Genomic DNA, 57,671 nt, shown 5'->3' on the forward strand with positions numbered 1-57,671 from the left:
TGGGATAAATTCTCTAAATCAGGTGGTTCTTATGTCGACCGTTATCCTATTCCTTTTACTCTTTTATATCTTTGCGATAACGAGAAGACACGTCCGTTTCAACTTCGAGAACAAATTGGATGTAATGCACGCTGTAAATATTTGCATTCTATTTATTTTCTTTCTGTATAACGTAGGGGTATACAATTCCTATGTGAACTTAATACGAAATTCTATTGAACGAATCTTTCTATGAGCTTTCCCCATCGAAATACATAACCTGGTGTAAAACAGAAAAACCAAATGTTCTATAAAAATGTTCCGCTTGTGTATTAAAGTTGTATACAGTTAACTCCAATCTGTTCATACCCATCGTTTTCCCCCAGTTAATAACTTCTTGCAATAGCATTGTGCCAACTTGCTTGTGCCGATGCTCTTTTTTCACTGCAATACTATCTATGTGCACCCATTCCCTTTCCTGAAAAACATGATAAGATGGAACCCGCATTTTATAAGCCTCCGCAAATCCAATGACATTATCTTGGTACTCACACACTAATAAAAGTTTGTTAGGATTTGTAATCAACTCCTTTATATACTCTTTAGGTCTAGCGAATTCTTCATGTATCTCTTGAAAAATGTCAGGATGATGTTGGTGATGTACATCATCCAATAGTTTATATAAGTAATTCAGTGCAACAAAGTCTGTCAGCTTTCCCTCTCTTATAAACATGGACAACGTGGATCGACCCCTTTCTGATAGGAAAGTTCACAAAAAATTCAGCGGTCTGGTCCCTGAATTTTTTGTGACTTTCATCTTCACTGTAACGAACGAAATTGTTCCAATGCAGCAAAGCGTATACTCTCTTACATAAATATATGAGCCATGTGGAAATAATAACCACGATAGTGGATATAAAGGAGAACGTATCGTTTGAAATTATGATTAAGAGCGTATAAAATAATAGATACTTACTTTTTGAAAGTTGGTTAACTCAGATATTATGAAAATATTTGGTGTTATTGCTTCCAAAATGATGAAGAAGGGTATGGAACTGTATCGGATAAAGGAGGAAATAAACATGACAATGAAACATATATTTCAAAAAGGTGAAGAAGGAAATAACAAAACATTATTACTTCTGCATGGAACAGGTGGAGACGAAAAGGATTTGCTTCCAATAGGAGATATGATTGATCCAGGAGCTTCTATTCTAAGTGTAAGAGGAAATGTTGATGAAAATGGAATGAATCGATTTTTCCGAAGATTAGCGGAAGGTGTATTTGATGAGGAAGACTTAATCTTCCGAACGAAAGAATTATTTGATTTCTTAAATCACGCTGCAGAGGAATATGGGTTTGATCAAAATCTAGTCATTGCTGTGGGATATTCGAACGGTGCTAATATTGCCGGTAGCTTACTGTATCATTATGAAAATTCATTAGCAGCTGCTGTGTTATTACATCCAATGGTGCCACGGAGAGGCGTTGAACTCCCTAATTTACATGGTACCCCTGTTTTTATTGGCGCAGGGAAAAACGATCCGATTTGTCCAGCGCAAGAAACAATTGACTTGGAAAAGGATTTGACTGGAGCGGGAGCATTGGTTGATGTATTCTGGTCAAATATGGGGCACCAATTGACAAGAGAGGAAATTGATCATGCGGAAGCTTGGTACAAAAAGAATGTGAAAGGAGTATGAGAATCGAATGAATTCTATTGATCCGAAAGCATTAACAAAACGGGAGAATTACAAACTGTTATCGGGCTTTATTTTACCAAGACCCATCGCCTTTGTGACATCTATGTCTAGTGAAGGAGTGATTAATGCAGCGCCATTTAGCTTTTTTAATGTAGTATCGGCTGAGCCGCCATTAGTGTCTATTTCCATAGGGAGAAAGGGATCGGTTCAAAAAGATACTGCAAGAAATATTGTTGATCAAGAGGAGTTTGTTGTTCATATAGTCGATGAAAATAATGTGGAAGCAATGAACGCTACTGCTGCGAATCTTCCACCGGATGAAAGTGAAGTTGAGGCGGTAGAGCTTACCACGGTAGAAAGCGATGTGGTGAAGGTACCAGGCTTGAAGGAAGCTCCTATCCGGTTTGAGTGCAAGTTAGAAAAACACTTAACCTTTCAAGAAGGGGAGACGAGTACAGACTTCATTATCGGTCGAGTTGTGAACTATCATATTTCCGAAGGTGTGCATCAAGACGGAGAGATCGATGTTACAGCACTAAATCCAATTGGAAGACTAGCAGGGAAAGATTATACGAAACTGGGAGAGATTTTTTCTTTAGAACGACCTGATTAAAAGCAGCTTAAGTTGTTCACACAACGTTCACGGACCTGGGACTCGACAATTTTGTGACAGTTCACAAAATTGTCGAGTCCCAGGTCCGTGGATTTTTTGTGTCTTTTTAGAATACTTTTGTTGTCCAGCTTTCCCCATTCCAGATGTCCGTTACTACTTCTTTATAGAATTCTGGTTCGTGGCTGATTAGTAAAATGCTTCCTTTGTATTCTTTCAATGCGCGTTTTAACTCTTCTTTTGCATCTACGTCTAGATGGTTCGTTGGCTCGTCTAATACGAGCACGTTTGACTCATTATTAATCAATTTACATAGACGTACCTTCGCCTTTTCTCCCCCGCTAAGGACCGCAACCTTACTTTCAATATGTTTGGTTGTTAATCCGCATTTTGCAAGGGCAGCTCGTACTTCTGCTTGGTTTAAAGAAGGGAACTCACTCCACACTTCTTCAATACACGTGTTTTGATTTTCCGATTTAATTTCTTGCTCAAAATATCCTATTTCTAGGAATTCTCCCCGTTCGACTTGTCCGCTAATAGGGGAGATCTCTCCTAGTAAGCTGCGAAGTAATGTTGTTTTCCCGATCCCGTTTGCCCCAACTAAAGCAATTTTTTGTCCTCGTTCCATACGTAAATTCAAAGGACGTGATAATGGTTCGTCATATCCAATTACTAATTCACGAGCTTCGAAGATGGTTTTACTCGGTGTCCGAGCCATTTTAAAATGAAACTCTGGTTTTGGCTTTTCTTTTGCCAACTCAATAACGTCCATTTTATCTAGCTTCTTTTGGCGAGACATAGCCATGTTTCTTGTTGCTACACGTGCTTTATTACGAGCGACGAAATCCTTTAACTCAGAAATTTCTTGCTGTTGTTTTTTGTAAGCAGACTCAAGCTGTTGTTTTTTAACTTCATGTACGTGTTTAAAATGGTGGTAGTCACCTACATAACGATGTAACTCTTGATTTTCCATATGATATATCAAGTTAATCACACTATTTAAAAATGGAATGTCATGAGAAATCAAAATAAATGCATTCTCATATTCTTGTAAATAACGCTTTAGCCATTCAATATGCTGCTCATCAAGGTAGTTGGTAGGCTCGTCTAATAATAAAATATCGGGCTTTTCTAAAAGTAATTTAGCTAATAAAATCTTTGTACGTTGGCCACCACTAAGGTCGTTTACGTCTCGGTCCAAGCCAATTTCATCTAACCCTAACCCACGAGCGACTTCTTCCACTTTTGCGTCAATCGTGTAAAAGTCGTTATTTGTTAACATATCTTGAATAGTACCAACTTCTTGAAGAAGCTTGTCCATCTCGTCAGGGGTTACATCTCCCATTTTTTCATACATGCCATTCATATCTGCTTCTAAATCATAAAGATACTTAAATGCACCTTTTAACACATCGCGTATCGTTAACCCTTTTTCCAGAACGGTATGTTGATCGAGAAAACCTATTCGGACATTTTTTGCCCATTCAATTTTTCCAGCATCTGGTTCAAGCTGGCGTGTCACAATGTTCATAAAGGTAGATTTTCCTTCTCCGTTTGCACCGATTAAACCGATATGCTCTCCTTTTAATAGACGAAACGATACATCATTAAAGATAGCTCTATCTCCAAAGCCGTGACTTAAATTTTTAACAGTTAAAATACTCATCTAATCCGCATCCTTTATGAAAAAATTAGTTTAATTTATATAATAAGTTATATATTGATTAATTTTGTTCAAAGAAAGTATATCTTTTTTTGACTTTGAAAGTTGTCTAGTGCAAGGCGCCATCGGCTCGTGCAAATAACCTGACCGATTAAAAGTAAAAGCACTTTCTATCGGTCAGAACATTTGCTTTTCGCATAGCGGGCACCTTGCGCTATTCTTATGGTCTACCATGAAAATACGTGTATCAGATAGTAATACTCACTTTGTTGGTTTGTATTCCACTCGCTTCAGTCCACTCCATTCCTGTGGAGTGCCGAGCCGCCTTCAAGACTTTGTCTGCTGGGGTGTCTCGTCTTTACTCTATTTCCCTGGAGCTCGTGGACTTACGCTCATTCTATATAGTAGATTTGTAATTGATCTAATCATTTATTTTCATTTGAGATCGTCAATAGTAATAGAAAGTAACGCTTAGCAACAATTTTTATGGTGCTTTGCAAATATCGCCTAAAGTAGGCTAAAATAAAAGAACAATATATTTGCACACAAAAAAGTATCGTCCTCTGAAAACGTGCATGTAAAGGAGTAATAATTCAAATGAGCAATACATGGTCTATCATACAGAGTTTACAACCATTTTTACAAGTGGCTTGGGAAAAATCGAATTTTACCAGTCCTACTCCCGTTCAAGAAAAAACTGTTCGTGACATATTAGAAGGGAAGGATGTTATCGCAGAATCACCAACTGGTACAGGTAAAACTCTAGCATACCTACTTCCCGCGTTACATAAAATTGATCTAACTAAAAAAGATGTTCAAGTCCTTATTTTAGCATCTTCTCGAGAACTTGTAATGCAAATTTTAGAGGAGATTCGCATCTGGTCAGAAGGAAGTGGAATAGAACGTGCCGCATTAATTGGTGGGGCCAATGTAAAAAGACAGTTAGACAAACTAAAGAAAAAACCACAAATTATTGTCGGTACTCCTGGAAGGATTGTTGAACTAATCCAATCAAAAAAACTGAAAGTACATGAAGTGAACACGGTCGTTTTTGATGAGGGTGACCAACTTTTTTCAAGGGAACATCAAAAAGAGGTAGACCAAATAATTAAATCTACTTTAAAGAGCAAGCAGGTGCTCGTTTTTTCAGCTACATTATCTGAAGAAGTTGTAGAAAAAGCCATGGAAAGAATGCAAAGCCCTATTACTATAAGGGTAAAACAAGATGTGTTACGTTCGGAGAACCTAGAGCATCTTTATATTGCATGTGAAGAGAGAGAAAAAATTACTACGTTAAGAAAGTTGATGAACCTAGAAAACTTTAAAGGGTTAGCTTTTTCTAATAATAAAAATCAAATTGAAACAATTGCTGCAAAATTAGACTATAACGGAGTTGCTATTGGAGCTCTCCATAGTGATACAACAAAGCAGGAAAGAGAAACGGCACTGAAACGATTAAGAGAAGGGAAATATCCTTTAATCCTTGCGACAGATGTAGCATCTCGGGGATTAGATATTAAAGGGTTAACATATGTGATTCAGTTGGATGTGCCAAAGGATGAGGAGCAATATATTCATCGTGCTGGAAGGACAGGGAGAGCAGGAAATGAGGGGATTGTTATTTCGATCGTTTCAGGTCTAGAGGAAAATAAGCTATCCAAATTAGGGAAAAAGCTAGGAATTACACTTAACGAAACAAATCTATATAAAGGGTCACTTACGTAAGTAACGAACAATTGTTAACTCAATAAGAGAAGTAAGGGGTGTATCAAATATGTAAGAAAATGATACATCCTTTTCTTATGTATAAAGGTTTTTAATAAAACCAAAATAAGGGGAAGGCATTTTACCGAGGTGATGTACTCATGCTTACCCGATTAAACAAAAGATCTTTACCTTTTATCATCCTTTTTGTTATTCATGTTGGTATTTTAGCTTATACCATATATCGTAAAGGACCAAAGAATACAATACGGCTCTTTACATCGAATATTGGGATGGCCTATGTATTTGAATATTTCGTTCTGAACCTATTTGAGGCATATAAGTACTCTCCCAATATCTTGAAAAACAGCTATTTTGATAATATATTTGGTGCAATTCTTTCACAAGCTATCTATGTTCCTATATCAGCAACATTTATTACGCTATTCAAACTCAACTGGAAGTGGAAGCTGTTTTTTTCTGCTTTTTTAGTAATTATTGAACGATTATTTTTATTTCTTAATATTTATAATAATCGTTGGTGGAAAACATTGTTTACAGCTTTACTTATTCCAACTTATTTTTATATAAGTGATTACTGGCACCTATATTCAAAGAACAGGATAATTAAAAACATAAATATATATCTTACTTTTATAGTAATTCAAGTAAATGTCTTATATATATATGCCGTTTTTGGTGTCCTATGTTTTGGGAAAAATAACTGGAGGGATCACTTCATTATTGCCCCTTTTTACAGTTTAATTATGGGTGTTATATATACATTAAATTCAAAGAAGAGTTCATTAAAGAGACATCTTACATGTAGTTCTGTAATTATAATAACGGACTTTCTCTTACAAAGATCTCGAATAATGAAATCAAATTGGACAGCCTTATTTTTACCAATGCACATAATCCTTTTGCTTATAGGAAGAAAAGTACATTCATTGTACCAATCTCCGGACGATGCTCTCTCTTCAGAAGGAGATCGGTGAAAACTATCAAGAACTGGGAGACATTCCTAAAAAAAGAGGTTGGGACTAAAGTGTTTTCAGCAAAGAGAACTCCGAACGAAATGATTCTTGGTATACAATTCGCTGCAGAAATATACTTGGCTTTCCGCGGGCGGCTGGTGAGCCGCCGAGTGCTTAAGCACTCTTGGGGTCTCACCCTTGCCTTTTGATCCCGCCGGAGTCTTCGTATATTTCCTCCGCTAAGGCTACTTATCGTTAGCCTTTTCAATGTTACACTTTCGTTATGTTCCAGCCTCATCTTTTAATAGTTTTTTTACAGTTCTTACAGCCCTTTTGTATTTATTGCGTTCTTCGCGATCAATCTCATACTCCCCATATCGAACCTTGTGATAGGTAGAAGTAATATCCTGTTTGACTGAAGAATCAATAGGCAAAGTTGCTAACCAGGCCTCCACTGTTTGATCTTCTTTTCTACCATATCCCCATTTCCCGAGCTTTGTTTCTAGATCATAAAACAACCGACGAACCTCATGATTTGGTGTAAGTATGTTTCTTATCGAAAAGGAAGATTTCCTATTTGAAACTTTGATTGCTTCGTCTCCAGTTTTCACCTTTTCTCCCTTACTAATGAGTAGCTTTCCGTATTTTTTTAGGATAATAATGAGTCCAAAGAGAAGTACAATGATCATAATACCCCAAATAACTTCATCGGTAATAGCATCCACGATCGATGTATCTCTTGATACATTTTGTTGAAAAATGCCATTATCTTCAATCATCATTCCTTCTTCTTCCTCCGTAACATTTTCCGGAAAAAAACTCATTAAATACTGTATTAGATATAGAAACGGTGCTGCTATAAGACCAAGAACAATAAAAAAGAACTGAATTAGCAAATAAAGTAGCTGTCTTAGATAAGGATATAAGAATCCAATGAGGAAGGAAACTCCAGTAATAGCTGGAATCCCTGTCAGAACCCACTTCAAATGGTTTTTCTTTTCGTCCTTATTCACAGTTGACTGAAAGATGGTTGATAATGTTTTTAATAATAATGAAATGCTGAGCTGTACAAATATAAAGAATAACAGTACTTGTCTTCCTTCAAAATGAATAAACCAAAAATAATACAGGATACCAAAGGTTACCGTTAAAAAGAATACCGTCAACTCGCTCGTTTTATCATATTCCTGAATATGAGACAAAACACGCCAAAATAAAACAATAGCTATAAATGCAGCTAGTAGAAAGTGAAAATCAAAACCAAGCCCCACAATGAGAACAAGTGGAATAGTTAAAGCTGATAGCTTAGCAGATTTCGTTAAGAATACCATAAAGCTATAAAGGGCCGTTCCTATTACTACAAAAAGGATAAACGGCATTACTGGAAGGAATACATTATCGGTTGCGTAAAAGGCGAGCAAGAAGATATATAACAGAAACATCTCTTGACCAAAATGCCCCCAACGGATCAGTTCCATTTGAATTCGTGTCATTATCTATCCCCTCCTACTTGATGAAGAGAGGATTCATCTTCCTCTTCTGTATTTATGATTCCTACGCTTCCTCCAACACGCTTTACTCTTTCGTATAGGCGAGATTGTTCTTCATCAATAGGTCCAAAGTGTAAGATGAATGGATGATTTTGATGAGCTAAATTTTTTACCACAACATTCAACATATGTTCTGCTGGAATAGTAATGTTTGACTTACGTATTCGAGCTAGTATTTCAAGTGCTTTTATAAGATGATTATTTGTAGTATTCATTGGTAAATGAAAACCTACACTGGAGCCAGGAACCCTTAGATTAATATACATTTCGAATGAGACTTGATATTTTGTGGCTAATTGACATGCATAGGTTACCTGACTTAATACTTTCTCTAAGTTTGGAATCGTAGGTGCAAAATTATGATCACTACGAATATTGAGTACAAGTGTCCAATGAGAAACAGTAACTTTCTCAAATAATTTTGTCTGCAATGTATCTGTTCGAGCGGATGCTTTCCAATTGATACGATTAAAAGGGTCACTTGATGTATAGTCTCTATTTCCCATAATCATCATGACATCCTCGTACATAGAAAATGGTTGAGGGTGATCCCCTTTTTCAAGTTGTATGATTTTTTCTAACCCTTTCACTCGGACTGGTGTGGGATAAACGATCACTTCACCTTGGAATGGTCCTTCATAGCGAAGTCGAATATGAATAAATTTAAAGAGATCATATACATCTACTTCAATAGTCCTTAATTCTGCTGTACCACGTTTCACAGCTTCTAAATTCATACCAATATTTCTTTTTGTGAGCTTAGGTAACGTAAATGGATGCTCAAAATTTGAGTAATAATTAGTCGAGTCTTCGGATTCAATGACTCTCACAGATTCATCTGTAAAATATAAAAAAAACTTTGCTTTTACTTGAAAAATAGGAATGGACCCCCTATTTTCAAATGGTATTGTAAACCTAATTTTGTCTTCAGGAAAAATCCGTTTCACTATTTTTTCTTCTGATATTGCAATATGATTGATGGCATATTTTAAATAATAATTATTGAGCACCAATACAAAAAGAATGAAAACAGCTAAACTAAATAACATATATTCATTTAAAATAAAGGCAAAAAGAGCAAGGAAAGGAAGGAAATAACCTAAAGAATAATAGGTTTTAGAAAAATTCGTTTGTTTTTTCCAGTGTTTCATTCCTTCACAGCTCCTGCTTCAACGGGAACTTCAATACCTTTTAGTATATTCTCTAGTACTTCCTCCTTTGTACTCCTCATAGAGCTGTCGATAGTAAGTACTAAGCGATGAGATAGGATATAAGGTGCCAATGTCTTTACATCTTCTGGTGTCACATAATTTCTTCCATACAAGTAAGCTCTTGCTTGAAGACTGTGCATGAATGCAATTGTACCCCTTGGGCTAACCCCTACTTCTATGTCCTTTGATTCTCGTGTTGCACGTATGACAGATAAGAAGTAAGTCTCGACTGGTTCAGTTATTTGAACATCCCGTAGTTCCTTTTGCATGTTCTCAATTTCTTCTAATGAAATGACAGTAGATACATTTTCAAAAGGGTGCTGATTCTTATACATTTTTAACATAAGCTGTTCTTCATCGAGCGTAGGATAACCCACTTTAATTTGCATTAAAAAACGGTCCATTTGTGCTTCTGGTAAAGAGAAGGTTCCTTGTTGGGATTCCACAGGATTTTGTGTAGCAATTACGATAAATGGTTTAGGTGTAGAGATTGTTTCACCGTCGATCGTAACTTGACCTTCTTCCATAACTTCTAACAAACTTGATTGAGTTCGTGGAGTAGCACGGTTAATTTCATCTGCTAATAATATATTTGTCATAACAGGACCTGGCCGCATAACAAATTCTTTTTCTTTTGGATTGAAAAACTGAATACCTGTTACATCACTCGGTAAAACATCGGGAGTAAATTGAATACGGCGAAATTTTGCATCAATAGATCTTGCCAACGTTTTTGCTAACATAGTCTTCCCAGTTCCCGGTACATCTTCTAATAAAATATGTCCTTTACTTAATAGTGCAATCATTACAAGCTCAGAAACAGCCTCTTTTCCCACAAGAACAGAAGAGATAGAGTCCTTGATTTTTGATATCATTTCTTGTTGTTTTAACATAAAATACGCTCCTTTTGTTATTTTGGTAAAATGTAAAGAAAATTCTAATTTTTTATTCTTGTTTTAAATACGGAATACATATGTATTGAGTTTCATTTGAAGTTAGATTTACTAAAAATTTACCAATAAACATTATATTTGTATTATAACGAAAATTAGGTAGAATTGCTGGAATAATATAAATCTTTTTGATCTTAAACGTTCGTTTCAAATCATCAGATAGAAGGAGTACTACAGAAAGAGGTAACAATGAAAAAAGACAACGAGCAAACGTTGTCTTTAACTAATTAAGAATTTCTAAGATAGGGAAGCAGAATATCCCTTTAATAGAGCGTAAAACAATTACTGTAAACCTGCTTGGATTTCGTATCCCCGCTCTTTTAATAAACCAATAATACTCGTGTCTCCTACTAGATGCATCGCGCCCACCACAACAAAATAAGTTTCGTTGGCATCTCCAAGAATAAATTCTTCAACCTTTCCCGCCATTTCGTAATCTCGTTCATCCATAAGAGCGTACAAATACTCTTGATAATCTTCACTTCGGGATTCATCCATCACACGATATTCCAGTAAAGAATCCTCATCCCCTGTTCTCCAAATATTCATTAGTGTTTCCAATTCCTCCAGACCCTGGTCGAACGTATCAATAGCAGTTATTAATTCCTCCACTTGCGTTTCTTCACTTAAGATAGTACCTAGTTGTAACTGATCTTCGTACGTTTCAAGACTAATAATTTCCATGTTCCCCTCAGCTTTTTCTAAAAAGTACATATCAATTCCGTAATCAGGGTCAAACCCAGCTTCAGAAGCCGCTGAAACCGAAAGTAAGTCTTGAACAATAAACGGTTTAAACATGTTGAGGACAAAGTCGTCATAGCCGTATGGAGAAAGGAGTGTTGTCAATTTCTCAAAATGATCATCTCCAATCACCTGACTTAATGATCGTCCATCCATATAAACACCGATTTCTTGAAGTAGTTGCATCATTTCCAGTTCATTTAGATCAGAGATATCAACTTCAACAGCTAAATAGTCTGATTCGGCAAATGCTTCCTCAATGTTTTCATGTAATGGGTAAATGTCTTCCGACCCAACGTGGATAGAGCCTAATAAATAGACAGTGTTGCTAGTCTCCTCAACTTTATAAAAAATCCCTTTGGAAGCTTCGTCGATCTCGGCATTGTTTTTCAAAGTCTCGGAGTCTGTTGTGGTGCTGCATCCTATGATAAGAAAAAATAGGGTTGCTACGTAAATGATTTGGTAAAGTTTCTTCATAATTGCCCCCTTAAGTAAAAATGATGATACAAGTTGTAATGATAATCGCTAATACAAGAGTTATTATCCACGAAACGATATTATTTTTAGGTTCAGAAAGCATCTCACCTAAATGATAGATAAGAGAGAAAAATCCGCCTGTTGTAACATAGTCGGTCAACTCAGCTTTTTCGCGATCCTTTTTCGACCATTTCATTTCAACATCATCGTCTTTATTTTTCATAACGAACCTCCTTCAATTTCCGATAATCTAGTACCTATAACTCAAATTTTCAAACCGTAGGAATCTAACTAGTTTGGCTACTTAGTAACACACAAATCTTCGGGGTAGACCTCAGCATGTCGGATGAAAAAGCGTTATGAGTATAGTTAGTACTATTTCACTTGTGCAAGTCCAAGAACTCCAGTGAGAAGCAGAGCAGAGGCGAGACACCGCAGAATGGTTGCGCTTGAGGAGTCTTGCCGGCTCCCCCAGGTAAGGAGTGGGCTGTTACGAATGAAATACAAACCAATTGAGTTAGTAATACTAGATAAGTTCCCCATTAATGAGATTCACGTATTTTCGGGGTAGACATTTCAGAGCTTTAGTGGTTTAAGCTTCATTGAAACACGGATTTTATGAAAAAGAAAAATAAAAAATGCGAAATCTTTCAAATTCGTATAGAAAAATTGTTAAAATGGAAGAATGGTAGAAGATAACTAGTTCCGATTGTTTATAATACGAATAACATAGGCTATAGGTTTCATTTAAGTGACTGTAGGTACTCATATAAATGAGAGTAAAGGTGATACATATGAATATTTTCAACATTACAGAGGAAGAGATCGCCAAACTCTGTAGTTCAATGGTGTTAAAACGAGGAAAGGAATATTATTTTAGAAGTGAAGTAGAGGAGCTAGTTTTTGATGTCGAGGACCTTGGATTTCATGCCATTGTTCATGGTACTGACACATATGAGGTGGATATCAATGCAAAATTAGATGGTGAAATCACTCACTTTCGCTGCTCTTGTCCTGCTCACGAACAGTATTCAGGAATTTGTAAGCATGTTGTAGCAGTGCTTTTTGAAATGAAAAGTCAAGAATCATGGGAGCTTTTCCCCACGGAAAGACGAGTTACATCTTGGGATCATAAAACACAGTCTCCAGCAACTGATGTGGATTATTATGAAAAAATGAAAGCAAATGACATAATTTCTTCCTTTCAACAAATATATTTGAAAAAGCAAGAAACGTATCATGATCGAGACACACTTCAAGTGGAATATCTCATAAAGCTAGAACCGAAAATGGTCTCATATCGGACTGCGTCCATTGAGCTTGAGTTAAAAGTTGGACCACAAAGGTTGTACGTTGTAAAAGATCTAAAGGAGTTTCTTCGTGTCGTTCATTATGATCATACTCTAAAGTTTGCGAAGCATTTTACATATGATCCAGCGGACTATATTCTTTCTGAGGAAGATAAGGGAATTTTCCAATGGCTATGGAGACTTTATCATTTACGGGATGATCAGCATCGAAGGCTTACTTTTTCTCATTTTCGCCAAGATAGTAAAGAGGAGAGACGATCTCTTGATATTCCAGCACCTGTTGTAATGGAATTCTTAGAAAAACTACAAGGTCGAAACGTTGTTGTGGATATTCATGGAACGGAGTATAAAGGATTTGACCTTGTTAATGGAACATTACCACTGCAATTTTCTATTGGTAACTCAGCGGACCATGAAGGACAGTTTTATTTTAAATGGGAAAATGACGAGGATATAGCTTTTTTTGGAACAGATTACGATGTCTTGTTTCATCGTGGTCAGTTTTATGAACTAGAAGAAGGGCAAGGGGAAGCAATTGAGTTATTAATAGATCATTTAGCGAAATATCATCCAGCAGAAATGACAATTACTCAAGATCAATTGGAAAATTTCGCTTCTCTTGTTTTACCGCAGCTGCAGAAGGTTGGAGAAGTAGATGTTGCAGAAAATGTTCGGGAAAAAATCCAGATGGAGCCATTAAAAGGAAAGCTATATGTGGATTATCAAGAGGATCGTTTGACTGCAGAATTAATATTTCAGTATGGGGACGAGCAATATTCTCCATTTGATCCCCCACAACCTTACTCTGGGCGGGTTACCGTTCGTGATATGGAAAAGGAATACTTTCTCTTGTCTCATGTGGAGAAAGTTCCGTTTAAGTACAATGGTCGTGAGCTTTATTTAGAAGACTTTGATGAGATACTAGATTTTGTTATGGAGGATTTACCATTATTGTCGGAGTGGCTTGATGTTTTCGCTACAACGAGAGTAAAAGGATTAATATACGATCCACCAGAACGGCCTTCTATTAAGGTGGAAGCGGATGAACGATTAAATTTACTAGATGTGGAATTCCAAATGGAAGGAATCGATGAACGGGAGATAGATGAAATCTTACAAGCATTACTTTCGAACAAAAAGTACTATAAGCTTTCTAGTGGTTCGTTTCTAAACTTGGAAGATGATGAGTTTCAACAAATGAAGGGCATGCTTGCTGACCTTGATTTATCACGATCTCAAGTACAACATCAAACGAAAATACCGATGATGAAGGCATTTCAACTTTCGGAAAACTATGGTTTTGCTTTAAAAAAGGGAAAAGCGTTTCGAAGTTTGTTAGAAAGAATGCTACATCCAGAAGAAGTGGAAGCAATTATTCCAGAAGAACTGGACCCAATATTGCGTGATTATCAAAAAACAGGGTTTAAATGGTTAAAAACCTTATCTCACTATGGATTCGGTGGAATACTAGCAGATGACATGGGGCTAGGGAAAACACTACAAATGATTACGTATCTTGTGGATAAAAAGCAAGAAGGGATGTTAGGGGCGACCCTGATTATTTGTCCATCCAGCTTGGTTTACAATTGGCAAAAAGAAATTGAGCGTTTTTCTCCAGAGCTTTCAACGGTAGTAGTGAGTGGCTCTGTGGAAGAGAGGAAAGAAGCTATTGCTGTGATGGATAACAAAGATATCATTATTACATCTTATCCACTCATTCGACGGGATTTTGATGCCTATCGTGATAAGGTCTTCTCCACCTTGATTCTTGATGAAGCTCAATATGTAAAAAATGATTGGACCAAAACATCAAAAGCAGTAAAGGCAATACAGGCCAAGCAAGCTTTTGCATTAAGTGGAACACCAATTGAGAATTCACTAAATGAGCTACACTCTATTTTTGACTTAGTGCTACCTGGATTATTCAAAAATAAAACAGCTTTTAAAGCCATGGAGCAAGAAAAGGTTGCTAAGCGCATTCGTCCTTTTGTTCTTCGTCGTTTGAAAAAAGATGTATTGACGGAGCTCCCTGACAAAATGGAATCTGTACAATATACAGAGCTTACAGAAGAGCAGAAGAAGGTGTATCTTGCACAGTTACGACTAATTCGAAATGATGCAAAGGAAGCGATTGATTCAAAAACATTGCAGGAAAATCGCATGAAAATTTTGGCTGGCTTAACAAGGTTACGCCAAATATGCTGTCATCCAGCTTTGTTTATGAAGGATTATAGTGGCGGATCAGGCAAAATGGACCGACTATTCGAGTATTTAGAAGAGGCGGTAGCATCCGGACGTCGTGTTGTATTGTTTAGTCAGTTTACCCAAATGCTAGGACTTATTAAAGAGCGCTTAAAGGTTTATGGTTGGGATTATCACTATTTAGATGGTTCCACTCCTTCGCGTGATCGTGTGGAATTAGCTGACCGATTTAATAATGGAGAAAAAGATCTCTTCTTAATTTCGTTGAAGGCTGGAGGAACCGGCTTGAATTTAACAGGAGGAGATACGGTAATCTTGTTTGACTCATGGTGGAATCCTGCAGTGGAAGAACAGGCGGCAGATCGTGTTTATCGATTTGGTCAGAAAAATGTGGTCCAAGTAACAAAGCTCATTACAACAGGTACCATCGAGGAAAAAATCCATAAACTTCAAGAACAAAAAAGAGAATTGTTGGACCGGGTAATCCAACCAGGAGAAACGATGATCTCCTCCTTAAGTAAAGAGGATATAGAAGAGTTGTTGGAGATTTAGTTTCGTTTGAAATATAGTTGGGAAGTGGAACTGTGAAGGTGCTCTAGAGTGTTGATCGCACCTTTCAGGTGGAAAAAGTATTTTGAAAGGAGCGCAATGGTGTTGATCGAACCTTTCAGGAGGAAAAAGTATTTTGAAAGGTGCGTTGGAGCGTAGATCGCACCTTTCAGGAGAAAAAAGTTCACTGAAAGGTGCGCTAGAGTGTTGATCGAACCTTTCAGGAGGAAAAAGTATTTTGAAAGGTGCGTTGGAGCGTTGATCGCACCTTTCAGAAGGAAAAAGCTCTCTGAAAGGTGCGCTAGAGCGTAGATCGCACCTTTCAGGAGGGAAAAGCTCTCTGAAAGGTGCGCTAGAGTGTTGATCGCACCTTTCAGGAGGAAAAAGTTCACTGAAAGGTTCGCTAGAGTGTTGATCGCACCTTTCAGGAGGAAAAAGCTCTCTGAAAGGTTCGCTAGAGCGTAGATCGAACCTTTCAGAAGGAAAAAGCTCTCTGAAAGGTGCGCTAGAGCGTAGATCGAACCTTTCAGAAGGAAAAAGCTCTCTGAAAGGTGCGCTAGAGAGTAGATCGCACCTTTCAGGAGGGAAAAGCTCTCTGAAAGGTGCGCTAGAGCGTTGATCGAACCTTTCAGGAGGAAAAAGCTCTCTGAAAGGTGCGTTAGAGCGTAGATCGCACCTTTCAGAAGGAAAAAGCTCTCTGAAAGGTGCGTTGGAGCGTAGATCGAACCTTTCAGGAGGGAAAAACTCTCTGAAAGGTGCGCTAGAGCGTAGATCGAACCTTTCAGGAGGAAAAAGCTCTCTGAAAGGTGCGCTAGAGCGTAGATCGCACCTTTCAGGAGGAAAAAGCTCTCTGAAAGGTGCGTTGGAGCGTAGATCGCACCTTTCAGGAGAAAAAAGTTCACTGAAAGGTGCGCTAGAGTGTTGATCGAACCTTTCAGGAGAAAAAAGTTCACTGAAAGGTGCGCTAGAGCGTAGATCGAACCTTTCAGGAGGAAAAAGCTCTCTGAAAGGTGCGCTAGAGCGTAGATCGCACCTTTCAGGAGGAAAAAGCTCTCTGAAAGGTGCGCTAGAGCGTAGATCGCACCTTTCAGGAGGAAAAAGCTCTCTGAAAGGTGCGCTAGAGAGTAGATCGCACCTTTCAGGAGGAAAAAGTATTCTGAAAGGTGCGTTGGAGTGAAAAGCGGAACTTTTAAGGAGGTACTAAGTATTTCCATAAAAAAACAATTCGCTAATTTTGGCAATGTGTGGTAGAGTAGACAAGTTAAAAGAATTGCATTCATCGCTATTCAGCGTTAAGCACTGATAAAATAGCGAAATCCTTTTTTATACGAATAAGAACATCGACTTCGATTTTTAAGCTTATTCCATATAGAGAGAATAAGCTTTTTTCATTGGATAAATAATAAGCGAAGATATAGATACATTATAAAAAATGTTCACAGATCGTATAGAAAAAATGCGATAAGTAAAGGAGAAATAAATATTGGCACTATTTCAAGAGTTAAACATTGAACCGTCGATTGTCAGAGCGATTGAGAAAATGGGGTTTACAGAAACAACACCAATCCAGGAGAAGGTTATCCCAATTGCAAAAGAAGGTAAGGATATCATTGGTCAAGCTCAAACTGGAACTGGGAAAACAGTAGCTTTCGGAATCCCGTGTGTAGAACAAATTAATACAGAGAACAAACATCCTCAAGCATTAGTTTTAACACCGACAAGAGAACTTGCTATTCAAGTATCTGAGGAGTTGAACAAGCTAGGATCAGTAAAAGGTATTCATTCTTTAGCGATTTATGGTGGACAAGAAATTCATAAGCAGATTACTGCATTGAAGAAGCGTCCACAAATTATTGTAGCAACACCTGGTCGTTACATGGACCATATGCGAAGAAAAACGATTCGTCCTGAGTACCTAAGTGTAGTTATTTTGGATGAAGCGGATGAAATGTTGAGCATGGGTTTTATTGAGGACATTGAAACAATATTAGCGGAAGTACCTTCTGAGAGACATACAATGTTGTTTTCCGCAACAATGCCTCCTAAACTAAAGAGTATTGCTGATCGTTTTATGAAAAGTCCAGTTAATGTTGCTGTGAAAGCGAAGCACTTAACGGTGGAAAATATCGAGCAGAGATACATTGTTATGCCTGAGAAGGATAAGTTTGATGTATTGTGTAACTTGCTTGATTTGGAGACGCCAGAACTTGCGATTATTTTCGGGCGTACGAAGCGTCGTGTTGATGAGCTTACGGAATCTTTGAGTATTCGTGGTTTCGGCGTAGAGGGGCTTCATGGTGATATGAAGCAGGAACGTCGTGATCAGGTTATTCGTAAATTTAAGCGTGGTACTATTGAAGTGATGGTTGCGACAGATGTTGCGGCACGTGGGCTTGATGTAAATGATGTTTCCCATGTAATTAACTTTGATTTACCTCAGGATCATGAGAGCTATGTTCACCGTATTGGGCGAACTGGTCGTGCTGGGAAGAAAGGGATTTCTTACAGCTTTGTGACTCCTAAGGAAAAAGACCATCTTTTATATATTGAGCAATCTACAAAGCAGCAAATGAAGAAAGTGGATGCTCCGTCTTATAATGATGCTCTTCGTGGTCGTCATCAGCAAGCTGTTGAATTATTGGTAAGTTCAATTGATAGTTCAGAAGCGCAAAAATTGACTGGTGAAGCGAAAAGATTATTGTCAGAGCAGGATCCAGTTGCATTAGTTGCAGCCGCTTTGAAATTAATTACGAAGGAACCGAGCAAGTCCCAAGTAAAAATTACTGGTGAAGCACCGGTTCGTTCGAAGCATAAACCGCAACGTGATGGTGGCGGTGGAAGACGTAAACGTGGTGATCGTGGTGGTAGCGGTGGCGGTGGCCCTCGCATCAACGCAAAGAAGCGTGGACCGAAAAAAGAGCGTGACCGTGTAGCTGTTGGTGCAGGAGCGAGTACTGGTTCAGCTTCTGGTAGCGGCGGTGGCCGTGGTGGATCAGGACGTTCTGGTGGCGGACGTGACGATCGAAGAAGAGATGAAAGAAGAAGCCGTAAAACTCGTTAAGATAAGTTATGAAAACTGTTATTGTGATCTTTTGGTCATGATGGCAGTTTTTTTTTGCACTTTGTGCGGTTTTTTTAGGTGTGTAAACTAGGTTTTTGTGCGATCGAACCACGATTTTGTGCGATTCACGCGATTTCTGTGCGATCGAACCACGTTTTGTGCGATTCTCGCGATTTCTGTGCGATCGAACCACGTTTCTGTGCGATTCACGCGATTTCTGTGCGATCGAACCACGATTTTGTGCGATTCACGCGATTTCTGTGCGATCGAACCACGATTTTGTGCGATTCACGCGATTTCTGTGCGATCGAACCACGATTTTGTGCGATTCACGCGATTTCTGTGCGATCGAACCACGATTCTGTGCGATTCACGCGATTTTTGTGCGATCGAACCACGTTTCTGTGCGTTCGACCCTGTCAAATTAAATTACCAACAATGATTTTCAAAAATATATGCATAATTCCAACCTCCAAGTATATATTTCTTAAAAGAGATATAGGGTGAACAAGATGATCCTTGATTGGGAGAGGGGGAGTGAAAATGAGTTACCATGTACCACCGAAAAGTCCGGGGCTAGCAGCAGTATTAAGTGCCGTATGGACAGGGTTGGGGCAGATCTATAACGGGCAAATAGGTAAAGGCGTCCTGTTTATGGTGATTCAATTTATTAATGCATTATTAATAGCAGTGTTAATTGGAATCATTACATATCCCTTATTTTGGATTTATGGAATGGTAGATGCATACAAGACAGCGGAAATGTTAAATAGAGGAGAGGGGCCACCGAGGAAAATATAGGTGAGACCTACAAACTCGCTTATTTTCAGTGAAGAACAATAAAAAGATAAACCTAGCGTGGGCATTCATAATACTCTCCGCTAGGTTTTCCTATATTTATTCCCAAATCAATTGTAATTGCTTTGCGGCGTCAGCGGGATCAGCTGCTTTCGAAATAGCGGAAATGATAGCTAACCCATCAGCGCGACCAGAAACTACCTCAGGAGCGTTCTCCTTTGTAATTCCTCCAATAGCTACGATAGGTGCTTCTACACCTTCAGAACGCAATTGTGCGATAAACTGAGGACCACAAACTTCCTCGGTATCATCTTTCGTTGTGGTTGGAAAAACAGGACCAACTCCTAAGTAATCTGCTCCAACCGCTAATGCACGCTGTGCTTCTTCCAAAGAATGAGCAGATATGCCAAGGATTTTATCGCCAATTTTATGGCGTATTTCCGAGGCGTTTCCGTCTCCTTGTCCTATATGGATACCGTCTGCATCGAGTGCCAATGCTAATTCCACATCATCATTAACAATAAAAGGAATGTTTGCCGCCATACAAATTTCCTTAAGTTCTCTTCCTAACGCTATTTTTTCTTCTCCTGTTAATGCGTTACTTCCTTTTTCACGATACTGGAATATGGTTATTCCACCTTTAATTGCTTGCTGAAGCACATCTGAAATGGGATTGGACGAGTTATTACTTCCTGCAATGAAATACACCTTAAGAAAGTCTCGCATCTGGTCTATATTGATTCTTGCCATGTTTTCACCTCAACGTTGTTTTCAAATTGTCGGTGAGCTCCGTGATGTGTTGGACCATGCCCCCCACCGATATTTAGGGAATGTTGAATTGCTAAATGAATAAAGTGTTTTGCCTGTTCAATTGCTTCAAGCATTGTCCGCCCTTTTGCTAGTTCCGCTGTCACTGCTGATGCAAAGGAGCAACCAGTTCCGTGTGTATTTTTTGTATCGACTCTTGGGTACTCAAAGTAATAATAGTTTTCACCATCGAAGTAAAGGTCTACAGTTGTATCGTTATTTACGTCATGCCCACCTTTAATAACTACGCCTCTAACGCCCATACGAAGGAAATCTTTGGCAGCCTTTTTTCTATCTTCTAATGTTTCTATGTTTCGTTCTGTAATTGCCTCCGCCTCTGGAATATTAGGGGTAGCTACCGTTGCAAGAGGAAGAAGGTCCTCAATAAGTGCCTTTGTTGAATTTTCTGTTAGTAGAGAAGCACCACCCTTTGCTATCATGACAGGGTCTACTACGACATTTTTCCAATTGTAAAAACGAATTTTTTCAGCAACAAGCCGTATACGTTCTTCATCAAAAAGCATTCCAGTTTTTACTGCGTCTACTCCAATATCTTCCGCTACAGAAGTAATTTGCTGATTCAACGCCTCTGCTGCAACAGGATATACGCCTTGTACTCCTAATGTGTTTTGTGCTGTGATAGCTGTAATTGCAGACATTCCAAACACTTGCAGCTCTTGAAATGTTTTTAGATCCGCTTGAATGCCGGCGCCACCGCCACTATCTGAACCTGCTATTGTCAATGCTCTTGCTATCATAATTGTTCCATCCTCTCGTTGATCATATTCTGTAACGCTATGTAAAAAACACCGTCCCATCACGGAACGGTGTAAGAATGCGTTGTCCATGTAAATAACTATATACTACATGTTCTCATGCGTTTATCCGTTCCACTTCCCTACGCTAGAATGACCTAGATCAGGTTATAAGGGATCAAGGCTTATGTCCTTGTCTCAGCTTCGTCGGCACCCCTAGTGGAGACTTATGAATTTCTTTTATCGTATCATATACATGAAAGGAATAGAAAATATTTTTCTTGAGTGGGATAGTTTGTTATAGATTGAATTTAGTTTTAAGATAGTGATATACCCCATCTTCGTCACAAGTGAATTCTGTAACCTCGTCTACACGTTCTTTAATATGGTCGGGTGCATTTTTCATGGCAACAGAATAGGTAACAAACTCAATCATCGGTATATCATTGTCGCTATCACCGATTCCCATAATTTCTGCACCAGTTAGATTAAAATAAGCTAACATTTCCTTAATACCGGAGGCCTTATTCACGTTTGCCACCATAACCTCTACATTATGTTGAGAGGAAGTAGAGGTAGTAAAAGGTATTTCTTGTTTTATCTTATCAAGATCATTTTTCCAGTTATTAATTTTTTCTTTCGTTCTTGCAAAAAAGTAAAACTTCGAAAATGTTGTTCCTTCGATTGTATTCGTCCAAGCAATTTCTTCCTTCATTGCTTGTTTTCGTGAAAGCCATTCATTAATTCCGACACCATCTGGTTTTGGATCACTAATTTCATCTTCCATAAAGCTTTTATCTCGTTTTAAAGTAATTCGATCACTTCCGTATGGAAAGAGCTCATAATAAACATTATTTTCTCCAGCCTTTTCAACAATTCTCTCTACCAATTTACGGGAAAGTGAATGCTCGAATACTACTTTTTTCTCGACATATCCAGCCATTCCGTTGGACGTAATATATCCATCTACTTGAAAACCAGATGGTACGACTCCTTCAATTTCATCGAAAGATCTACCTGTTGCGATGAAAACTAAGAATCCTTTTTTCCGTAATTGATCAATAATTTCTTTCGTATGTATGCTTACTTTATTGTAATGATTTAATATGGTACCGTCCATATCTAAAAAAATTGCTTTAGGTTTAAATTCCACTGAGAAGCCTCCTATTATGATAAAACTTACTCAATAAGTATACACGTCTCTAAATAATGTCTCAATTGAAGAAACTGCGAGAAGGTCCTTACATATATATCCATTCGTTCTAAATTGTTCACAAGAGTTCATTAGTTTGTTATCATGAGAGTTGTAAGTTTGATAATTTCATATTTTTTATGCTAGGGGTGCCATAAATATGGCTGAGAGGAAAATCCGACCCTTTGAACCTGACTTGGTTAGCACCAACGTAGGGAAGCGACTTGAATACATTAACTTGTTCATCAAGCTCGCCCCTCACTGGCGAGCTTTTTTAGTACGTTTGAGGGATTGGGTAGTGACGACTGTAAAACAATTTCAACAAAGTAGTAGTACTAGTTAGACTTTCTTAACACTGGTAAGCTTATTTTCATGGTGAACCTAAATTCAGAACGGAGGAGTAAATATGAAAGACGTATTAACTATCGGAGGGAAAGAGTTACATAATAGATTGTTTGTAGGGACAGGAAAATTTGCCGACCATAAACAAATGGGAGAAGCGATCACTGCTTCCGAATCACAAGTTGTAACAGTAGCATTACGAAGAGTCAACATGGAAGCTAAGGAAGAGGATATTTTAACAGATATTCCTGATCACATTACCCTAATGCCAAACACGTCTGGAGCAAGAACCGCAGAAGAAGCTATTCGTATTGCAAGATTAGCAAAAGCTGTTGGGATGGGAAATTGGATAAAAATTGAGGTTATCTCTGACCACAAATATCTACTACCTGACAATGAAGAAACGACGAAAGCAACAGAAGTTTTAGCAAAAGAAGGGTTCGTAGTTTTACCATACATGAGTCCTGACTTAATGGCAGCAAAACGCATGAGAGATGCAGGAGCGGCGGCAATTATGCCATTAGGTGCTCCAATTGGGTCAAATAAAGGAATTCGTATGAAGGAAATGATTCAGATCATGATTGATGAAATGGATCTACCTATCGTTGTAGATGCAGGTATCGGGAAACCTTCAGAAGCTGCGGAAGCAATGGAAATGGGAGCAGATGCTGTCTTAGTTAACACAGCAATCGCTACAGCGGCAGACCCCGTTCAGATGGCAAGAGCCTTTGATTTAGCTGTAAAAGCAGGGCGAATTGGCTACCTATCAGGATTAGGGCCTGTTTCCATGAAAGCACATGCATCATCTCCATTAACAGGGTTCTTGGGATAGGATTATCTTGTAGAGAACCTTTAGGTATATATGAAAGTGAAAATTGCGCCATGTATGATGAAAATACCTCTGGAAAAATAGGAGTTAGTACTCTTAACTATATATGCAATGAGCGTAAGTCAGCGAGACTCCAGTGGGAAGCAGAGTAGAGGCGAGACTTCGGAGCACGGAGTAGTGTAGAAGACTCGGCAGCTCCCCTAGGAAAGCGAATGGGCTGAAACGAAGGAATACAAACCAACAAAGTTAGTATTTCTAGATATTCTGATACACGCTTTTTTCAGGGTAGATTTAAAAAAGAATGTAATAACTTTGAAAATGAGAAAGACCATACAGCCAACGAAAAGGTGGTATACAATGAGTTTTTACGAAAAGTTTGTTGAAATAAAAGATTTACCATTTGATGAAATGTTTCAATCCGTGACAGGGAAAGATGTAGAACGAGTTTTAGGAAAAGAACGATTATCGGAAGAAGATTACTTTGTGCTACTATCACCAGCAGCGGAAAACTATTTAGAAGATATGGCACAAAAGGCACACCAATTAACGGTACAGCACTTCGGGAGAACGATGCAGCTATACCTTCCGTTGTATTTATCGGATTACTGTGTGAACATTTGTAAATATTGTAGCTTTAGTTTAAATAATGATTTCCCACGCCGCCGTTTATCGATGGAAGAGGTAGAACGGGAAGCGAAGGTTATCGCTAGCATGGGAATTAAGCACATTATTTTATTATCAGGAGAATCCAAGCAACATTCTTCTGTTGATTATTTAAAAGAAAGCTTGCAAGTGTTACGAAAATACTTTTCTTCTATCGCAGTAGAAATACAGCCGTTAGATCAAGAGGAGTATGAAGAATTGTTTAAGCACGGTGTCGATGGAGTTACGGTGTATCAAGAAGTATATAACGAAGAGATTTACCGTGATATCCATGTGAAGGGACCGAAAAGAGATTTTCGCTACCGCTTAGATACTCCTGAGCGAGGAGCAAAAGCAGGTCTTCGTTCGTTGAACATTGGTACATTACTAGGAATGGACGAATGGAGAAAAGAAAGCTATATTACTGGTCTTCATGCAAATTACTTACAACAGAAATTTTTAGAGGCGGAAGTAGGGGTATCGTTCCCACGTATGCGTCCTCATGCAGGAAGCTTCCAGCCGAAAGTAATCGTTTCTGATAAAAATCTTGTTCAAGCGATGCTAGCAGTTCGACTGTTTTTACCGAGATCAGGTATTAATATCTCTACAAGAGAAACGCCTGAATTCAGAGACTCGTTACTTCCGTTAGGAGTAACAAAAATGTCTGCGGCTTCATCTACAGTTGTAGGTGGTTACTCAGAGCCAGATGTAACGCAAAGTCAATTTGAGATTTCAGATGATAGATCAGTAGAAGAAATAAAAGAATTACTTAAATCAAGGGGTTATCAGCCAGTATTGAAAGACTGGGAGCTAGTCTGACACAAATTTGCCACGGACCTGGTCCCGGAACAAAGTTTCGGGGACCAGGTCCTGGAAGGTTTTGGGTCCTGGAAGGTTTTGTGAACTTTTGAAATGAGGTTGGTGTGCGGATATGGCTAATACAAAAAAATGGGAATTTCACCTTATCTCGAATGGAAAGCTCTCATTAGAGGAGTTTGCCATAAAGGCAGGGATGTTAGAGCCGTATGTTAGATATTTTCATTTGCGAGAAAAGCAACTGACTGCTAACCAACTTGCAAATGGTATAGAACTGCTTCTCCGTGAAGGGGTTCCTAAGTCCAAAATAATGGTGAATGATCGTGTAGATGTTGCAGCTGCCTTTCAGGTTGCGGGAACGCAATTAGCGTACCACAGCCTTTCCGTGGAGAGAGTGAAACAAACTTTTCCTACCCTAAAAGTTGGGACATCTGTCCATTCTGTAGAAGAAGCGAAGATAGCTGAAGCAAACGGTGCTGATTATTTGCTATATGGACATATTTTTCCATCAAAATCAAAGCCAAACTTAGAACCAAAAGGTACATCACAACTGAAGCAATTAACAGAACTAATCACGATCCCTGTCATTGCTATCGGCGGAATCACACCAGAAAATATAAAAGACACATTAGAAGCAGGCGCGAAAGGTGTCGCAGTAATGTCAGGGATACTCGAAGCGAAAGATCCAGTAACTATGATAAAATCTTATATAGAACGGGGGAAATAATGTGGAAGTTCAAGTGAATGGAAAGAAGAGTGAACTCCCTGTATCCGTAAAAACTATTACAGACTTATTAGTTCATTTTGAATTAGATAAACAAGTTGTTATTGTAGAATTAAATGAAAGCATCATTGACAAGCAAGTTCACGAAAAAACAGAAATTCAGGATGGAGATAAAATTGAACTTGTTCGGTTTGTTGGTGGTGGTTGATTACGAAGGGAAGCGTGTAGGCGTGAATAATCGTTATTCAAGACAAGAATTATTTTCACCAATAGGAAAAGAAGGGCAACAGAAAATTCAACTTAAGCATGTTCTTGTGATAGGAGCTGGAGCCCTAGGAACAGGAAACAGTGAAAACTTAGTCCGAGCTGGTGTGGGAACAGTAACGATTGTAGACCGTGATTATGTGGAGTTTAGTAACCTACAACGTCAACAGCTATATACAGAAGAAGATGCCATCCATAGAATTCCAAAGGCGGTAGCGGCGAAAAAACGTTTAAACGAAGTTAATTCTGACGTAGATGTAAGAGCTCTTGTTATGGACGTGACGAAGGAAGAGCTAGAGCAGCTTGTTGAAGGTGTCGATGTAATTGTGGATGCAACTGATAATTTTGACACACGTCTTATTATTAATGACATTTCACAAAAGTATAACATTCCATGGATTTATGGAGCGTGTGTTAGTAGTTACGGATTGAGCTACACAATTATACCTGGTGAAACTCCTTGTTTAAACTGTCTTCTAGAAACTGTTCCTCTGGGAGGAGCAACGTGTGATACTGCTGGTGTTATTAGTCCAGCAGTTCAAATGGTTGTAGCACATCAAACAACAGAAGTGCTAAAACTTCTAGTAGATGACAAAGCATCATTACGTAATAAACTAATATCCTTTGATCTTTGGAAAAATGATTTCATGGCTATTAACGTTCAAAAAGTAAAAAAAGCTAATTGTCTTTCTTGTGGTGAGAAACCTACGTATCCATTTTTATCATACGATCAGGAAACAAAGTCCACTGTTTTATGTGGTCGAAACACGGTTCAGATTCGACCACCGAAAAGAATGGAACGAGATCTGAACCAGTTGAAACATACATTGTCTTCTCAGGAAGGAACAATAGAACAAAACCCTTATTTACTTTCTTTTACAATGGGTGAAAAGCGCATGGTATTTTTCAAAGATGGTCGGGTGCTTGTTCATGGTACGAACGACATATCAGAAGCAAAGACATTGTATCATCGACTGTTAGGATAAAAAAAGAGGTTGGAAAGAGGGAAACACCTTCTATCCAACCTCTTTTATAAAGAAAGAGGCTGGAACAAAAGTATTTTCATCACGGTGATGGCCGAACGAAATGATAACTGTATTTACTACTCGCTACGGAAATATACTTCGCTAAGGCTACAAATTGTTCGGCTTCTCAGTTCTACACTTTCATTATGGTCCAGCGTCTTATTCAATATAGAGGTACCTTTATATTTTACTCTGCCCGTATATCCATTCCTACAACACCAATGATCTCATTTTGGTCATTCTTTATAGATTTTGATAAAGTAATACATGGTTTTTTGGTAATAGCTGAAATATAACAGTCAGATATATAAAGCTCATCTTTCATCGCTTTTTTCCACCAGTCTCGTTGCTTTCCGTTAAACAAACCAGCTTCTGGTTTTGAAAAAATAAAAGAGCCATCTGTTCGATTGGACCAAATTGCTTCCATCTCATTTGTATCTTCTAAGTATTTACTTAGTACATGTTCATGATTTAATGTGCGTAAAGATTGTAATTCCTCTCGTTCAGAAACTTCCTTCAACACCTGTTGTATTGCTGCAATATATATATCACCAACGTTTGATTCTTGGACAATTCCAAGGTTGCGAATAGATTGTCCTAAGGAGACAGAGGTATTTTGTAAGCCCTCACTAACATACTCTAAATGTTGAACTTGATTTTGTTGAGAATACATTTCATCCACTGTTTTTTCCACATAAGTAAGCGTTTCTTTTACACTTTCTACAACTAGCTCAATTTTTTCTGTTGTTTTCGTTGTCATAGTAGACTGATCAATACTATCGCGCTCAGTATGGATAACATAGTCGTTAACCCTTACAATTTTTTCATAAATACGGTCAATTCTTTCGTTTATCTTAGTAACTTCACTTATCCCCTTAGAGACTGCCGTCTTTTCAATTTCTACGGAGGCTACAACATCATCGACACTTCTCTCAATGGCGGACAAAATAGTAGAAGACCTTTCTACAGCTGCATGACTTTCATCTGCTAATTTTCTTACTTCCTTAGCTACTACGGAGAATCCTCGTCCATGTTCACCTGCTCTTGCAGCCTCGATGGATGCATTTAAAGAAAGTAACGATGTTTGAGAAACAATTTCTTTAATTAGCTGGTTGATTTCGTCAATTTTTGAGGTCTGGTTTGCTAAATCACGGATTCGAAGGTCCATTGTTTCATTGTAGGATTTCAATTCTTCCATAACTGCGTTCGTTGTAGTTAATGATGCACGGACGTCTGTGACAATATCCTTTGATTCATTACTCTCTTGGCTCATACTTGTAGCGAACGCTTTTATTTTTTCTGCTGTAGCGGAAACCTGGTGTAGTGACGAAAAGGCTTCCTCAATCAATTCCATAGATTGATAGCTGTTCTCCTTTAGAACCATGCCTTCTTTCGTAGATTGATCAGCAATTTGTTTCAATCTACTAATAGCTCCGTTTACCTCTTCCACAGCTGCTATCATCTGATCAGAAACTACTTGAGATTCGTTAATAAAATGTAATACATCATGATCACTTTTTACTTCCTCCTCTTCTTTTTGACGGTTTGCCCCTCCAAACGATTTCTTTAAAAGTTGTAACATACCCTAAGCCTCCTATAATAGACTCTTTTCTTTTTCATACAGTACCATAATAAGAAAGAAAAAGGTCGGGTGTGTCAGAAAAACTGACAGAGAATAATGTATATTTATGTAATAATTTGACTAGTTCAATGTTTTTAAAAATAGAAAAGCTAGGATACAAAATAATATCCTAGCTAAATAATTAATATTCCAACTCTTCAATTGGCTGAATCTCTTCTCCAGAATCCATGAAGGAAATGGTGATTTCATCTCCTGGCTCAATGAATACGGAGCGAGGGAATGAAGATGCATTTACTGTGAAAATTCGATTGGAGCCTTCGAGCAAAATTCTAACTGTCACATTGTCCTCACGATCCCACTTATACACCCGTTCTACAGTACCTGTAATCTCTACTAGGTCTGTAAGCTCGCCAGGAACCACATTATCATCACCACGAGAAGATAAAGCTAACTGATATGCTCCAAATGCCTCTCGTTTTGTATCTCCATAACCATACACACTTTCACTGCTTGCATTAACAAGCATGATTTGACGTAATACAGCATTACGGTCCATTAAAGGAACAACCCATGTGTATTGACCATAAATATTATATAGGGTAGGAGCCCCAGCAACGTAATCATCACGAACAAATGTGCGTTCAGCAAGATTCATTGCTGTTCGCCCGTTTAACATACCAGAAGCATCACGGAAATAGCGTAGTTCACCAGTACGTGAATCAAACATGGTGAATCCAACCATGGAATTGGAATTTTGACCTTCACCTACTAGACGCATATGGTCGGTAAACCAATTCTGATTTAAATCACGGTCAATAACTGCAGTAACAGAATCTTCAACACCCCATGAAGTAGGCTGTGTTAACCCTTCACGGCCGATATAACGATTAATTAGTCCGTGTTTGTATACACCAAACCATTCATTTCGTTCATCAGCAATGTGAGGAGGGTAAATACGATTCACCCACTCAGGTGCATCTTCTTTATCGTATTGTTCCATTTCTCCTGTAGCAGGGTCAACAATGACGATACCATCAACATCAGCGATACGGCGAAACTCTGTATAATGACCGTAGCTTATAATGTAATAAGGATTCCCATCACTATCTACTTCAAACGTTGTATCTAGCATGAGAACATCAGGATATGCTAAACGAACGTGACGTTCAAGATTTTCATGGAAAAAAGCAGAAGGAACATATGTCATGTCGTGCAATACTAACTCTGGTTCCGCCCTTGCATTTTCTGCGCTTACGATAATATATCCTGGTGCAGCATCGCTCCTCATCCAACGGAAGAATCCATCGTATTCAATGGGAGTAACCCAATAGAGAGATCCATCCATACGTTGTATTCTTGTTTGGCCCAAGTTATAAAAAGCCGGGTTATCCAATTGACCCATTAACACATCGGAACGATACCGTGCGAAGTTCAATGGAACAACAGGAATGTTCTGTTCACTGACAGGACTAAGTTCCTCTACAGTAACTTCTTCTCCACCAGCAATATTATATTTTACATCGGCTAGAAATAGTGGTTGGATCGCCCAGAAAATGAAGAATCCAGCAAGTAAAACGACCCCTGCTCCAGCCCCTGTAACAGCTGATTGCTTTCTAAACGTCTTTTTAAATGAAAAAACTAAGGAATTATCTGCTATCAAACCAATACCTATGATTGGTAAGTAGTATGTTATGATTGCATTTATCGTCTGGTCTAATAACCCGATATAAAATAATGCCATCCCATACAAAAATCCTAATACGTACCTGGGCACTAGCCATTTACGAAAGAAGGACATTTTCCACCATTGTATCTGTAGTGGTAAAAATAATAGTGCTAATAATGCACTCATTAGTAGCATTTGTAGCATAAGTATCACCTCTCTATGTAGTTTAGGGTTGGGGTTGTTAACCTGAATGTTGGACACCGCATCAACATAGCTGTTTAACAGAACCTCAAATTAGAAATAAATAAATACGTACTTTGAAAATGATATCATTATCATCTCATACAATCCACTACGAAGAAAGATATCATTCAAGCTAATAGTATATACGGGTTACAGTAGTTTTTTGTTTCAAATTTATATGCCCTACTACTTTTTTTGATACAATAGAGTGTAACGTTATTTTTCAAGAAGGATTGATAATACATGAGTGTTTTACGAGTAGAAAACTTACATAAAACATATGGGGAAAAAGTGTTGTTTCATACTATCTCCTTTACGGTGGAAGAAAAAGAGAGAATTGGTTTAATTGGCGTTAATGGAACAGGCAAATCGTCATTATTAAAGGTTCTCGCTGGTATAGACGGAAAAGAAGGTGGAGAACTTATCCACTCAAATGATTTCCAAATAGAATACCTTCCTCAAGAACCAGAACTAAAAGAGGGGCTTACCGTTCTTGAACAAGTTTATTATGGTGAAGCAACGATCATGCGTGTGATGCGAGAGTATGAAGCGGCTTTGCTTGCGCTTGAGAAAAACCCAATGGATGAAGCATTACAAAGAAAGGTTACTAATGCGCAACAAAAAATGGATCAAGCCGAGGCGTGGGAAGCTAATACAGTCGCGAAAACAATATTAACAAAGCTAGGAATTACGGATTTCTCAAAGCAAGTTACTTCATTATCCGGTGGACAGAAAAAGCGGGTTGCCATTGCAAAAGCCCTCATTCAACCTGTTGATTTACTATTGTTAGATGAACCAACAAACCATCTTGACAATGTGACGATCGAATGGCTAGAGCAATTTTTAGCTCAATATCGTGGTGCCTTAATTCTTATTACCCATGATCGTTATTTTTTAAATCGAGTTACGAACCGAATTTTTGAACTGGATCAAGGAAATCTCTATCAATATAAAGGCAATTACGAATTATTTTTAGAAAAAAAAGCGGAACGAGAAGAAAATGAAAGTCAACGCGAGACAAAGCTACAGAATTTACTACGGCGAGAAGTAGCGTGGCTAAAACGTGGTGCAAAAGCAAGGACCACGAAACAAAAAGCGAGAATTCAACGTGTAGAGAAGCTTCAAGACGAAACCTTTGCAACAGATAAAGGGGATGTGGATTTCGCAATTGGCACGACTCGCTTAGGAAAGAAAGTCATTGAGCTACATTCCGTAAGTAAATCCTATGAAGATAATTCGTTGTTCCAAAACCTTGACTACCTTGTTGTTCCTGGAGAACGGCTAGGTATTATTGGACCAAATGGTACTGGAAAGTCAACGCTTTTAAACGTGATCGCAGGACGTGTTGCTCCCGACAGTGGTGAGGTAGAAGTAGGGGAGACAGTAAAGATTGGGTATTATACACAAGATCATGAGGAAGTAGATTCTTCCCTTCGAATGATTGAGTACATTAAAGCTGTTGCTGAAGTAGTTCATACAATAGATGGTCAAGTAATCACGGCAGAGCAAATGCTAGAACGCTTCTTATTTCCTCGCTCTATGCAGTGGACGTATTTAAACAGATTGTCAGGTGGAGAGCGAAGAAGGCTCTATTTATTAAAGGTGTTAATGGGAGAACCGAATGTCTTGTTTTTAGACGAACCAACGAATGATTTAGATACTCAAACCCTTACAGTGTTAGAGGATTATCTAGATCAATTTCCTGGCGTTGTTATAACTGTATCCCATGATCGCTATTTCCTAGACAGAGTGGTTGATCGTTTGCTTGTCTTTAAAGGTACTGGCAACGTATCACGTTACTTTGGCTCGTATAGCGAATATATGGAAGAGACGAAACAACAAGGGGCTTCCAGCGAAGCTGTCAAAGGAGATAAAGGGGGCCCTCCTTCCCAGCTGGACACAAAAAAGGGTAAACCAAAAAAGTTATCCTACAAAGACCAGCAAGAATGGGATGGAATAGAGGATAAAATTGCAGAGTTAGAAGAAAAACAAGAACAGTTAGAAAAAGATATTCACGAAGCAGGCAGTGACTTGGATCGGATTAGAGACTTATATGATGAGCAGAAAAAAGTAGAAGAAGAATTAGAGCGTGCCATGGAACGCTGGGAAGAACTCTCGTTGCTAGTAGAAGAAATCGAAGCATCAAAAAAATAATTTAAGATGTTCACAAAATCGTACGGGACCTGGTCCCGTACGATTTTGTGTCTAAATTATAGATATTCTGAGGATAATGGTTAGTTGTTGTGCGATATAGGGTACAGATGGAGTAGAAGGTTGGATATCTTACATGAGGGGGATCAGCCATGACAGTAACAAAAGAGGATGTCCTTCGCCTGATTGATCAATTATCAGATGGGGAACTGAGAATTGTCTATACATTAATCTACGAGTATAAAGTAGCAGAACAAGAAATGTCAGTCGAGGATGATAGGGAACAGGTTTGATGCATTTCTAGTGACACGTGAATTAAATAAATCTATGGTATGAGAAAGTACACAATTCTCTCTATTTGCTGTGTACTTTTTTTTATGATTTAAGAAATGGGCAATGTTCACAAGCGACTTCGCAAGTGGTAAGTGCTTGATAGATAGCACACCAAGAGCGACGAGAAAAACAGATAGGTACATCTTTTTTTGTTGCTTTATCTTTAATTTTTTTCGCTAGATTGTGGTTTATAAAATCCGTCAGAACAAGGATAAGGTCGACTTGATCAGGTATATCTCTTTTCACCATTTGAACTTTCCGCCCATCCATATGTATAACTTCTTGAAACCCCAACCCCTTTAAATGTGTTGGTATTGATCCTAATTTATCTCCACCAATTACGAGTAAAGATGCCATGTGAATCACTCCTTCGATCTAAATGTTAATGATAATCATTATCAATTAAAGTATAAATGAAAACGATTCTCACAGCAAGTAGTAATTTGTGAAAATCGTTTGACATTTTGGGGCTCTTAAATTTATCTTACAAATCTTCCTTTTCTTTCTCCCTTTCCTCTTTAAATCCATAACGAATAAAGTGAATGATTTCCTTCATCATTCCAATATCTTTTAGGATCACAAGGATTACAAGTATAAACGGCCCAATAAACAAGCCTACTATTCCAAAGATCTGCAATCCTACAAAGAGGGAGATTAGAACAGATAATGCGTTCAGATTCATGCTGGAAGAAAGGACTTTTGGCTCAATCGTTTGACGGACACCTACTGTCACTCCATAAACAATGGCTAGACCGATTCCCATACTAATATCTCCCGTAATAAATAAGTAAACAAACCATGGGATAAGGATAGTTCCAGACCCAAGATACGGAAGGATTTCAGCTATCCCAACGATGATGGCGATTGTTAAAGCTTGTTCCACTCGCAAAATGGCTAATCCTACTAACACGATTAATGAGGCGATACCCATTAATATTACTTGCGCTCGAACATATCCAAATACACGATATTGAAAAATGTGACGGAACTCTCTTCCTTTTTTTATCATAGATTCAGGAAAGGCATCCAACACTCTTTTTGTAGCAGGGTCCCACTCTTTTCCAATAAAGTAAAAGGCAATGGCAACAAACAGAAACGCAATTAAAAACGTAGGAACAAACATAATAAGTATAGCTAATGCATCTGCAACCTTTTGACCCATTTCACCGAACATAGCTGCAAGCTGAGACCCTAGTTGAGTAATTCCTTCTTGTAAGGTTTGTTGCTGCTCTGGGTTTAAGGTATCTAAAAATCCAGTTATTTGGTGCCAAACTGGCAATATGGTTTCATTAAAAAATAGCTGAACTTGCTTTGACGCAGTCTCTATCCAAACTGGCACATTATTTGAAATTCGTCTCACACCGATAATAATGAGAAAGATTATTCCTGTAAATACAGCTATTAACGTAGATAATCCTATAAGTAATGCAAACAGTACTGCTAGTCCATTCGGTAATTTTATTCTTCTCCGCATAATTCGAATTAAAGGTAAGAACATCCAAACTAATAGGGTTGCAATCCAGAATGGATAGGAAACTGTGAATAACCAACCGAAAAACCATAACCCTGCAATTGTTAGTGCAATGAAAGCGATAAATCTTACTATCATCCAAGCGTGGGCTTTTGTCATAACTGCCCTCCTTCATATGAAAACATTATGTATGTACAGTAATTTCTTATATCATAGCAGAAAATACCAGTGGCGAAAACTCTATGTATTGATGTTTTAGAAAAAAGATAGTGGGTGAGAGTTTGGCGCATAAAAGTTGAGAGTATGCATAGATTGCGATGATCGCACAGAAATCGTGAGAATCGCACAGAAACAAGGTTGGATCGCACAGAAACCGCGCTGATCGCACAGAAACAAGGTTGGATCGCACAGAAATCACGAGGATCGCACAGAAACAAGGTTGGATCGCACAGAAATCGCGATGATCGCACAGAAACCAGGTTGGATCGCACAGAAACCGCGAGGACCGCACAGAAACAAGGTTGGATCGCACACAAACCGCGAGGACCGCACAGAAACAAGGTTGGATCGCACAGAAATCACGAGGATCGCACAGAAACAAGGTTGGATCGCACACAAACCGCGAGGACCGCACAGAAACATTCGCACAACCCCTCAAATATCAGAAAAACCATACTAGATAAAGAAAGTCACCAAGCGATCTTCATCAAAAAATATGCTAGTATATAAAAAAACTAGTAATTTTCATGGGAGGAATACCAATAATGAATTATGTTATCGTAACGGGAGCTTCAAAGGGTCTGGGAGAAGCTGTTGTAAAAGCATTGTTAAAGCCTGATTACCACTTAATTTGTGTTGCTAGATCATCGAATAACCAACTACTAGAAACCGCTGAAAAAAATAATGTCAAATTAGATTATATACAATTTGATTTAAGTGATGTGTCTAACGTTGCTACATTGGTTCAAACTATTTTTTCAAAAATAGATAAATCGAACATAAATAGTATTTCTTTCATTAATAACGCGGGAATGCTTGATCCTATGAAGCCAATGGAAAAGTGTGAGCCAGAGGAGATTACGACAAATTTACAAGTAAACTTAGTAACGCCAATGATTCTCGTTTCAGAATTTATGAAAAACACAGCTCAACTTGATGTAGAAAAAAGAATCATAAATGTTTCATCTGGAGCGGGGAAAAACCCTATTTTTGGCTGGGGGTGTTATGGCGCATCAAAAGCTGGTATCGACTTGTTTAGTCAAACAATAGGAATAGAGGAGTCCAATAAACAATATCCGGTGAAGGTAACTTCTTTTGCACCAGGAATTATTGATACAAATATGCAACAACAAATTAGGTCGACAACAGTGGAAAACTTCTCCCAAGTGGATAAATTTATAGATTACAAAGAACAAGGGATGCTGTTACAACCAGAAACAGTTGCACAGGTGATTGTTAAGTTATTAACAACTAGTGAATTTCCTAATGGAAAATTATCAAGAGTGCAAGACTATCTCTGATAGAAACAGTTCGCATTAAATGAAACATAAACAAAATTTTTATTAGAACAGGCAGGAAAAATTATATGAAGAGTTGGAACAAAGCATAATTGTGAATCTTAATGAATATGAATAAAAATATTAGTGGAAGGCAGTGTTATGGGATTTGTGTATTACTGTATCGCGTGCCTTCTTATCATAAATAAAAAAGTGTTATAGTGAAAAATATTTGATTTTCATACAGTTCATGTATTATCTTTATAATAGAACCAAAATTTTTAAAGCCTTTTTAAAAATCCACCAAGATAAACAATACTCCTATTTAAAAACAATTACCTTCTTAAGACTAATCATCTATGTTTAGTTCTATGTTACCCACACACCTTATACCAACTAACAAACACATAACAAGTACACCGAGAAGGAGAGTTATCGCCAGCTTTAAAAACTTAATATTACAATTTTTCAGACAACTAGAGTAATTTCTTGTATAATTTATGTAATTCTATTTTGCTATAGGAGGTGTTTTCTAGTAGCTTTTCTTGCACACAACTTCATTAAAAAAACTATTAGTTGAATCTATGGAAGCACTATCTATTAAAGGAGGGTATCTATGAGACAGTCAATTGAATGGATGGTAGGTGGACAACAAGGGGAAGGGGTAGATTCTACTGGGGAGCTATTTGCGAAAACATTGGTTCGCTATGGCTATTCTGTATCCACATACAAGCAATTTATGTCGCGAATTAAAGGCGGCCATACGAACTATAAGATCAAAGCTACTGATACACGTAATTATTATTCAGGTGATGGTATTGATATATTATTGTGTTTAGATAAGGAAACGCTTACAAAAAATGGGGTTAACTTAAATGAAGGTGCCGTAGTAATACAAGAAGGTAAGGAGATCCTGGTAGAAGTAAAACAAACGGACCATGGAACATCCTTTACTGAGTTTACTGTTCCCTTAAAGAAGATTGCAACAGATTTAGGAAATCCTTTAGCAAAAAATATGATTGCTTTAGGAATTAGTGCTGGATTAGTAGAGTTACCAGTAGAAGTATTAAATAGTTTTATAGAAGATATTTTTGCAAAAAAAGGAGAGAAAGTGATCGCGTCTAATAAAGAGGCTGTTCTGAAAGGTGTGGAGCTTACCAAGACGCATGTATCGGATCAAATAAATGCATTGAGTGTTGTACCTGTCTCTGATCAATTATTTATTTCAGGAAATGAGGCTACCGCGTTTGGGAGTTTAATGGCGGGCTGTCGTTTCTTAAGTGCATATCCAATTACCCCTGCTAGTGAGGTAATGGAGTGGCTTTCGGATGAACTCCCGAAAGTTGGAGGTACTGTCATGCAGGTGGAGGACGAGATTGCAGGTATTTGTTTTGCAGTAGGTGCAAGTTACAGTGGAACGAGAGCCATGACATCAACGTCTGGACCTGGACTTAGTTTGAAAACGGAGGCACTGGGAATGGCGGGAATGAGTGAAGTTCCTATTGTTATTGTAAACTCACAGCGTGGCGGTCCATCAACAGGACTCCCAACGAAGCATGAACAAAGTGACTTAAATCAAATGATCTATGGAACACATGGGGAGATACCTAGAATTGTATTATATGCTGCTACAATAGAAGACGCATTTTATATAGCGGCAGAAGCATTCAACCTTGCAGATAAATATCAATGTCCAGTTATTGTTGGACTAGATTTAGGTCTTTCTATGAATAAAATGACTGTTCCTTCTTTTGATCCTGCTCGTGTAAAAATTGACCGTGGAAAACTAATAACAGACGAAGAAGCGAAAGAGTATGGAGAAACTCACTTTAAACGCTACCGGTTTACGGAAGATGGTATATCTCCTAGACCATTACCAGGAATGCCTCATGCGGTTCATACCACAAGTTCTAACGAACACGATGAAAGTGGTTATATATCAGAGGACCAAACAAATCGAATACAGATGATGAGAAAACGCCTTGAAAAAGTTCGTCATGCAATGATTCAAGAACCATTTAAATATGATGATAACGGCGGGGAAACAGATATTGTTCTCGTGGGGATGGGATCAACTTATGGAATGATTCAAGAGACAATTAAGCAATTAAATGAAGAAGGGGTAGTAAGTGCTTCCCATCTTCATATACAACAATTGTACCCTTTGCCTACGGATAAGCTTGAGCCTTTATTAACTGGAAAACGAGTTGTAACAGTGGAAAACAATTATCATGGTCAGTTATTACAGTTATTAAAACAGCATATGCCAATTCATAACAATGCAGAAGCAATTACCCAATATGATGGTGATCCATTTACAGTTCGTACGATTGCAAAACAAGTGAAGGAGCTGATTTCATGGCAACGGTAAAAGACTTACGAGGAGACCAACCAACCTGGTGTCCAGGCTGCGGACACTTTAGTATTATGGCAGGAATTCAAAAGGCAATTGTACAGTTAGGCTATGAACCTCATGAATTTGCAATTGTTTCTGGTATAGGCTGTTCTGGAAAAGTGTCTGAGTATGTGAGGACGAATGGATTTCATACCATTCATGGTCGCTCTGTTCCAATTGCACAGGGTGTAAAGATGGGTAACCAAAAGTTAAAGGTAATAGCATCAGGTGGAGACGGTGATGGTTATGGGATAGGTCTTGGTCACTTCGTCCACGCATCTCGAAGAAACATTGATATGTCCTATATTGTTATGGATAATAACATATATGGATTAACAAAAGGTCAAACATCCCCGAGAAGTGAACATGGATTCGTAACGAAAACAACGAAAGAAGGAAACAAGGAGTATCCAGTGGACCCTGTTTCTACATCCTTAGTGAATGGTGCAACATTTGTTGCGCAAGCATTTGCGGGAGATATAAAGCAAATGGTGGATATTATTGAACGTGCAATTGAACATAAAGGATTCAGCCATGTCAACATCTATAGTCCGTGTGTAACGTTTAATAAAATTAATACGTACGATTTCTATAAAGAGCGATTAACGAAAATTGATGAGCCTTTTGAAAATCGTGATGAAGCCTTGGCGAAGGTTCGTGAACTTGATGGTTTAGTAACTGGAGTTCTTTATGAAGAAAAAAGAAGTGATTTTCAAGATAAATTAGGAATAGATTTTGACACACAATCCTGTGCAAATGGAGAGATGGATGTGGATCTGTTTCATAGAGTGGAGAAACAGTTTCAGTAACAGAAAGATGTATATTATAACACGTTGTGACTCCGCTTCCCTTGATACAAGCGGAGTCTTTTTCATTTCATTTTAAATAACTTTTTATTTAATTAGTCTGTTTTAGTCAAAAAAACGGTCTGTATTATAAATTCATAGAAGTGTCACAAATTCATATTGTTATGAACCATTTTGTACTTTATACTGAAGTTAGATAGTAAATGTGAATAATTTCACAAATTCACAAACATACACATCAAGTATATTTTGACTAATTATTGCAATGTTCACGATTTGGACAGAAAGATATCACGAAATGTCAACATTTATAACTGTTATTCTATGAGATAATAAGAACATGTTCATTTAACAAGTATCTCACAGTAATAAACATATAAATGTTGGAAAAGTTAAGTAAAGTATGAAAACGGAGGGGTAACAAATGGAAACGAAAGTACAATCCAATGCTTGGGAAGGTTTTAAATCTGGTAAATGGCAAGAAGACGTAGATGTTAGAGGGTTCATTCAAGATAACTATCGTCCGTATGAAGGAAATGAAAACTTCTTAGCAGATGCTACAGATGCAACGAATGATCTATGGAAGCAAGTAATGCAGTTAACAAAAGAAGAGCGTGAAAGAGGGGGAGTATATGATTTAGATACAGAAATCGTATCTACGATCACTTCTCACGGTGCAGGCTATTTAGATAAAGAAAAAGAAAAAATTGTTGGAGTTCAAACAGACGTACCTTTCAAGCGTTCTATGCAGCCTTATGGTGGAATTCGTATGGCAAAAGGTGCTCTTGAATCTTACGGATACGAGCTTGATAAAGAGGTAGAAAGAATTTTTACAGATTACCGCAAAACACATAACCAAGGTGTATTCGATGCTTACACTCCAGAAATGCTACTAGCTCGTAAAGTAGGAATCATTACTGGTTTACCAGATGCGTATGGTCGTGGACGTATTATCGGTGACTATCGCCGTGTTGCATTATACGGTGTGGACTTCTTAATGGAAGCAAAAAAGAAAGACTTTGCAAGCTTAACAGGAGCTATGACAGAAGACAAGATTCGCTTACGTGAAGAGATCTCTGAGCAATATCGTGCACTTCAAGAATTAAAAGAACTAGGCTCTATTTATGGGTTCGATATCTCTAAACCTGCAACAAACGCAATAGAAGCGTTCCAATGGTTATACCTGGGATACCTTGCTGCAATTAAAGAGCAAAACGGTGCTGCAATGAGCTTAGGTAGAGTATCAACATTCTTAGACGTTTACATTGAAAGAGACTTAGAAAATGGAGTTTTAACAGAGCAACAAGTTCAAGAGCTAGTAGATCATTTCGTAATGAAACTACGTCTAGTGAAATTTGCTCGTACTCCTGACTATAACGAATTATTCAGTGGAGACCCAACTTGGGTAACTGAATCAATCGGTGGTGTAGGTCTTGATGGTCGTCCATTAGTTACGAAAAGCTCGTTCCGTTTCTTACACACATTAAAGAACTTAGGTCCAGCGCCAGAACCAAACTTGACAGTGCTTTGGTCAACTGCTTTACCTGAAAACTTTAAGAACTATTGCTCAAAAATGTCCATTGAAACTAGCTCTATTCAATACGAAAATGATGACATTATGCGTCCAGAATACGGTGACGATTATGGAATTGCATGCTGTGTATCTGCAATGACAATTGGTAAGCAAATGCAATTCTTCGGTGCAAGAGCAAACCTTGGTAAAGCACTTCTTTATGCGATCAACGGTGGAGTAGATGAGAAAGCTAGAAAGAAAGTGGCACCAGGTTTAGAGCCAATCACTTCTGAGTATTTAGATTATGACGAAGTAATGAAAAACTATGATATCGTGCTTGAGTGGTTAGCAGAGCTTTATATTAATACGCTAAACATCATTCACTTCATGCATGACAAATACAGCTATGAAAGAATTGAAATGGCGTTACACGATAAGGAAATCCGTCGCACAATGGCAACTGGAATGGCTGGTTTATCAGTAGTGGCTGACTCCTTAAGTGCAATTAAGCATTCAAAAGTAAAAGTAATCCGTGACGAAACTGGATTTGCTGTAGATTACGAAATTGAAGGGGAATACCCTCAATACGGAAATGACGATGATCGTGTAGACGACATTGCGAAAGAAATCGTAATCAAGTTTTCAAAAATGCTTAAAAAGCATCAAACGTATCGTAACGCAGAAACAACAATGTCTATTCTTACAATTACATCTAACGTTGTATATGGTAAGAAAACTGGTAACACACCAGATGGACGTAGAGATGGCGAGCCATTCTCTCCAGGGGCGAACCCATTACACGGTCGTGACAAAAAAGGTGCTTTAGCTTCCTTAAACTCTGTTGCTAAAATGCCTTATGAGGATTCTTTAGATGGAATCTCTAACACATTCTCTATCGTACCGAAAGCGCTAGGTAGAGAAGTGGAAGATCAAAAAGCAAACTTATCTGCAATTCTTGATGGATATATGGAAAAACAAGGTCACCACTTAAACATTAACGTGTTTGATCGTGCAACTTTATTAGATGCAATGGAGCGTCCTGAGGAATATCCTCAATTAACAATCCGTGTATCTGGATATGCTGTAAACTTCATAAAATTAACTCGTGAGCAACAAATTGATGTAATCAACCGTACGTTCCACGAGAGCATGTAATAAAAATAAAAGACACCGAGAAATTCCTAAGGAGGGAAAAGGGGCTTAGGGCCCCTTTTCTACTTTTTTAGAAACTGATAGGCTGTCTAGTTTAATAGGGGGTCATATTTATGGAAGGAAGAATTCACTCTGTAGAGACGTCAGGAATGGTAGACGGACCGGGGATCCGTTTTGTTATATTCACACAAGGCTGTTTGCTACGCTGCCAATATTGTCATAACCCAGATACATGGGATAGAGCAACAGGGAATGTTGTAACAGTAGACTCATTAATTGAAGATATAAAAAGATATGTTCCTTATATGAAGTTTTCAAAAGGTGGAGTGACTGTAAGTGGTGGAGAACCGCTTTTACAGATGGAGTTTATTACGGAATTATTTAAAGAGTGTAAGAAACTAGGTATTCATACAACGATTGATAGCTCTGGTGGCTGTTATTCTAATAGCGCTATGTTCCAAGCAAACTTAAAAGAGCTACTTAAAGTGACGGACTTATTCTTAGTTGATTTAAAACATATCGATGACAATAAACACCGCAGTTTAACAGGTGTTTCAAATAAACACATCTTAGAATTTGCAAAGCTTCTTTCAGACGAAGCAGTTCCAGTCTGGATTCGCCACGTGCTAGTTCCAGGTGTAACAGATGACGAGACCGATTTGCGTAACCTCTCTGCTTTTATAAAAACATTGAAGAATGTGCAGAAGATTGAGCTACTTCCATATCATAAAATGGGAGTTTATAAATGGAAGGAATTAGGACTAGACTATCCTCTTGAAGGAGTAAATCCGCCAACAGAAGAGCAAGTGAACCGAGCAAAAGAGTTGTTGGAGATATAAAATTAGTTTTAAGTTAGAGGTAAGAGCCTGTACTGTTGAGTATGGGTTCTTTTTAGTGGTGTATTTCCAACCACGTGAATAGGGGGCTGATATGATTTTACATGAACGCCTCATGTAGCGCGAACGAGAAAGAGATCTAGTAAAAATAGAAAATATTACCTTTCTAATAATCTGATAATTCATGTAAAATGAAATATATAGATTATTTTGTTGGAGGGGGCCAATAATGATTTCTTGTGTTCTAAAAAACAAACTACTGCTCTGCATAGTAATACTAATTGGAACAGCATTTTATTATACCCACTCACAAAATAGCAGTTTTTATACATGGTATCCCTCAGAGGAAAAACTCCCGTATGGACAAGATTCAATAACAGTAGCAACTTACAACATTCAATATGGAAAAGGGCAGGATGGACAAGTTGATATACAAAGAACGATCGCGAAACTTCAATCCCTAGATGCAGATATTATTAGTTTACAAGAAGTAGAAAGATATAGTGCGCGGTCTAATTTCGATGACCAAGTGAAAACAATTGCAAAACACTTAGGCATGGAAGTAGTATTTTCCCCTTCTTTAGCATATCCGGGGTTGTATTATGGTAATGCCATTTTATCAAAATATCCAATCAAAGATACCAAGGTACTTTCCTTCGATAATAGAATGGAAAATAGGTCTGCCATTTTTTCGACTATACAGGTATCAGAAAATGAAAGCGGTTTAATACATATTGTGAATACTCACCTTGGTTTAAATAAGGAAGAGCGCCAAGATGCAATTATAGAAATATACCAAAAACTTGAGACGTTACAGCATCTTATTTTATTAATGGGCGATTTAAATTCTACTCCATCTCAAAATGAATATGAACACTGGAATGAGCTTTTAACAAAGAGTAACAAAGGTTTACCACTAAACACATTCTATATGAATGATTGGCAAATAGATTACATTTTTCATAGTAAGCATTTTACAATGAAAGATATTGCTGTTTTTGAAAGTGAAACATCGGACCATTATCCTCTCGTTGGAATTTTTCAAATAAATGAGTAAACAAGTTTACATTTCAGTTCTTTACTGTGTAAAATCGGAGGTAATACATGAAACAAAGGAGAAATAACAATGGGGTGGAATATTAAAACGTTCGAACAGCTTTCAAACCAAGAGCTATATAACATATTAAAAGAAAGAGTTAATATTTTTGTTGTGGAGCAGGAATGTCCTTATCCAGAAATAGATAGCAAAGATCAACTAGCGTATCATCTCTTTAAGGAAGAAGACGGAGATGTGCTTGCATATGCAAGAATTTTTAAAGGTGGAGATTATTACGAAGAGGCTTCCATTGGACGTGTGATTGTAATAAAAGAAGCGCGTGCAACAGGACTAGGTAGGGAGCTCTTACAAGAAGCGATCAACTTTCTACATAATGAACTAGAAGAAACGTCGATCAAAATCCAAGCTCAAGATTACTTGAGAAAGTTCTATGGTTCATTCGGGTTTGTTCCGATTTCAGAAGTGTACTTAGAGGATGGTATACCTCATTTAGATATGTTGTATAAGAAATAATGGTATGAGGGAGTTCTGACTAGATAGAACTCTCTTTTTCTTGTTTTTGAAAAATATTAAATTTTTTTTCCTAAAAATGCAACGGATTTTTTTCCCATTCGACTATTGATGTAGAAAGCGAGGTGTTGGAATGACGTGGGAGGAATTGTATATCGAATATAGTGACCGAGTTCATAATTTTATCTTATTGATGGTAGGAAATGAAGAGACTGCTGAGGATCTAACTCACGACACATTTCTGAAAGTGAAGCGTACAATTGATAACTTTCGAGGAGAATCAAGCTATTATACATGGATTATATCAATTGCTAGAAACGTTGTTTATGACTATTGGCGAAGAAGGAGGAAAATTCGTTTTTTTCCATTAAAAGAAACCCACCCTCTCAAGGACATGGAGACACCTGATGAAATATTCCAAAAAGGTGAGGTAGTAAGGGAATTATACGAAGGGATAAAAAAATTAAAGGTATCTTACCAAGAGGTTCTCATATTGCGAAAGATACAAGAGTTATCTGTCGAGGAAACTTCAGAAGTGTTAGGCTGGTCGGTAAGCAAAGTGAAGTCCACAACAATGAGAGCGATGCAGGCATTGAAGCAGGAAATGAACGTTATTCGGAAGGAGGATGATCAGTATGAAAAAAGATCGTAGTAATAAGATTTCCGATGAAGTATTTTCTGAGTTAGGAAAAACAAAGCGTTCGGAGCGGCAAAAGCGTGACACGCTAGAACGATTGAAGGATGCTCCTGAGAAGAAACCAATTCCTTATTCTTACTATATATCTATAGTATCCGCAGCACTAATCTTCCTCCTACTATACTTACCAACATTTCTAGGCACAGATATTGGGGCAGATAATGAACAAGAAGTTGAAAAGCAATGGGTAGAAAGTGAAATTTTCCCTTTAGAAGATACGCCTTATCACTTAATTGGAATAGAGGGTAGGGTTGGTTTTACTGTAGATTATGATGGAGAATCCTCCAACATCTATGCGAACGACCCATTTGAATATGATTGGTATTTCTGGGGAGACGAAGAGGAATTAACATCGAGTTTAAAGATAGAAGGTACTCATGAGAGTGGAGAAGAGAGCTACATCCTTTTAACGAATAACGGAAATCCAGTTAGACGTTGGGGATATGTTGCAGGGTTCCCGCAAAACGGTGCGGACTCTCATTTAACGATTTCAATGGAGTTTCCGAAACCAGGTTATTGGGAACTGGATGTATCTGTTACCAATGGCTTTTCTGAAAAAATTGTTGTATATGCGAAAGAAAGGCCGGAGGGGGAAGAAAGAGTTATCCTAGTGCGAGATTTATGGAACATAGATGTTTATCAACGAGCGAATGTAGGAGATGTTATTCAAGGTCTTTATAATGAAAGTTATGAGGTTGAGTTAGAGAATGCAGTTATAGCCACTATTCTTTCAGAACTTCAGGAGTTACCAGTTCATGAGACAGATGAAGATTTGATTCACCTTAAATTGCAAGATGAAATGAACTATATAAGGTTCGAAGCTAGAGATAATTATGAAACTGCGTATTTGATGTTTGCTTTTGATAAATCAGGAAATGTTTACATCCAATCTGACGAAAGTGCCTCAAAGATATATGCAGGACATATTGATAAATATTTAATTAATGACCTATTAGTGCCATTGCTAGAAGAAAAAAGAGAGGATAAAGATAGAGCAGATAAACGATTAAAAGAATCGTGTCCACAATGGGATAACGACCGAACATATTCCTTTTTCGTTGATGCGCAATCAAGAGTGTCCATACCATGTTTTGAACCTGTTCTTGATGCTGAGTCAAACATTGAAATACGCACTATCGATCGAAGGTATGGGCCAGAATTAACTTATATGGAGAGAGAAGAGAAAACACAGAGTGTTGTATTTGCTTTATATTTAATAGAGGATGCAAATATTTTTTCTGGTGGTACTGATAGCAAAACATTGACACAGGGTGATGACTACGAAATTATTGAAAGCTTCACTCCTACTGTAGATGAAGATGGAAATCCTACAGAAAGACAGATTGTAGCAAGGGGTATTGTTGATGATGTTTTTGATTTCCATATAATCTTTTATAATCAAAGAGATGATCATACTCAGGAAGAAATTGTGAAAAAGTTAATACAAGTTATCGAGGATATAAGAAGATAATTTAGTAGAGGTCAATGATTTTTAGAAAGTACTGAGAAAGGGATACGACTCCCTTTTTCGGTGCTAATAAACTATTCATATCAGTTGGTTGTTCTTACTGAATTGTAATTTCTTTATGATATAGATTAATAAAAATATGGTATATTACATTTAAATAAACTGAAAATTACCACAATAAGGAGAGTTAATAAAGGATGATGGACAAATGCACAAAACAGTAACTGATGGGAATCGTGAAGCTACTTTTACGGAAAATAAGACGGGGAAGAAGAATAATAAAGGAGTATCACAAAGAAAGTCTGCAATCTTTTCCTTATTATTTCTAGTGATATTAGTTGCAGTTATCTGGATTATTTTTTCGAGGTAATAAAAGATACAATTAGGCATGGAAGAGGTACAATTATAAGTGGATTTAGACATTGAGGGCTTAGTACCTCTTTTTTTTATGGACTTCTAGACTCTTCAAATGTATCTTCCAAAAAATAAATTTGGTAGATGACCTAAAATGGATAATTATATTAAAATATAATCAATGTAACTTATATTTTTGGGAGGTTTTTCCATGAATCCAGTGTTTATTAAGCTGAAGGCATATGGTTTGATGAAAGCTTTATTCGTGTCCTCAATGCCTTTCTCTTTGAACACCCCATTTTGTTAGGTATATACATTCTCTCTATTCCCTTTAATGTATCCACTTTCCAATTAGTAGTGAAAAACAGCTACTTCGGTTTCTTTGCTCCTCTTTTCAATTCCTTAAGAGAATAGGTTGTTCCTCTCCATTCAATACCACGCCCACTAATAGCTTTAAAAGCAGATCGCAAAATACAATAGATAAATATACAGCCATGTATAGGTACAGTACATACATGCCAAAAGGACTCGTTAATATAATGCTTGTTATATAAATAAATTCCTACATACACAACAATGGTTGCTATGTGGAAAACAAGTGCTACTGAGTTAGCCCATAGCAAACCTATGAATGGTAAAACGTGAACGAGAAAGATAACGCATGAAAAAATGAAAGCAACGAAAAGATTGTACCTCATAAATGCAAACAAATTTTTTTCAAGCCCACGAATAACCTCTAACATGTCTTCGTACCACTGAATCCGCACTAATCCCGTTCCAAATCCAAGTTGCTGCTTGAAGCCTTTTTCAACTATTTTTTTCCCGAGTTTCAAATCGTCATCAGGAGCAAGAGGTAACGCTGCGTGAGTTCCGATTTCATCGTACACAGTGCGTTTAATAAAATTAAAAGCCCCTACACCAGCGTGGCGAAGCTGGATGAAATTCCAAATTCCAATGATACTCCAATAGCTATGGAACGTTCGGTAGAAAAAAGTACCGCCTAAGTTCTCAGGCATAAGAGTAAGGTGATCTAGCCTCTTTCGTTCTGTATATTGTACCGCTTTTTCAACTGTATGTTCTGTAAAAATAACATCTCCGTCCACAAATAGAAGCCAGTCTCCAGTCGCATGTTGTGCACCCTTATACAATGCGTGATTTTTCCCTAACCAACCATGAGGGAGTTCTTTAATATGAATGGCTTTGATTATATTATTTGTAGCTAATATATCAATGATAGGACCAGTGTTATCTGTTGAGCGGTCATTAACTATGATGATTTCCATATTTTTGTAGAGTTGGTTCAATAGAGATTCTAAACATTCTTTTATATCCTTTTCTTCATTCTTCGCGGCTACGATAATAGATACTTTGTGGGAAATCTCAAAGAAATCTTCTGTTTTTTCCTTATCTAATATAACTAACTTTCGTATTCCAAAGAACCATTGCAGACTGATGAGAGTTGCACCAATAAAGATAATTGCAGATAGAATTGTATACATAAGTTTCACCTACTTTGCTTTAAACTGCTGTGAATATAAGTAGTATACCATTTTTAAACAATTGTTTAAAAACGTAGTTCTGTTATTAATAAAGGGAATTTTCATTCTAAAGTCGAAATAAGTATTCATTGTTATATTATCTCTGAAAGGGTGAGGATAGATGGGTTTTGGCTTAAAAGGAAAAAATGTTCTAGTACTAGCTTCTAGTAAAGGTCTCGGCAAAGCGACGGCTGCAGCTTATGCAAAAGAAGGAGCTAATGTTATGATCACTAGTCGTAACGTGTCTACGCTTAAGAAAACAGCAGAAGAACTAAGCACGTTTGCAGAAGGCTCTATTGCATGGATCCCTTGTGATGTTTCTAGAGCAGACGATGTGAAAAAACTAGTAGAGGAAACTGCGCAACGGTTCGGTGGAATCGATGTTCTCGTAAATAACGCCGGTGGCCCCCCTCCAGGGAAATTTGAACAGCTATCAGAGAAAGATTGGAACTTTGCTTATGAACAAAATTTACTGAGTGTTGTACGAACAGTTCAGCACGCACTTCCTTACTTAAAGGTTTCAAAGGGGAAAATTATTACGATTACATCTATGTCAATGAAAGAGCCTGTGGACGGCTTGTTACTATCCAATGTTTTTCGAATGGGAATAACAGGTCTAACTAAAACATTATCCAAGGAATTTGCGGAATACGGAATACTAGTGAATACTGTTGGACCGGGAAGAATTGATACGGAACGGGTGCAATCGCTCGATAGTAATCTTGCTGAGTCCACTGGACTGGTACTGGAAGAGGTAAAAAAGCAAATGTCAGAAAAAATCCCTCTCGGTCGATATGGAACTCCGGATGAATTTGCAAATGCCACTTTATTTTTAGGTTCTGCATTAAACACATATATAACAGGTCAAATGCTAATCGTTGATGGTGGGTTAACGAAAGCGTATTAAATGATTGTATGGAGAATATCAGGTGGAAACTTCTCCGCCTGATTTTTAACTACGCTGAATCCATATTGCTTTCGTATAAGCGATTTTCATTCCAATCCGTTCCATATTGAGTTGGCTAACACTTCCAAAGCGAGCCTGTCCAACAATGTACTTACTGTGAGAAGCTGTTGCATCAATTATGCGTTTGTGAATGAGTGCGGTATGACAGCCGTTGTTTCGGAATTCAGGCAATGTTGCAGAAGCTGCAAGTGTAGCAAAGTCATCGGTAATATATAGCACTCCAATAGCAGCAGGTATTTCATTTACACATGCTATGTAAAACTTCCAATTAGGGTTGCTATATAAAACTTTATTATTTTGGGCGACGCCATCTGTAAGAAACTCAGGCATTTGAAAACTCTTCACATATATTTCAGCAAAAAGTTGGAATTCATTTTCTTTGAGTGGACGAATGGTTATGTTCTTATCCGGGAGTTTAAGTTGTATATTGCTTGCTGGACCAGCTAACGTTGTATGAAAGTCAGTTTGATAATAACCGAGTTCTGTCAATTTTGCTAACAACTTAGGAGAGGAATGTGCAGGAGTTAATTCAAAACGACATGGAATTTCTTTTTCATGATAAAAATGAATTATATCTTTTATCTTATTCATGTCTATACTGTCTAAACCCTTCACAGTATTGTAGGAAGGACCAGGAATGTTTTTCACCGTAAAGGCAGTTGCTCCCCCGAATTTCTTAATTTCTACATTCATGGGATTGTTGGGGATGCGTTGAATCCCTTGTAATCTAGAAGTAACCATAGTTATTTCACTTTGTTCTATCTGTTTTGCGAAATCGGATGTTATTACCATGCTTTCACCTCTCAAATATTCATCGTCTTTATTATTCGAGAAAAAAATAGTGATACCTTTAAAGGAATGGAAAAAACGGGTGCAATTTTACGACCTCTATTTACTTGCTACATATCTTTTGTGAAAAAGGTGATGAAAAATGGATTTCAACTTGAAGAAAGCAACGGTAGAAGAGAAGGCAACAATAGGGAACATGATGCAATTTTATTTTTATGACTTCTCTGGTTTTATCAATATTGATGTGGAGGAAAATGGGTTCTTTGCGAAATATGATTATATTGATTCCTACTGGGAAGAAGAAAGTAGATATCCTTATTTAATAGAGATTGATGGAAAGTATGCTGGCTTTGCGTTAGTGCGTTTCATAGAGGAAGAGGATCGATCTTATTTTTCCATTGCAGAATTTTTTATCATGAAAAAATATCGTAGATCTGGATTAGGGAAGGAAGTCGCATCGGCAATTTTTGATACCCATCGAGGGCAGTGGGAAGTATTTCAAATTGTTCCCAATAAGGCAGCACAGGAGTTTTGGGTGAAGGTCATTTTTGAATATACAAACGGGAATTATACCGATCGTTTGGAAGAGGGGAAGAGGTTTCAGGAATTTACAAATTTTAAATAGCTTTAGTACAGGTGAAGACATTACCGTGGGGGTTGTGTCTTTTTCTATGTTGTGTGAAATTTAAACGATCGTTTAAATTTTGTGGAAGTAGTAAGAAAGTAAGCATCAAATTTAGGGGGATCTTTAAAATATATCCCTCTATCAAAAACAAGGACTCCCTTTTGTTTTAAATAGATGATTTCGGGAATAATTTCGAATAAGACAAGTTGAATTAATTGAAATTACGAAGGAGGTAGAGACCTATGGGTATTTTGTGGGCGATTATTGCAGTGCTGGTTGCAATCTGGCTAGCTGGAATAATATTAAATATTGCTGGTAATTTGATACACTTACTTCTTATAATTGTACTAGCGATTCTCATTTTTCGATTTTTACAACGAAAGACGAGGTGACGCTTAAGACTGTTGCTGGTTGAAGGAGCGAGAAAATGAAGAAAGTAATATTGGATGTAGACACGGGAATTGATGATGCATTAGCGATTGCTTATGCTATCAAGTCAGGACAATTAGATCTATTAGGGATAACAACAAGCTTTGGAAATGTATCTGTTGAGGAAGCTACGAGAAATACATTGCAAGTGCTTGAAGTTATGGATGCAGCCCATATTCCCGTAAGCATGGGTGCGGACAAACCTATGGCAAGAGACCACCTTAAAGGAAAGGCATTGCATGTGCATGGTGAAAATGGGTTGGGGAATGTGGAATTGCCTTTGCCAAAAGAAAGTAAGATAGAGATGTATGGAGTTGACTTCCTCCTTTCAAAGGTGAAGGAGTTCCCAAATAAAGTAACAATTGTAGCTGTAGGAGCACTGACAAATGTTGCATTAGCGATTAAAAAGGATCCAGACTTCATCCACTTGGTCGAACGCATCGTTGTAATGGGAGGAGCAGTTACAGTTCCTGGGAATGTGGTTCCTCATGCAGAAGCAAATATCTATACAGATCCAGAAGCAGCAGATTTTGTATTTCAATCAGGAGTTCCTTTAACATTAGTAGGGTTAGACGTAACGTTGCAGACGTTACTGACAAAGAAGGATGCAGAAAAATGGGCTCAATCAGATAGTCCTTTGAGTAAGTTTTTATTGAATATAAGTAAATTCTATATGAATTTTTATATGAATGAGAATGGATTAGAAGGATGCGGATTACATGATCCATTAGCGATCGGTGCAGTGCTTGACCCAAGCTTAATGAAAACAAAACCCATGTCTATTCGCGTGGATTTAAGTAAAGAATTAATCGGAAAAACATTTGAGGTTAATGGTGAAACGACTCCAAAAATTGATGTTTGTTTGGAAGTGGATGCACGGAGGTTTAAAGAGCACTTTTTAACAACATTGTCGTAAAAACAAGATTTTCATAAGATCGAATGGTGTGCAAGAGGAGAATCCCTTTCGCACACTATTTTTATGTTTAAAAAAGCAAAATAAAACCGAAAATAACATGCTATGAAGTTAACAATTTTGATGAGCAGGACACAAAATTGTCAGGGCCCTGGTCCATGACGAATTTGTGAAATTAGAGGAGGTGGTTTCATTGGAGCGTTGGTTTCCTTTTATGGAGTGGATGAAAGTATATGATGTTCAATCGAATCTAAGAGCGGATCTAACTGCAGGGTTCATTGTTGCCATCATGCTAATTCCTCAAGGCATGGCGTATGCAATGCTTGCTGGATTACCGCCAGTATTCGGATTATATGCTTCTACGATTCCATTAATCATCTATGCACTATATGGGAGTTCTCGGCATTTAGGTGTTGGCCCTGTAGCAATGGTTTCACTTCTTATTGTAACGGGAGTGTCTGAGTTAGCAGAGCCTGGATTAGAGGAATATATCTCTTATGTACTTTTACTAGCTCTCATGGTTGGGATAATTCAATGCTTGTTAGGGTTATTTAAGTTAGGAGTCATAACAACCTTTATATCTCATGCTGTTATTAGCGGTTTTACATCTGCTGCTGCGATAATAATCGGATTCAGTCAATTAAAACACCTTTTTGGAATACCGGTTGATTCACAGGGAAATGTCTTGCTTACAACATGGGAGCTTGTTCAGCGAATAGAAGATACTCATCTACCTACTTTGATATTAGGTATTATTAGTATCGTAATTATAAAGGTATTAAAAAAATGGGTACCACAACTTCCAGGAGCTATCGTAGTTATTATATTTTGCATTATAGTTGTTAGAGTATTTCAGTTAGATATGAGAGGAATGAGTATAGTAGGGAACGTACCAAGTGGATTACCTCAGCTAACCACTCCTTTTTTAAACTTTCAAGCTGTAGTGGAACTACTTCCAATTGCCTTAACTATATCCTTTATTGCATTTGTAGAAGCATATGCAGTTGGGAAAGTAATTGCAAGTAAAGAAAACTACACAATAAATGCTAACAGAGAACTTAATGGGTTAGGACTAGCGAACGTGACTACTAGCTTTTTTTCAGGTTTCCCAATCACAGGAAGCTTTTCACGTTCGGCAGTTAATTATGAATCAGGAGCAAAAACTGCCTTTGCACTAATAGTCACATCAGTAATTGTTATATTAACATTATTATTTTTCACACCAGTTTTTTATTACTTACCTCAAACAGTTTTAGCCGCAATCATTCTAGTAGCTGTTTATAAGTTAATAAATATGAGGGAAGTAATTCGTTTATGGAAGGTGAAGCGTATTGATTCTATCTCTTTGCTCATTACATTTGTTGCAACATTAACTATTAGTATTAAAACTGGAATAATGATTGGAATCATTTTTTCACTCCTAGTATATGTTTATAGAAGTGCAAAGCCACGATTAATTGAGCTTGGGTATGTAGAAAGTGAAACGAAGTTTGAAAGTATGGAAGTGGAACCGGATGCAACAAAAATTAAAGATACACTCCTTTTAAAAGTGAATGAATCTATTTATTTTGTAAACATGAACCAATTGGAAGAGGAATTGTCGAAAAAACTAAAGGAAGATTCTAATGTGATAAATATTATTTTTGACTTTTCAGGAGTTAATGATATGGATGCAGTAGCAATAAATGATTTAGAAACCTGGGTTAGCATTCAAAAGAACAAAGGTATGCATATTTACTTAGTAGCACTGAATAAAACGTTGAAGAACTTGTTTGAAAAAGCCGGGTGGATAGAAAGAGATCGATCTGTACTCCAATTCAGTTCCATAGAAAACGTCCTGCGAATAAAAAAGACATAAAAAATTCACGGGTCTGGTCCCTGAACAAAAGTTCAGGGGCCAGACCCGTGACAATATTATGACAGACGTTTGGACTTTTGTAGCTTTTGAATAATCTCTAGTGAACGCCCTGTGCCAATTGCTACTGACTCTAGTGGGTTTGGGGCAATGTGAACTGGAACGAAAATTTCCTCACTTAACCATTCTTGAATTCCGTTCAATAATGCACCACCACCAGTTAAAGTTATCCCTCTGTCAACAATATCTCCACTTAGTTCAGGTGGACAATTCTCTAATGTGTGGCGAATTGCATCAAGTATTGAGAGCATGGAATCCTTTATTGCATCTTGTATTTCATACGAAGATAGAGTTACTGTTTTAGGCAACCCGGTTACTAAGTCACGGCCACGAATGTCCATATTCTGATCTTCATGATCCACTAAGGCATACCCAATCTCCATTTTTATGTTCTCAGCAGTTCTATAACCGATTAAGAAATTGTATTTTTTCCGTACGAAAGCAACGATATCTTCATCTAATTGATCCCCTCCGACACGAATGGACCTCGAAGTAACTACACCACCGAAGGAAATAATAGCTACCTCTGTTGTTCCTCCTCCGATATCTACAACCACATTTGCGGTAGGCTCTGAAACAGGAAGGTCTGCTCCAATTGCAGCAGCAACAGTCTCCTCTATTAAATCAACCTGTTTCGCACCAAAGCTTTTTACAGCATCATGAATGGCTCTACGTTCAACAGAAGTTGCTCCAGATGGGGTGCAAACTACAACGTTTGGCTTTCTTAAAGATATTCCGTTCTTTTTATTAACTTTTTTCATTATATGTTTTAATAAATCAATGGTAACTTGGTAGTCAGCAATAACACCATCCTTTAAAGGGCGTATTGCGACAATGTTTTCAGGAGTTTTCCCTACCATATCTTTCGCTTCATTACCTATAGCAAGAACAGAGTTAGTATGAATATCAATTGCTACAACTGATGGTTCGTTTAAGACAATTCCTTTATTTTTTATATATACAAGAATATTCGCCGTTCCTAAGTCTATTCCAATGTGTGAATTTGAAAACATAGATCATTCCTCCAATTTCTTTTTCCACTTCATAAGTTCTATCACAATTGTCGATTTGTAGGGGTACAAAGTAAGTAAAAGTGTGGGAAAATATGTGTTATTTCATCATTTCCCGGGAAAAGATTTTGTTGTACTATCTCGAATGACGTTATAATCGTCATTACCCTACGTTTTTCTTGATAAAACTTATATGTACATACATCGATATCGACAGATTTACCTTTTAAAATCTATGGAAGGATCGACTTGAAACAATATTTTCTTTCAATCATCAGAGTTACTTAGTTTAAGTTTTTCCATTTGGTTCTATTGTATTAATGTTAAATGAACTTACTATAATATGGTAAGTTATAAAGATAAGATATTTTTATTTCCATTGGAAAAGTAGTTAAATAATATGTAACAGAAATAATAGAGGAATGAAGGAGAGGAAAAAGATGGATGAAAGTACAAATGTATTCTTAAAAACAGAAAGGCACAATCAACTTTACAACAAATCACTTTCTTTGATTAAAAATTTTCAACAAAGAGCAGAAATACATGATAGAGAAGCTACCTTTCCAGTACAAAATTTTGAAGAACTTAAAGCTGATGGAATTACAAAGCTAACAGTTCCAAAAAAATATGGAGGAGAGGAAATTAATTTATATGAATTTTTATTAGTTCAAGAAACAATTGCTCGTGGTGACGGTGCAACTGCATTATCTTTAGGTTGGCACAACGGAACAATAATGCAACTAAGGGACACAAACAAATGGTCGAATGAAGTTTTTGAAGAAGTAGCAAATAGCGTTGTTAAAGAAAAAACAATTATTAATACTGCAGCAACAGAAACAAGTACAGGAAGTCCTGCAAGAGGGGGGCGCCCTGAAACAACAGCCCAATTCAACCAAAAAGGCTGGATTATTAATGGCAAAAAAACATTTACATCATTGGCTCCAATATTAGATTGGATTATCATTACAGCTTCCATTAAAAAAGAAAATGAAGAAGAAAAAATTGGAGAGTTTCTTCTGAAACGAGATTACAAAGGTGTAGAATTTGTAGCAACGTGGGATACATTAGGGATGCGGGCAACCCGAAGCGATGACATGTTACTCCGAGATGTTCAAGTAAACCATGAAGCACTAGTAGCAACGAAAGATCCAGGGCATGGAAAAGCTCCCCAAGGATGGTTATTACATATTCCAGCGTGTTATATAGGGATAGCACTTGCTGCGCGGGATACAGCCATTGAATTTGCAAAATCATATCAACCAAACAGTTTACCGCATCCTATTGCAGAGATTCCTGAAGTGCAAAGGAAAGTAGCAGAAATGGATTTACTTTTGTTAAAAGCGAGACATTTTATGTATCATGTGGCTAGTATTTGGGATGATGAGCTTGATAAAAGAGAACAGCTAGGTGCGGAATTGGCAGCTGTTAAAACAGTTTGTACAAATGCAGCCATTGATGTGGTGGATTTAGCTATGAGAATTGTAGGGGGCCAAAGCTTGCTTAAGACAAACCAGCTTGAACGATATTATCGAGATGTGAGAGCAGGATTACATAACCCACCATCTGATGATCTAACAACAATGGCTTTATCTCGAAGAGCTTTATCTTAAGTTCTTGGAATATGAGGATATAAGTTCAAATGGAAGTTACAAAGAAGGGGGCAATGTTAAATGAAAAGCTTAATTTCTTTAAATGTTGGAAAACCACAACCACTCAGTGGACTAGGTGAAACTGTCACATCAGCAATGAACAAGAAATCAGTTTCAACAGATGTATATCTTTATAAGGATTGTTTAGTAGGGGATGACCAGGCAGATAAGAAAAATCATGGTGGTCCTGAAAAAGCAGTGTGTGTATACTCTTATGATCATTACCCATTTTGGGAAGAGGAATTAGAAATTGCGCTTCCATTAGGGGCGTTTGGTGAAAATATAACAATACATGGTTTAAAAGAAACAGATGTAAATATCGGGGATACGTTTCAATGGGGGAATGCAATTGTCCAAGTGAGCCAACCAAGGATTCCGTGTCATAAACTAGCAAAAAGATATGAAGAGCCTAAACTTCCGAAGCGAGTTATAGAGACAGGATACACTGGTTTTTATTTACGTGTACTTAAAGAAGGATCAGTTTCTGTTGAGGCACCATTACAATTAATGGAGCGTAAAACACATTTTTCTATCAAATATGTGAATGATATTTTTCATCACGACAAAAAGAATCTAGACGCTATAAAGGAATTACTAAAAATAGAAGAGTTAGCTAATAATTGGAAAAAAATGTTGGAACCACGTTTAAATAAAGGTGTAACCGAATAAAGAAAAACCACTTGGGGTCTTTACAGGAACAGAGAAGAAAAAGTAAACTTTCTCTTTTTCAATGTCAAAAGACAATCCAAGTGGTTTCTTTTTTACTTATCCTAATACAGTCGCTAACCAATAATACAGTGGTATTCCAATAATTAAATTGAATGGCAAGGTAAGTCCTAATGCTGACCCTAGGTAAATTCCTGAGTTTGCTTTTGGCATTGCTTGGGCGATAGCAGCAGGTGCAGCAATGTAGGATGCACTTCCAGTCAATACCCCTAAAATCATGGAGCCACCAACAGATAGACCAATAATATTACCGGTAAATACCCCAAGCGTACCTCCGATGATAGGTAAGATAAAAGCAAATAAAAATGAAAGGATGTTGATATTTTTAATTTTAATTAAGCTTTGCGTTGCAATCATACCCATATGCAATAAGAAAATACATAATATTCCATAAAACAAATCGCCGAACAGGGGTTGAATAAGTAGCAATCCATTTGTATCTGCAACCATTCCAATGAAAATACCGCCGAGTAAAAGGAAAATGCTCTTTCCAAAA

At 37.6% G+C, this 57,671-nt stretch carries 51 protein-coding genes and 2 riboswitches (2 of these 53 cut by a window edge); of the genes, 32 read left to right on the plus strand and 19 right to left on the minus strand.

Going from position 1 to position 57,671, the window contains the following annotated elements; genetic code table 11:
- Positions 1–235, plus strand: the 3' portion of a protein-coding gene (locus tag ACERII_RS14680; protein ID WP_373643290.1) for a hypothetical protein. 230 nt of this gene lie to the left of the window's left edge; the window shows 235 of its 465 coding nt (coding positions 231–465); its start codon lies beyond the left edge, outside the window; the stop codon is at positions 233–235.
- Here the strand turns inward: ACERII_RS14680 and ACERII_RS14685 are convergent.
- Positions 230–712, minus strand: a complete 483-nt coding sequence (locus tag ACERII_RS14685; protein ID WP_373643393.1) for a GNAT family N-acetyltransferase — start codon at positions 710–712, stop codon at positions 230–232. The genes ACERII_RS14680 and ACERII_RS14685 overlap by 6 nt on opposite strands.
- Positions 713–1,067: 355 nt before the next feature.
- Here ACERII_RS14685 and ACERII_RS14690 point away from each other — a divergent pair, with 355 nt between their 5' ends.
- Positions 1,068–1,682, plus strand: coding sequence for an alpha/beta hydrolase (locus ACERII_RS14690; protein WP_373643394.1), 615 nt, complete (start codon positions 1,068–1,070; stop codon positions 1,680–1,682).
- A 7-nt stretch (positions 1,683–1,689) separates the two neighbouring features.
- Positions 1,690–2,295, plus strand: a complete 606-nt coding sequence (locus ACERII_RS14695; RefSeq protein WP_373643292.1) for a flavin reductase family protein — start codon at positions 1,690–1,692, stop codon at positions 2,293–2,295.
- A gap of 106 nt (positions 2,296–2,401) precedes the next feature.
- Here ACERII_RS14695 and ACERII_RS14700 read toward each other — a convergent pair whose 3' ends face one another.
- On the minus strand, positions 2,402–3,958 hold the full coding sequence (locus ACERII_RS14700) for an ABC-F family ATP-binding cassette domain-containing protein (RefSeq protein ID WP_373643293.1): 1,557 nt from the start codon (positions 3,956–3,958) through the stop codon (positions 2,402–2,404).
- A 594-nt stretch (positions 3,959–4,552) separates the two neighbouring features.
- Here ACERII_RS14700 and ACERII_RS14705 point away from each other — a divergent pair.
- Positions 4,553–5,680, plus strand: a complete 1,128-nt coding sequence (locus ACERII_RS14705) for a DEAD/DEAH box helicase (RefSeq protein ID WP_373643294.1) — start codon at positions 4,553–4,555, stop codon at positions 5,678–5,680.
- Positions 5,681–5,820: 140 nt separating this feature from the next.
- Positions 5,821–6,657, plus strand: a complete 837-nt coding sequence (locus tag ACERII_RS14710) for a hypothetical protein (protein WP_373643295.1) — start codon at positions 5,821–5,823, stop codon at positions 6,655–6,657.
- A gap of 260 nt (positions 6,658–6,917) precedes the next feature.
- On the opposite strand, the gene ACERII_RS14715 is transcribed toward ACERII_RS14710, so the two are convergent.
- The 5 genes from ACERII_RS14715 to ACERII_RS14735 all read right to left on the minus strand — a co-directional run bounded on the left by ACERII_RS14715 (position 6,918) and on the right by ACERII_RS14735 (position 11,791).
- Positions 6,918–8,129: a DUF4129 domain-containing protein gene (locus ACERII_RS14715; RefSeq protein ID WP_373643297.1), complete on the minus strand. Its 1,212-nt coding sequence runs from the start codon at positions 8,127–8,129 to the stop codon at positions 6,918–6,920.
- Positions 8,129–9,337 carry a DUF58 domain-containing protein gene (locus ACERII_RS14720; protein WP_373643298.1) on the minus strand — a complete coding sequence of 403 codons (1,209 nt, stop codon included), beginning with the start codon at positions 9,335–9,337 and terminating at the stop codon, positions 8,129–8,131. The genes ACERII_RS14715 and ACERII_RS14720 overlap by 1 nt, the downstream gene beginning before the upstream one ends.
- On the minus strand, positions 9,334–10,272 hold the full coding sequence (locus ACERII_RS14725) for an AAA family ATPase (RefSeq protein ID WP_373643396.1): 939 nt from the start codon (positions 10,270–10,272) through the stop codon (positions 9,334–9,336). The genes ACERII_RS14720 and ACERII_RS14725 overlap by 4 nt, the downstream gene beginning before the upstream one ends.
- Before the next feature lie 360 nt (positions 10,273–10,632).
- On the minus strand, positions 10,633–11,568 hold the full coding sequence (locus ACERII_RS14730; protein ID WP_373643299.1) for a TraB/GumN family protein: 936 nt from the start codon (positions 11,566–11,568) through the stop codon (positions 10,633–10,635).
- Positions 11,569–11,578: 10 nt separating this feature from the next.
- A complete protein-coding gene (locus ACERII_RS14735) occupies positions 11,579–11,791 on the minus strand; it encodes a hypothetical protein (protein WP_373643301.1) in 213 nt (70 codons plus the stop codon).
- Between the two features lie 571 nt (positions 11,792–12,362).
- Between ACERII_RS14735 and ACERII_RS14740 the strand changes: the two genes are divergently transcribed.
- Positions 12,363–15,632 (plus strand): DEAD/DEAH box helicase, encoded by a 3,270-nt coding sequence (locus ACERII_RS14740; RefSeq protein ID WP_373643302.1) that lies wholly within the window; start codon positions 12,363–12,365, stop codon positions 15,630–15,632.
- Here the strand turns inward: ACERII_RS14740 and ACERII_RS14745 are convergent.
- Entirely contained in the window at positions 15,629–16,843 is a 1,215-nt protein-coding gene (locus tag ACERII_RS14745; protein ID WP_373643305.1) for a hypothetical protein, read from the minus strand. The genes ACERII_RS14740 and ACERII_RS14745 overlap by 4 nt on opposite strands.
- A 269-nt stretch (positions 16,844–17,112) precedes the next feature.
- On the opposite strand from ACERII_RS14745, the gene cshA reads away from it, so the two are divergent.
- Together cshA and ACERII_RS14755 are read left to right on the plus strand one after the other, a co-directional pair.
- On the plus strand, positions 17,113–18,690 hold the full coding sequence (gene cshA / locus ACERII_RS14750; protein ID WP_373643307.1) for a degradosome RNA helicase CshA: 1,578 nt from the start codon (positions 17,113–17,115) through the stop codon (positions 18,688–18,690).
- Positions 18,691–19,233: 543 nt separating this feature from the next.
- Positions 19,234–19,491: a hypothetical protein gene (locus tag ACERII_RS14755; RefSeq protein ID WP_373643308.1), complete on the plus strand. Its 258-nt coding sequence runs from the start codon at positions 19,234–19,236 to the stop codon at positions 19,489–19,491.
- A gap of 96 nt (positions 19,492–19,587) precedes the next feature.
- On the opposite strand, the gene thiE is transcribed toward ACERII_RS14755, so the two are convergent.
- From thiE to ACERII_RS14770, 3 genes are all read right to left on the minus strand, one after another.
- Positions 19,588–20,238, minus strand: a complete 651-nt coding sequence (thiE, locus tag ACERII_RS14760) for a thiamine phosphate synthase (protein ID WP_373643310.1) — start codon at positions 20,236–20,238, stop codon at positions 19,588–19,590.
- Positions 20,220–21,053: a bifunctional hydroxymethylpyrimidine kinase/phosphomethylpyrimidine kinase gene (gene thiD, locus ACERII_RS14765; protein WP_373643312.1), complete on the minus strand. Its 834-nt coding sequence runs from the start codon at positions 21,051–21,053 to the stop codon at positions 20,220–20,222. The genes thiE and thiD overlap by 19 nt, the downstream gene beginning before the upstream one ends.
- 120 nt (positions 21,054–21,173) lie before the next feature.
- Positions 21,174–21,278, minus strand: a riboswitch (TPP riboswitch).
- A 70-nt stretch (positions 21,279–21,348) separates the two neighbouring features.
- On the minus strand, positions 21,349–22,203 hold the full coding sequence (locus tag ACERII_RS14770; protein WP_373643313.1) for an HAD family hydrolase: 855 nt from the start codon (positions 22,201–22,203) through the stop codon (positions 21,349–21,351).
- Positions 22,204–22,377: 174 nt separating this feature from the next.
- Positions 22,378–22,477: riboswitch (TPP riboswitch) on the plus strand.
- A gap of 171 nt (positions 22,478–22,648) precedes the next feature.
- Between ACERII_RS14770 and ACERII_RS14775 the strand changes: the two genes are divergently transcribed.
- The 5 genes from ACERII_RS14775 to ACERII_RS14795 all read left to right on the plus strand — a co-directional run bounded on the left by ACERII_RS14775 (position 22,649) and on the right by ACERII_RS14795 (position 26,845).
- On the plus strand, positions 22,649–23,416 hold the full coding sequence (locus ACERII_RS14775) for a thiazole synthase (RefSeq protein ID WP_373643315.1): 768 nt from the start codon (positions 22,649–22,651) through the stop codon (positions 23,414–23,416).
- A 354-nt stretch (positions 23,417–23,770) separates the two neighbouring features.
- Positions 23,771–24,874, plus strand: a complete 1,104-nt coding sequence (gene thiH, locus ACERII_RS14780; protein WP_373643316.1) for a 2-iminoacetate synthase ThiH — start codon at positions 23,771–23,773, stop codon at positions 24,872–24,874.
- Positions 24,875–24,986: 112 nt separating this feature from the next.
- Positions 24,987–25,598, plus strand: coding sequence for a thiazole tautomerase TenI (tenI, locus tag ACERII_RS14785; protein WP_373643317.1), 612 nt, complete (start codon positions 24,987–24,989; stop codon positions 25,596–25,598).
- A 1-nt stretch (position 25,599) separates the two neighbouring features.
- A complete protein-coding gene (gene thiS, locus ACERII_RS14790; protein ID WP_373643318.1) occupies positions 25,600–25,803 on the plus strand; it encodes a sulfur carrier protein ThiS in 204 nt (67 codons plus the stop codon).
- Between the two features lie 22 nt (positions 25,804–25,825).
- Positions 25,826–26,845, plus strand: coding sequence for a thiazole biosynthesis adenylyltransferase ThiF (locus ACERII_RS14795; RefSeq protein ID WP_373643398.1), 1,020 nt, complete (start codon positions 25,826–25,828; stop codon positions 26,843–26,845).
- A gap of 226 nt (positions 26,846–27,071) precedes the next feature.
- On the opposite strand, the gene ACERII_RS14800 is transcribed toward ACERII_RS14795, so the two are convergent.
- Entirely contained in the window at positions 27,072–28,466 is a 1,395-nt protein-coding gene (locus tag ACERII_RS14800; RefSeq protein ID WP_373643319.1) for a methyl-accepting chemotaxis protein, read from the minus strand.
- A gap of 181 nt (positions 28,467–28,647) precedes the next feature.
- A complete protein-coding gene (locus ACERII_RS14805) occupies positions 28,648–30,336 on the minus strand; it encodes a hypothetical protein (protein ID WP_373643320.1) in 1,689 nt (562 codons plus the stop codon).
- Between the two features lie 282 nt (positions 30,337–30,618).
- Between ACERII_RS14805 and ACERII_RS14810 the strand changes: the two genes are divergently transcribed.
- A complete protein-coding gene (locus ACERII_RS14810) occupies positions 30,619–32,529 on the plus strand; it encodes an ABC-F family ATP-binding cassette domain-containing protein (RefSeq protein ID WP_373643321.1) in 1,911 nt (636 codons plus the stop codon).
- Positions 32,530–32,678: 149 nt separating this feature from the next.
- Complete coding sequence (locus ACERII_RS14815) at positions 32,679–32,819, plus strand: hypothetical protein (protein ID WP_373643323.1); 141 nt, start codon at positions 32,679–32,681, stop codon at positions 32,817–32,819.
- An 82-nt stretch (positions 32,820–32,901) separates the two neighbouring features.
- On the opposite strand, the gene ACERII_RS14820 is transcribed toward ACERII_RS14815, so the two are convergent.
- Together ACERII_RS14820 and ytvI are read right to left on the minus strand one after the other, a co-directional pair.
- On the minus strand, positions 32,902–33,216 hold the full coding sequence (locus ACERII_RS14820; RefSeq protein WP_373643324.1) for a DUF2325 domain-containing protein: 315 nt from the start codon (positions 33,214–33,216) through the stop codon (positions 32,902–32,904).
- A 127-nt stretch (positions 33,217–33,343) separates the two neighbouring features.
- Positions 33,344–34,489 (minus strand): sporulation integral membrane protein YtvI, encoded by a 1,146-nt coding sequence (gene ytvI / locus ACERII_RS14825; protein ID WP_373643325.1) that lies wholly within the window; start codon positions 34,487–34,489, stop codon positions 33,344–33,346.
- A 605-nt stretch (positions 34,490–35,094) separates the two neighbouring features.
- Between ytvI and ACERII_RS14830 the strand changes: the two genes are divergently transcribed.
- From ACERII_RS14830 to ACERII_RS14875, 10 genes are all read left to right on the plus strand, one after another.
- Positions 35,095–35,850, plus strand: coding sequence for a (S)-benzoin forming benzil reductase (locus tag ACERII_RS14830; RefSeq protein ID WP_373643326.1), 756 nt, complete (start codon positions 35,095–35,097; stop codon positions 35,848–35,850).
- Positions 35,851–36,442: 592 nt separating this feature from the next.
- On the plus strand, positions 36,443–38,197 hold the full coding sequence (locus ACERII_RS14835; protein WP_373643328.1) for a 2-oxoacid:acceptor oxidoreductase subunit alpha: 1,755 nt from the start codon (positions 36,443–36,445) through the stop codon (positions 38,195–38,197).
- Positions 38,185–39,030 (plus strand): 2-oxoacid:ferredoxin oxidoreductase subunit beta, encoded by an 846-nt coding sequence (locus ACERII_RS14840; protein ID WP_373643330.1) that lies wholly within the window; start codon positions 38,185–38,187, stop codon positions 39,028–39,030. The genes ACERII_RS14835 and ACERII_RS14840 overlap by 13 nt, the downstream gene beginning before the upstream one ends.
- 421 nt (positions 39,031–39,451) lie before the next feature.
- A complete protein-coding gene (gene pflB / locus ACERII_RS14845; protein ID WP_373643331.1) occupies positions 39,452–41,695 on the plus strand; it encodes a formate C-acetyltransferase in 2,244 nt (747 codons plus the stop codon).
- 110 nt (positions 41,696–41,805) lie between these two features.
- On the plus strand, positions 41,806–42,531 hold the full coding sequence (gene pflA / locus ACERII_RS14850) for a pyruvate formate-lyase-activating protein (protein WP_373643332.1): 726 nt from the start codon (positions 41,806–41,808) through the stop codon (positions 42,529–42,531).
- Between the two features lie 226 nt (positions 42,532–42,757).
- Entirely contained in the window at positions 42,758–43,585 is an 828-nt protein-coding gene (locus ACERII_RS14855; protein WP_373643333.1) for an endonuclease/exonuclease/phosphatase family protein, read from the plus strand.
- Positions 43,586–43,654: 69 nt separating this feature from the next.
- Positions 43,655–44,098 carry a GNAT family N-acetyltransferase gene (locus ACERII_RS14860; RefSeq protein ID WP_373643334.1) on the plus strand — a complete coding sequence of 148 codons (444 nt, stop codon included), beginning with the start codon at positions 43,655–43,657 and terminating at the stop codon, positions 44,096–44,098.
- A 130-nt stretch (positions 44,099–44,228) separates the two neighbouring features.
- Positions 44,229–44,747, plus strand: a complete 519-nt coding sequence (locus ACERII_RS14865; RefSeq protein WP_373643335.1) for an RNA polymerase sigma factor — start codon at positions 44,229–44,231, stop codon at positions 44,745–44,747.
- Positions 44,731–46,263, plus strand: coding sequence for a hypothetical protein (locus ACERII_RS14870; protein WP_373643336.1), 1,533 nt, complete (start codon positions 44,731–44,733; stop codon positions 46,261–46,263). Before ACERII_RS14865 ends, ACERII_RS14870 begins: the two co-directional genes overlap by 17 nt.
- Positions 46,264–46,468: 205 nt before the next feature.
- Entirely contained in the window at positions 46,469–46,630 is a 162-nt protein-coding gene (locus tag ACERII_RS14875; protein WP_373643337.1) for a hypothetical protein, read from the plus strand.
- Positions 46,631–46,982: 352 nt separating this feature from the next.
- Here ACERII_RS14875 and ACERII_RS14880 read toward each other — a convergent pair whose 3' ends face one another.
- Positions 46,983–48,113: a glycosyltransferase family 2 protein gene (locus tag ACERII_RS14880; RefSeq protein WP_373643338.1), complete on the minus strand. Its 1,131-nt coding sequence runs from the start codon at positions 48,111–48,113 to the stop codon at positions 46,983–46,985.
- Between the two features lie 160 nt (positions 48,114–48,273).
- On the opposite strand from ACERII_RS14880, the gene ACERII_RS14885 reads away from it, so the two are divergent.
- Positions 48,274–49,059 carry an SDR family oxidoreductase gene (locus ACERII_RS14885; RefSeq protein ID WP_373643340.1) on the plus strand — a complete coding sequence of 262 codons (786 nt, stop codon included), beginning with the start codon at positions 48,274–48,276 and terminating at the stop codon, positions 49,057–49,059.
- A 45-nt stretch (positions 49,060–49,104) separates the two neighbouring features.
- Here the strand turns inward: ACERII_RS14885 and ACERII_RS14890 are convergent, their stop codons facing one another.
- On the minus strand, positions 49,105–49,911 hold the full coding sequence (locus ACERII_RS14890) for a GNAT family N-acetyltransferase (RefSeq protein ID WP_373643341.1): 807 nt from the start codon (positions 49,909–49,911) through the stop codon (positions 49,105–49,107).
- 139 nt (positions 49,912–50,050) lie between these two features.
- Here ACERII_RS14890 and ACERII_RS14895 point away from each other — a divergent pair, with 139 nt between their 5' ends.
- The 4 genes from ACERII_RS14895 to ACERII_RS14910 all read left to right on the plus strand — a co-directional run bounded on the left by ACERII_RS14895 (position 50,051) and on the right by ACERII_RS14910 (position 53,733).
- The gene (locus tag ACERII_RS14895) at positions 50,051–50,533 is read left to right on the plus strand and encodes a GNAT family N-acetyltransferase (RefSeq protein ID WP_373643342.1); all 483 of its coding nucleotides are present in this window, start codon (positions 50,051–50,053) and stop codon (positions 50,531–50,533) included.
- Positions 50,534–50,775: 242 nt separating this feature from the next.
- On the plus strand, positions 50,776–50,925 hold the full coding sequence (locus ACERII_RS14900) for a lmo0937 family membrane protein (RefSeq protein WP_373643344.1): 150 nt from the start codon (positions 50,776–50,778) through the stop codon (positions 50,923–50,925).
- 35 nt (positions 50,926–50,960) lie between these two features.
- Positions 50,961–51,878 carry a nucleoside hydrolase gene (locus ACERII_RS14905; RefSeq protein WP_373643345.1) on the plus strand — a complete coding sequence of 306 codons (918 nt, stop codon included), beginning with the start codon at positions 50,961–50,963 and terminating at the stop codon, positions 51,876–51,878.
- Positions 51,879–52,059: 181 nt separating this feature from the next.
- Entirely contained in the window at positions 52,060–53,733 is a 1,674-nt protein-coding gene (locus tag ACERII_RS14910) for a SulP family inorganic anion transporter (protein ID WP_373643400.1), read from the plus strand.
- 56 nt (positions 53,734–53,789) lie between these two features.
- On the opposite strand, the gene mreBH is transcribed toward ACERII_RS14910, so the two are convergent.
- Positions 53,790–54,803, minus strand: coding sequence for a rod-share determining protein MreBH (gene mreBH, locus ACERII_RS14915; protein WP_373643347.1), 1,014 nt, complete (start codon positions 54,801–54,803; stop codon positions 53,790–53,792).
- A 437-nt stretch (positions 54,804–55,240) separates the two neighbouring features.
- Here mreBH and ACERII_RS14920 point away from each other — a divergent pair, with 437 nt between their 5' ends.
- Together ACERII_RS14920 and ACERII_RS14925 are read left to right on the plus strand one after the other, a co-directional pair.
- Positions 55,241–56,410: an acyl-CoA dehydrogenase family protein gene (locus ACERII_RS14920; RefSeq protein WP_373643349.1), complete on the plus strand. Its 1,170-nt coding sequence runs from the start codon at positions 55,241–55,243 to the stop codon at positions 56,408–56,410.
- 60 nt (positions 56,411–56,470) lie between these two features.
- A complete protein-coding gene (locus tag ACERII_RS14925; protein ID WP_373643350.1) occupies positions 56,471–57,118 on the plus strand; it encodes an MOSC domain-containing protein in 648 nt (215 codons plus the stop codon).
- Positions 57,119–57,214: 96 nt separating this feature from the next.
- Here ACERII_RS14925 and ACERII_RS14930 read toward each other — a convergent pair whose 3' ends face one another.
- Positions 57,215–57,671, minus strand: partial view of a sodium-dependent bicarbonate transport family permease gene (locus ACERII_RS14930; RefSeq protein WP_373643352.1) — the 3' end only. 521 nt of this gene lie beyond the right edge of the window; 457 of the gene's 978 nt are visible here — the last part of the coding sequence; its start codon lies off the right edge, out of view; the stop codon is at positions 57,215–57,217.

Source organism: Evansella sp. AB-rgal1 (assembly GCF_041820985.1).
Taxonomy (GTDB): domain Bacteria; phylum Bacillota; class Bacilli; order Bacillales; family Salisediminibacteriaceae; genus Evansella.

Excerpts from the sequence above, each read along its gene's own strand:
- ACERII_RS14855 (WP_373643333.1), top strand. The coding sequence starts at position 42,758 with ATGATTTCTTGTGTTCTAAAAAACAAACTACTGCTCTGCATAGTAATA.
- ACERII_RS14890 (WP_373643341.1), bottom strand. The coding sequence starts at position 49,911 with ATGGTAATAACATCCGATTTCGCAAAACAGATAGAACAAAGTGAAATA.
- ACERII_RS14710 (WP_373643295.1), top strand. The coding sequence starts at position 5,821 with ATGCTTACCCGATTAAACAAAAGATCTTTACCTTTTATCATCCTTTTT.
- ACERII_RS14925 (WP_373643350.1), top strand. The coding sequence starts at position 56,471 with ATGAAAAGCTTAATTTCTTTAAATGTTGGAAAACCACAACCACTCAGT.
- ACERII_RS14800 (WP_373643319.1), bottom strand. The coding sequence starts at position 28,466 with ATGTTACAACTTTTAAAGAAATCGTTTGGAGGGGCAAACCGTCAAAAA.
- ACERII_RS14695 (WP_373643292.1), top strand. The coding sequence starts at position 1,690 with ATGAATTCTATTGATCCGAAAGCATTAACAAAACGGGAGAATTACAAA.
- thiE (WP_373643310.1), bottom strand. The coding sequence starts at position 20,238 with ATGGCAAGAATCAATATAGACCAGATGCGAGACTTTCTTAAGGTGTAT.
- ACERII_RS14730 (WP_373643299.1), bottom strand. The coding sequence starts at position 11,568 with ATGAAGAAACTTTACCAAATCATTTACGTAGCAACCCTATTTTTTCTT.
- ACERII_RS14920 (WP_373643349.1), top strand. The coding sequence starts at position 55,241 with ATGGATGAAAGTACAAATGTATTCTTAAAAACAGAAAGGCACAATCAA.
- ytvI (WP_373643325.1), bottom strand. The coding sequence starts at position 34,489 with ATGACAAAAGCCCACGCTTGGATGATAGTAAGATTTATCGCTTTCATT.
- ACERII_RS14685 (WP_373643393.1), bottom strand. The coding sequence starts at position 712 with ATGTTTATAAGAGAGGGAAAGCTGACAGACTTTGTTGCACTGAATTAC.
- ACERII_RS14755 (WP_373643308.1), top strand. The coding sequence starts at position 19,234 with ATGAGTTACCATGTACCACCGAAAAGTCCGGGGCTAGCAGCAGTATTA.
- ACERII_RS14810 (WP_373643321.1), top strand. The coding sequence starts at position 30,619 with ATGAGTGTTTTACGAGTAGAAAACTTACATAAAACATATGGGGAAAAA.
- ACERII_RS14690 (WP_373643394.1), top strand. The coding sequence starts at position 1,068 with ATGAAACATATATTTCAAAAAGGTGAAGAAGGAAATAACAAAACATTA.
- ACERII_RS14895 (WP_373643342.1), top strand. The coding sequence starts at position 50,051 with ATGGATTTCAACTTGAAGAAAGCAACGGTAGAAGAGAAGGCAACAATA.
- ACERII_RS14815 (WP_373643323.1), top strand. The coding sequence starts at position 32,679 with ATGACAGTAACAAAAGAGGATGTCCTTCGCCTGATTGATCAATTATCA.
- ACERII_RS14905 (WP_373643345.1), top strand. The coding sequence starts at position 50,961 with ATGAAGAAAGTAATATTGGATGTAGACACGGGAATTGATGATGCATTA.
- mreBH (WP_373643347.1), bottom strand. The coding sequence starts at position 54,803 with ATGTTTTCAAATTCACACATTGGAATAGACTTAGGAACGGCGAATATT.
- thiD (WP_373643312.1), bottom strand. The coding sequence starts at position 21,053 with ATGATAGCAAGAGCATTGACAATAGCAGGTTCAGATAGTGGCGGTGGC.
- ACERII_RS14835 (WP_373643328.1), top strand. The coding sequence starts at position 36,443 with ATGAGACAGTCAATTGAATGGATGGTAGGTGGACAACAAGGGGAAGGG.
- ACERII_RS14880 (WP_373643338.1), bottom strand. The coding sequence starts at position 48,113 with ATGTATACAATTCTATCTGCAATTATCTTTATTGGTGCAACTCTCATC.
- ACERII_RS14875 (WP_373643337.1), top strand. The coding sequence starts at position 46,469 with ATGCACAAAACAGTAACTGATGGGAATCGTGAAGCTACTTTTACGGAA.
- ACERII_RS14805 (WP_373643320.1), bottom strand. The coding sequence starts at position 30,336 with ATGCTACAAATGCTACTAATGAGTGCATTATTAGCACTATTATTTTTA.
- ACERII_RS14900 (WP_373643344.1), top strand. The coding sequence starts at position 50,776 with ATGGGTATTTTGTGGGCGATTATTGCAGTGCTGGTTGCAATCTGGCTA.
- ACERII_RS14865 (WP_373643335.1), top strand. The coding sequence starts at position 44,229 with ATGACGTGGGAGGAATTGTATATCGAATATAGTGACCGAGTTCATAAT.
- ACERII_RS14860 (WP_373643334.1), top strand. The coding sequence starts at position 43,655 with ATGGGGTGGAATATTAAAACGTTCGAACAGCTTTCAAACCAAGAGCTA.
- ACERII_RS14745 (WP_373643305.1), bottom strand. The coding sequence starts at position 16,843 with ATGGAAATACTTAGTACCTCCTTAAAAGTTCCGCTTTTCACTCCAACG.
- ACERII_RS14885 (WP_373643340.1), top strand. The coding sequence starts at position 48,274 with ATGGGTTTTGGCTTAAAAGGAAAAAATGTTCTAGTACTAGCTTCTAGT.
- ACERII_RS14715 (WP_373643297.1), bottom strand. The coding sequence starts at position 8,129 with ATGACACGAATTCAAATGGAACTGATCCGTTGGGGGCATTTTGGTCAA.
- thiH (WP_373643316.1), top strand. The coding sequence starts at position 23,771 with ATGAGTTTTTACGAAAAGTTTGTTGAAATAAAAGATTTACCATTTGAT.
- ACERII_RS14830 (WP_373643326.1), top strand. The coding sequence starts at position 35,095 with ATGAATTATGTTATCGTAACGGGAGCTTCAAAGGGTCTGGGAGAAGCT.
- ACERII_RS14725 (WP_373643396.1), bottom strand. The coding sequence starts at position 10,272 with ATGATATCAAAAATCAAGGACTCTATCTCTTCTGTTCTTGTGGGAAAA.
- ACERII_RS14720 (WP_373643298.1), bottom strand. The coding sequence starts at position 9,337 with ATGAAACACTGGAAAAAACAAACGAATTTTTCTAAAACCTATTATTCT.
- ACERII_RS14705 (WP_373643294.1), top strand. The coding sequence starts at position 4,553 with ATGAGCAATACATGGTCTATCATACAGAGTTTACAACCATTTTTACAA.
- ACERII_RS14820 (WP_373643324.1), bottom strand. The coding sequence starts at position 33,216 with ATGGCATCTTTACTCGTAATTGGTGGAGATAAATTAGGATCAATACCA.
- tenI (WP_373643317.1), top strand. The coding sequence starts at position 24,987 with ATGGCTAATACAAAAAAATGGGAATTTCACCTTATCTCGAATGGAAAG.
- ACERII_RS14740 (WP_373643302.1), top strand. The coding sequence starts at position 12,363 with ATGAATATTTTCAACATTACAGAGGAAGAGATCGCCAAACTCTGTAGT.
- ACERII_RS14775 (WP_373643315.1), top strand. The coding sequence starts at position 22,649 with ATGAAAGACGTATTAACTATCGGAGGGAAAGAGTTACATAATAGATTG.
- ACERII_RS14700 (WP_373643293.1), bottom strand. The coding sequence starts at position 3,958 with ATGAGTATTTTAACTGTTAAAAATTTAAGTCACGGCTTTGGAGATAGA.
- pflA (WP_373643332.1), top strand. The coding sequence starts at position 41,806 with ATGGAAGGAAGAATTCACTCTGTAGAGACGTCAGGAATGGTAGACGGA.
- pflB (WP_373643331.1), top strand. The coding sequence starts at position 39,452 with ATGGAAACGAAAGTACAATCCAATGCTTGGGAAGGTTTTAAATCTGGT.
- ACERII_RS14840 (WP_373643330.1), top strand. The coding sequence starts at position 38,185 with ATGGCAACGGTAAAAGACTTACGAGGAGACCAACCAACCTGGTGTCCA.
- ACERII_RS14735 (WP_373643301.1), bottom strand. The coding sequence starts at position 11,791 with ATGAAAAATAAAGACGATGATGTTGAAATGAAATGGTCGAAAAAGGAT.
- ACERII_RS14870 (WP_373643336.1), top strand. The coding sequence starts at position 44,731 with ATGAAAAAAGATCGTAGTAATAAGATTTCCGATGAAGTATTTTCTGAG.